This window comes from Mediterraneibacter faecis, from assembly GCF_055383675.1.
Genome location: NZ_AP043803.1, coordinates 2,098,327 through 2,155,997 on the forward strand (window position 1 = coordinate 2,098,327; position 57,671 = coordinate 2,155,997).

Genomic DNA, 57,671 nt, shown 5'->3' on the forward strand with positions numbered 1-57,671 from the left:
TAAGATGGATTTTCTACAAGAACTGCGCAAAGCCCTTCAAAATCTTCTGCCTTCATCTCGTACAATTTGCCCGAAAGTATCTTTTCTTCCTCATAAGACATCTGACATCCCACATGAACCTGCACGTCCCCTAAGCCATACTCTAGTAATGTCTCATAGAAATGACGCCCCGTGTCTTTTCCTCCGAGAAGCAGAAAGGTCTTCGAATGTCTGTGAATCGTCTGTACAAAATTCATGTCTTTTCCATGAAGACTCAGGATTTTTGCATCTTCCCATGAAACACCGACTTTTGATGCAAGATAAGAAAGTGAGGAAATTCCGGGGAGGATTTTTATTTTCTTTTCCTCAACAAGGCTCAATTTTTCCAGCAACTGATTCCGCAAATTCTTCGCTCCACTATAAAATCCTGTATCTCCGGAAAGAAGAATTACAATTTGCTTATACTCTTTGTGTTTCTGAAGATAAGATATGATCTTTTCCGTTCTATATTCTTGATACTTGGTGCATTCTCTTGTACACTTTTCCTCAGAATTTCTAAGCTTGATTGCACAAGCAAGCATTCGTTCTGCTCCAATCAGGCAATCAGCCTCTTCTATCAATTTTCTAACTTCTGCCGTAATTAATTCTTTAGATCCCATTCCTATTCCCGCAAGGATAATTTGTCGTGATTCCATTTCATCTCCCACTATATAACTATTTTTCCCTTGATTCTTTTGGTTTCTATCTGCTATAATAAAATCTAGAAACGGGTTTTTACCACACTTCTTGTTGTGGCCTGCCCGTTTCTTTTTTCTTATAACAGTTTATACCCCCTCGGTGTCACCATCCGCCCATTCAGTTCCATCGTCCTTGAATTTCCGATAAACACGGTTGTAAACATATCCACCTTTGTATCTCTAAGTTCTTTCAATGACAGAATCTGATATGTTTCTCCTTCACGTCCGATATTCTTCACATAACCGCAGATATTTCCCACATCTCTGTACTGAAGCAGTATATCACAGGCTTTCTGCAGATAATCTGCGCGCTTCTTACTTGACGGATTGTAAAGGCAGATGACAAAATCAGCCATTCCTGCCGCATGCAGACGTTTCTCAATCGTTTCCCACGGTGTCAGAAGATCGCTTAAGCTGATTACAGCAAAATCATGCATCAAAGGTGCGCCAAGCACTGCTGCCCCGCCGGATGCCGCTGTAATTCCCGGAACCACTTCAATCTGGATGGAAGGGTATTCTTTTCCTATCTCGAAGATCAATCCTGCCATTCCATACACTCCGGCATCTCCACTACAGATCATTGCAACGTCCTGACCTTTTTCTGCTTCTTCAAAAGCCATTCTGCAGCGTTCCGGTTCTTTCCGCATCGGAGTGCTCAAAAATATCTTATCAGGAAACTGCTCTTTCACAAGATCAATATAAACATTGTAACCAATCAAAACAGGGCAATGCTCCAATACTTTCTGTGCACGCACTGTCATCTGCTCTTCTGCTCCCGGTCCGAGTCCTACTACATATACTGTACTCATTTGCTCTGTCCCTCTGCTTCCTGTCTCATCTCTGTGCTTTGATTCTCTCCGGTTTGTCCTAATTCCTTCTTAGAACAGGATGCTTGTCTGAATTCTGTCGTAAATGTCGGATCATAAAGCTTTGATCTCTCATAAGTCCCGTCAAGCACTTCTCCGACTACGATCAGCGCTGTCTTGGTGACATCCGCCTCGCGTGCAGTCTGTTCCAGCGTTCCTACTGTGCAGCGAAGTACTTTCTGTTCCGGCCAGGTCGCTTTATAAACAATCGCTGCCGGTGTATCTTCGCTGTATCCGCCTTCGATCAATTCTGCTGAAAGTTCCTTTAACAGTCCTGTGCTCAAGAATAAAACCATCGTCGCCTGATGTGCCGCAAAGCTTCTGACTGACTCTTTCTCCGGCACTGGTGTCCTTCCCGCCATTCTCGTGATCACGACAGACTGAGAGATCCCCGGCAATGTATACTCTGCTTCCAGTGCTGCCGCAGCTCCGCAAAATGAACTGACACCCGGACAATCTTCATATGGTATCTCAAGCTTCTTCAGCTCGTCCATCTGCTCACGGATCGCACCATAAAGGCAAGGATCTCCTGTATGCAGACGAATGATCTCTTTTCCGTCTCCGTGTCCCTTTACCATTACTTCCAGTACTTCTTCCAATGTCATCTTTGCACTGTTGTATATTTCACAACTTTCTTTACACAGTTTAAGTAATCCCGGGTTCACAAGTGAACCTGCATAGATTACAATATCTGCCTCCTTCAAAAGTCTTTGTCCGCGTACTGTGATCAGATCTTCTGCTCCCGGACCTGCTCCTACAAATGTAATCATAATTCTTCCTGCCTTTTCTATCTTTTCCTGTCTTTTACAATTAGAAGGGAATAGTATCCCGCATCTTCTGAAATCTCTTCCACTGATCGGACAATACGTTCGTCGTCCATTCCACAGTTTTCTACAAGACAGATATCCTGACTGCTCCCCTGTAAAAACTCTTTTATCTGTCCCATCTTTTTTCCGGTCTTCATCAAAATCTTTGTTCCCGATAACTGCAGACCTTCTCCTGCCTCATAAGAGCCCGGTAAAATATGAATCTGCTCTTCCTGTTCTCCAAGTGGCTGATTCAGTCTTGCAGCTGCTGCACAAAAAGATGGGATTCCTGAAACTGTCTCAACCTGATAACCATCCTGTTCGATCATCTGCTCTATATACATACATGTAGAATAAACCGTTGGATCTCCCAGCGTCAGGAATGCCAGATTCCATCCTTTCTCAAGAAACTGCTCTATCACTTCTGCTCCCCGTGCATGAATCTTTCTCAGCTTTTCCTTATCTTTGATCATTGGCATTGGGAGAAAAAGAATCTGCTTTTCCTTAAGCTCTGAAACTGTCTGCACTGCAATCTGATAAGCTGTACAGCTTTCTAAATATCCTGCTGCTCTATTTTCCATCTCATTTTGTTCTAGCAGTAGCGGCTCTGTCAATTCTCTATTTGAAACCGGAAGTACTATTACATCACAGTCCCTGATTGTTCGAACTGCTTTTAATGTCATTAATTCAGGATCTCCCGGTCCCACTCCGATTCCATAAAATTTTCCTGCTTGTTTCATCTATTCTCCTGTATCTTCTTTAACAACTCATCCGCATTTTCTGACTTTCCAAGAATGCCATCCTCTGTTGAAAATAAAATCACACCGATTTCCATTTCTTCCCCTGCTCTGTTCTTTAAGAAGAATTCAATACGTTTCATCACACTTTCCATCACCGGCTCAATCAACTTCTCCCTGCGCAGTATTTCCATTGCTTCGGTTGTATTGATACAATCCATGATTTCCCGCACAACTGCTGCATCTGCATCATTCATTGCTGCATGCACACCAAGTACTTCCATTCGACAATCTGCCTGTCTGGAATGCGTATTCATCACTCCTGCGGCCAGCTTAATAAACTTTCCTATATGTCCGATCAACAAGATTCCTTTCATTCCAAGAAGCTTTGCATCCTCAATTGTCTCGCCGACATAATTACTGCATTTTACTGAAAGTGCGGTGTCCACATGCAGCTTTTTCCGTAAGAAGTCCATCCCATAATTTCCCGGAACAACATAACACCAATCTGTTCCATTTTCTTTGAGCATCTTCATTTCCAGATAAATCGTATCCGTCAGTGCCTTCTCACTCATTGGTTCCACGATACCTGTTGTTCCTAAGATTGAGATTCCTCCCTCAATCCCCAGTCTTGGATTAAATGTCTTCTTCGCAACCTCTGCCCCTTCCGGCACGGATAGGCGCACTTGCAGATTTCCTGTATACTCATACTTCCTGCAAACTTCTTCCACTGCTTCACAGATCATTCTCCGCGGTACTTTGTTGATTGCTGCCTGACCGATTTTCTGTTCCAGTCCAGGCTTCGTTACCCGACCGATTCCAACACCACCATCCAGATTGATTTTCTCGGAAAGATCCACACTATTCTCCGAATTTATTTTACTCTTCTTCTCTACCTTTTGAACTGTTGCATAAACAAGTATTCCATTCGTCACATCCGGATCGTCTCCACTGTATTTTCGCACTGCACATGAAACTTCTGACTTCTTACGCATGATCTCTTCCAACTCAAGATACAGTTCAATCCCCTTCGGCGTCAGCAGTCTCACCTGGCGAATCTCTTCTCCCGACAATAACATCTCTGCTGCCGCTTTTGCCGCCGCTGCCGCACAGCTTCCTGTCGTATATCCCATCTGAAGTCCCGATCTTGTTCTTCCGATTTCCTTCATCAATATTCAATCCCTTTTCTCGCGTAGATTCCCTGATCAAACGGATGCTTCACTTTCTTGATTTCTGACACATAATCTGCCAGTTCTACAAGCTTTTCATCCGGATTTCGTCCAGTCAGAACAATCTCCAGTTCTTTTGGTTTCTTCTCCAGGAACTCGATTGCTTCCTCCTTCGGAATCAAATCATACTTATACGCTGCCATAAACTCATCGATTACAAGCACATCATATCTTCCTGTAAGAATCTCTAATTCAATCGCTCTCCATAACCGCAGATAAGTTTCCCTTACTTCCTGCTTTTTCTCTTCGGAAAGATTTTTAAAAAAGCCATAAGACTTTTCAAGATGAAGTACTTTAATCTGAGAAATATCATCGAGAATCGCCAGTTCTCCGGAAGATTCATTTTTTAAAAACCGGGTAAATAAAACCTTAAGTCCACTTCCTGCAGCACGGACTGCAAGTCCAATTGCCGCTGATGTCTTTCCTTTTCCGTCTCCACAATAAATGTGTATCAATCCCTGTTCCATTTTCTCATCTCCTGTTCTGCTTCCTCTACCGACAAGCCTTCTTCTATCGGCCTTCCAATTACGAGAAGAACTGCACCTGCCTGCTCTGCTGCTTCAAGCTTTTCTGCAAATCCTCCATTCTTTCCGGATTCTTTTGTTACGAAATATTTTGCCTCTGTCTGATGAAGAAGTGCAAGATTCATTTCCCTGGAAAACGGGCCTTGCATTGCAATCAAATGCTTCCCTGAAAATCCGAGATCTATACTCTGCATCACTGAAGGGAGTACGGAAAGTACTCTTGCATAGCACCGCTCTTTATAATTTGTCAAACGAGTATATTTATCCAGTTCTTTACTGCCTGTTGTTATCAGTATATTTCCCTGCGTCTGCTCGAGATAGTCCACGGCCTCTTCCACGCTATTCACACAGACTACAGAACTGTCACTCTTAGTAATCGCATTTGTTCTTTCACAAGCAAACTTTTCTGACCTGACTGCCTTTGCTTCTGTCAAAAAATCTCTTAAACATCGTAAATACTCTATTCCGCTGTTTTTACATGCCCGCTGTATATTTTCCGTCACTATAACTGCAAACGGATGCGTCGCATCTATGACAAGCCCTACCTGCTCTTTTTCAAAGAATGCTTCCATCTCCTGCTGATCCATACGTCCGTGGATTACACGAAGTTCTGCCTTCTTATTCTTCTCTTTTTGCAACTGCAGATCATTTTCCAATAGTTCTTCCCCATATTCTGTCGCAGCACTTACGATACAGGGAATTCCTTTTTTAACGGCGTATTCTGCCAGCTGTCGTCCCTCTGTCGTACCGGCAAAAATAAGAATATTTTTCTTCATCAAATCACCCACATTTACATTTATTTAATAAACTTATCGATTGCCTCGTCAAGAGCACGGATTGTCTCCATATCATTCTGCTCAATAGCTTCCACAATACAATGATCCAGATGATTCTTCAAAATCACTTTTCCTGTATTATTGATTGCAGAACGAACTGCCGCAAGCTGGATCAATACTTCACTGCAATCTTCATCGCGCTCCACCATTCGCTTCACTGCCTCAAGATGTCCGATTGCTCTGGATAAACGATTCATTACCTTCTTCTTTTCTTCTGCACTGTGTACATGACGGTGAACATGTCCTGTGCCGCCATGATCGTGATGATGTACATGTGACTCTGCCACCCCATCTCCGTTATGATGCACGTGGGTATATTCTGTTCCGTCCTCACGGAAATGCGTATGCTCTTTCATAATCATCCATCGAACCCTTTCTTTTTACTCTGTCACTGATTATAAAGCAAAAACTTGTTTTCTTCAACTTGTTCCGCATAAGTTACTTACTGTTCATACTGTGTGCGACCGGCAACCACAAAATTTTCTCTTGCATTTTTCCAAAAGCCGTGATATCTTAATATGCAAGACAAAGACGTCTGACAGAAAGGTAAGAGATTGCCTTTCTATCAGGCGTCTTTTTTGCATTATCAGATGAATTGGGAGGATTTAGAAAATGAACACCGGAAACACTGCTTTTATGATGATCTGCACTGCGCTTGTCTTCTTTATGACACCGGGACTTGCCTTCTTCTATGGCGGTCTTGTGCGGAGAAAAAATGTATGTAACACAATGATGGCCTGCGTTGCGATCATGGGACTATCTGTTCTTCTTTGGACCATGTTTGGCTATTCTCTTTCTTTTGGCAGCAATCACGCCGGAATTATCGGAGATTTCCGCTGGGCTTTTTTAAATGATGTCGGCTGGGAAGCCGGTCCGTATGCGGATACCATTCCGCATCTTGTATTTGCTGCATTCCAGATGATGTTTGCCATGATTACTCCGGCACTGATCACCGGTGCTGTGGTCGGAAGGATGAGATTTAAGGCATTATTTGCATTTATTGCACTGTGGTCTTTCCTTGTTTACTATCCGATGGCTCATATGGTCTGGGGAGAGGGCGGATTCCTTGCAGCAATCGGCTCCGTTGACTTTGCAGGCGGAAATGTAGTACACATCAGTTCCGGTGTCAGCGCCCTGGTTCTCGCAACATATCTTGGCAGAAGAAAAGGATACGAAAAAACATCTTACCGTATCCATAATATTCCTTTTGTTGTACTTGGAGCTTCCCTGCTCTGGTTCGGGTGGTTTGGATTCAATGCAGGAAGTGCCCTGGCGGCAGATGGACTTGCAGCTCATGCATTTATGACAAGTGCAATTTCTTCCGCAGCTGCTCTCGTATCCTGGATGCTGATCGATGTGATCAAAGACGGGAAGCCTACTCTGGTCGGTGCTTCTACCGGACTGGTTGTCGGACTGGTTGCTATTACACCTGGTGCTGGCTTTGTTCCGATCTGGTCTTCCTATATCATCGGTGCACTGGTCAGCCCGATCTGCTACTTTACAATGAACTTCATTAAGCATAAACTGAAAATAGATGATGCACTGGACGCATTTGGCTGCCATGGAATCGGCGGTGTGTGGGGTGGAATCGCCACCGGACTTTTTGCAAAAACTTCTATTAACTCTGTCGCAAGATGGGACGGACTGGTCTTCGGTAATGTTCATCTCTTCGTTGCACAGGTATTAAGCATTATCATCACTGCGGCTGTTGCAGTTGTCGGTACTCTGATCTGCATTGGAATTATCCGTATCTTCACTCCACTGCGCGTAGATCAGAAGGAAGAAGCTCTTGGACTGGATATCTCCCAACATGGTGAAAATGCATATCCGTCCTTCAACGGATTCGACTAATATAATCTGTCCAAAATTTATATATTCATTAATACAGGAGGATTTTTAAAATGATGATTAAAGTAGAAGCTATCGTTCGGGAAGAGAAATTTGAGGATGTCAAGGCTGCCTTAAATGAAATAGAAGTCAATGGTATCACTGTCTCCCAGGTCATGGGATGTGGTGCACAGCGCGGTTATAAGGAGATTGTCCGTGGTTCTGAGATTGAGATTTTCATGCAGCCGAAAATCAAATTTGAAATTGTTGTCTCTTCCGAAGAATGGGAGAAAAAAACAATCGAAGCAATCCAGAAAGCTGCCTATACCGGTGAAGTCGGTGATGGTAAGATCTTCAGCTATGAAATCCGGAGTGCCATGAAGATCCGCACCCGTGAGACAGGATATGATGCACTCCAGTCAAAAGAACAGATACTTTAGTAGAAAAAAAGTTCCAGAATGTCGGAAAGATTCTGGAACTTTCTTTCGTTTTAAAATTGAAGTGTTACTTCTGTCTCTGTCAATGCCACCGTCATCTGCTCTCTTATGCACTTGGGACACAGCAGTTCTCCGTCAGCATCTGCTGTCCGTGCGGCTCTCTCACACACATTGTCAACACCTGTCACCTGTTTCACAAACCGTGATGTGGCTGATACCTCTGTAATCTTCTCTAACTGTTCTGCCGGATAAGTTGCAAACGGTACTTTATATTTCTGCGCATAGGCCAAAATCGCAGGTTCTTCTTTCTTAAGATCAATCGATGCAAGCTGTTTTAACTGCGTAGGTTCAAGTCCATACCCTTCCAGAACATCGTTTAGACCCTTTTCAAAAAGTTCTTTTGAAATCTGTTTTCTACAGCCTACTCCTGCCGTGATATTGATTGGATACAAAAGGAGAATGCATGGCTTACGCTCACATCCACATACGTTATTCCTGACATCTCCCCACAGAGAACCCGCCAGGGATTCCACGAACTGTCTCCCTTCTTCTGCGGTCTTTGTGATCACGATCACAGGATGTTCCTCTGCAAAGGAGTACAATTCTTCCTGTGAACCACATAGTATAAGTTCTTTTAAACAGATTTTCTGAAAATCTTCCTGTTCAAATACCAGTCCTTCACCGATCCACAGACCGACCTGCTTTCCATCCAGCACTGCGGCTGATATCTGCTTCGCTGCTTCGCGCTCTGTAAGATACAGGTGATTCTTCTTTGCAAAAACATCTACTGCAAATTTCCCCTGAACATCAGTCGCTGTTGTCTGTACCGGAACTGCACCGGTCCATACTGCAAGCTGATTGGAAAGTTCCACCGCACCCCCGAGATGTCCTGACAGCAGTGGAATCACATATCCTGATTTTTCATCCATGACTACGACCGCTGAATCAGTGAATTTATCCTTTACATAAGGTGCAATATATCTCACTGCAATTCCAACTGCACCAATAAAAAGGAAGGATGTCTCTCCCCATCCTTCCCTGATCAGCTCTTTTGGATTCTCCGGAAACGGAAGAACGTCAGCGAATGCATATCCGGCAGGTGCATAGTTCTGACACGTAATCCCTTCGTTCCGGAACTGACTTCCAATTCTCTCACCAAGTCTTGTTCCTGCCTGTGTAAAACTTAATATAACAACCTTCACGTTCCATTCTCCCTTAATTCCTTGAAACTATTCTTCTGTCTCTTCTTTCACAGACTCTTCTACTGCATCCACTGCTTCTTCTGCGGCCTCAGTAACCGCCTCAACTGCTGCTTCCGCAGCCTCTGTAACGCTCTCTTCTGCTTCCTCTGCCTCTTCTCTTACTTCCTGAGCCAGATCATCCGCTTCAAAAATATCTTCTTCCTCTGTTACAGGTGATCCGCAGTATGGGCAGAAAGCCATATCTTTCGCAACCATCTTGCCACACCGTGTACACTCACACGCGCCTTTGAGCCCTTCAATCTTATTCTCATACTCTTCTATGCTTTCCTTGCGGCTTGCAATTGCCTCGCACAGTCCCTTGGAAGCCTCATCGAGTTCTTCTCCATTCTCAAATCTGTCATAAATACTCTGACCAAGTTCCATCAGATCTTCTGCATTTCCTCTTGCAAGTTCTCTGATCTGCGCTTTTAATTTCTGTATCTCAATCGCATCTCCTGCCTTTGCTGTCACTGCCTCTGCTGTCTCGCTCAGACGTTTTCCTAAATCTTCAAAAAAATCTTTCATACTGAAATCTCCCTTCTTATCATTGCTGTATCATCTCAACCACCAAAAAGGTGATCTACAATTTCTCTTGGTCTTATTATATCGTATTCTTCCAGTTTTTGAAGTCATTTTCTATTATTTTTAGACTAATTTCATAAATAGAATCCTTCTTGCATATCCTTTCTACAACTCAACTCAGGAGTCATCTTATGAATGATCTTGAAACTTGCAGGGAACAGATACTCTCCGAAGATACACGCGACTTCATCAGTAATCCGCTGCGCACTCCACTGTTCAATGAACTTCTGAAAAAAGATCCATGCACCCAGGATGCCGGACTTGGATATCAGTGCATTTACTTTTCCAAAGAACTTGTAGAGCCAATCTCTCTGGCGCGTTTTTCTTACAATTCCATTCCGAATTGTTTTGCTCCTGTCGCTATGGAGACATTGAACCAGACCGGCATCCTTCCCGTGCAGAACTATCCGGCACTTCAATTAAAAGGAAAAGGAGTTCTGATTGGATTTCTTGACAGCGGGATTGACTATCAAAACAAAGTTTTCCGCAATCTGGACGGTACCACGCGAATTGCGGCAATTTGGGATCAGACTATCCAAAGCGGAACTCCACCCAGAGACTTCTTCTACGGAAGTGAATACCGTAAGGAAGAGATTGATCTGGCACTTTCTTCTGATTCCCCACTGTCACAGGTCCCTTCTGTCGATATCGACGGACATGGAACTTATATTGCCAGTCTCGCTGCCGGAAATGCTGACGCTGACGAACAGTTTCTGGGAGCCGCTCCGGAATCTACTCTCGCTGTTGTCAAATTAAAACAAGCGAAGCAATATCTGCGGGATTATTACTGCATCCCGGAAACAGCCGTCTGCTATCAGGAAACAGATCTGATCCTTGGATTAAAATATCTGAATGATCTGGCAGATGAACTGGGGCTTCCACTTGTCATGTGTATCACTATAGGCTCTAATCTTGGCGGTCATGTCGGCACGCTTCCGCTTCCCGCATTACTTGGCAGCTACAGTCTGATGCCCGACCGGATTGCTGTGGTTGGCACGGGAAATGAAGCAGACAAACGTCATCATTATTTCAATACGATCCAGTCAGAAAATGACCGTAAAACTGTAGAAATCCGAGTTGGTGAAAATGTATCCGGATTCACTTTAGAACTTTGGGTACTGATTCCCAATCTCTTCTCAATTTCAATTATTTCACCGTCCGGGGAAAATACATCCAAAATTCCATTTCATGTAGGCACAAGCGCCGACATTGATTTTCTCTTTGAAAAGACTCGCGTCTCTGTTGACTATCGGCTTCTGGTCGAAAAAGCAAGCTCTGAACTCATCTTCTTCCGTTTCCGTACTCCGGCAGAAGGCATTTGGAAAATCATCGTAGAACCGACCCGCCTGATTAATGGTGATTTCCATATCTGGCTTCCTGTCACAGAATTTTTAGACGGAGAAGTCTATTTCCTTGAATCAGATCCTTACACGACTCTTACAAACCCGGCCAATGCCCCTAGTCCTCTGACGGTCTCTTATTACGACGGCAGCAATGGTGCAGTCGCCCAGGCATCCGGACGCGGCTATACAAGAACAAGCTTTGAAAATCCTTCCATCACTGCTCCCGGGATTAATATCAAAGGAGCTCTTCCAGGAGACCGTTTTGCCGTGCGCAGCGGCTCCTGCGCCGCAGCCGCTATCACCGCCGGGGCAGTCGCACTTATGTTAGAATGGCAGCTCTATGAACGCAAAATGCCCGGCATCGATGTATTCCAGATCAAAAGCCTTCTTGTTCTTGGAGCCATCCGACCAGACAGTATGGAATACCCTAACCGTGAATGGGGATACGGACAATTAAACCTCTATAACACATTTGAGGTCATGAGACAGCTTTAACTGTCCCATGACCTCAAAGTTTCTACAATATCTTTTATCGATTCTTTTCTCTTTTGTTCTATCTGTTATCTTCTCGATTCTCATAGTAGCTTGTAACCTTCTTAGCATCTTCTACCTGTGTTGACGGTCCTGTTCCAGGAGCGAACACTACTTTCAGAAGAATCGGTGTGATGACTGTTGTAATAACAACCACTACGATAACTGGTCCTAAGATGGAAGAACTCATAAGTCCGAGTGCGGAACCTTTACTTGCTACGATCAAGGCAACCTCACCACGGGAGATCATTCCCACTCCGATTCGTTTCGCCTGATAATTCTTGTAACCACAAATCTTTGCACCAAGTCCACAGCCGACTATCTTAGTAAGAACTGCCACAACTGTAAGAACAACTGCGAACATAATGATGGATACTGACATCTGTGGAAGGTTTACCTTCAGACCGATACTTGCGAAAAATACCGGTGACAGAAGCAGGTAAGACAACGTATCAAACTTAGACTCCAGATAAGTGGATCTCTGTACGTTGGAAATAATTAATCCTGCGATATATGCACCTGTAATATCTGCAACACCGAAAACTTCTTCTGCGATAAATGCCATAAGCAGGCAGAATACAAATGCAATAATCGTATGACGATGCAGTTCCTTCTCAGCTCCGTCAACCCATTTCTTATACATCTTATAGAAAACAAATCCTACAACACCTGAAAATACGAAGAATCCCACGATTTTAATCAGAACCATTCCAATCTTTACAGAATCATCTGCAAGACTTGTAACGATTGTCAGTGCGATAATACCGAGAACGTCATCAATGATCGCAGCACCAAGGATTGCATTTCCTGAACGGCTCTTCAATGCTCCTAATTCTTTCAATGTCTCTACTGTAATACTTACAGACGTTGCTGTGAGTACAACTCCAATAAAGACATTCTGAAGAACGACAGGGGATGACAGGTTACTTCCTGCCATACTCGGCCGGTTAAAGAACCACGCCACTGCATAACCGCCGATCAGCGGAACAATAACACCGCAAAGCGCAATAACAAAAGAAGCTTTTCCGCTTGCTTTCAGTTCCTTGATGTCCGTCTCCATACCTGCGGTAAACATCAGAACGATAACTCCGATCTCTGCGACTTCATGGATAAATGAAGTCTCTGCCAGAATTCCAAATCCTGCCGGTCCGAGGATCAATCCCGCCAGAAGTGCGCCAACAACCTGCGGCATCTGTACTCGTCTTGTTAATAGTCCAAGTAATTTTGTAGATATAAGAATAATTGCTAAATCCAGTAAGTATCTGTATGTGTCCATTTTTCTCTCTTCCTTTTTGTGATTTTTTTAAACTAATTCCCCAATCAGTTTTCAGATTTTTGAACAAAACTTCTCTTTCTAAAATCTCACTTTATCCATCTAATCTCGGTACTGCCTGGCCTCTCAACTGAATAACCGGTCCGCCGGTACCTTCTATATAAGCTCTTGTAATTGTTACTTCTCCAATATTATCATCTTTCGGAATCTCATACATAATATCCAGCATAAATTCCTCAATGATTGCACGCAGTGCTCTGGCTCCGGTATCTTTTTCCATTGCCTTTTCTGCAATTGCTTCTAATGCGCTGTCATCAAACTCAAGCTTCACTTCGTCTAATGCCAGCAGCTTCTGATACTGTTTTAAAATTGCATTTTTCGGCTCTTTTAAGATCTTGACAAGCATCTCTTTGTCGAGACCCTTTAATGTAAATACAATCGGAAGACGTCCTAAGAACTCCGGGATCATACCGAATTTTCTTAAATCCTCAATTGTCACCTTAGAAAGCAGCTCTTCATCATGCTCGACTGTATCTTTTAGTTCTGCATTGAATCCCATCGACGTTTTCTTCTGCAGACGCTCTTTGATAATGTCTTCAAGATCCGGGAATGCACCTCCACAGATAAACAGAATATTTTTTGTATTCACTGTTGTCAGTGGAACCATCGCATTCTTGCTGTTCGCGCCTACCGGAACTTCAACTTCACTTCCCTCTAAGAGTTTGAGCATTCCCTGCTGCACAGATTCACCACTCACATCTCTCTGACTGGAAGTTTTTTTCTTGGCAATCTTATCGATCTCATCGATAAAAATGATTCCCTGTTCCGCACGCTCGACATCATTGTCTGCTGCTGCAAGAAGCTTGGAAACAACACTTTCGATGTCATCACCGATATATCCTGCCTCTGTAAGAGATGTTGCATCTGTAATCGCCAACGGCACATCTAAAAGCTTCGCCAGTGTCTTAACCAGATATGTTTTACCACATCCTGTAGGCCCAATCATGAGCATATTTGATTTCTCTATCTCAATCTCATCCATTGTTCCTGTTGCTACACGTTTGTAATGATTATAAACTGCAACAGAGATTGCTTTCTTTGCATACTCCTGTCCAACGATATATTCGTCCAGACGTGCTTTGATCTTATGTGGTGCCGGAATTTTCTTAATATCCAGCTGTTTGAATTCTTTCGGCTCTTTCTTCTTCTTTTTGATCTTCTGTGCCTTTGGCTGCATATTTTCAAGATCAGAAAGATTCATAAAGTGTACCCCCGGAATGTTCATCATGCTGCTTAGATCCATAGAACTATTGTTCATCATATCAAAGCTTCTCTGCATACAATCCGGGCATACTGCGATATTATTCGGAAGCTCAACCATCTTCCCAGTCACACTCTCCGGGCGATGACAAATAAAACATATTCTCTCATATCCGTCATCATCTTTTTCAGAATGGTCAGAAGTTGTCACTTCTTTTTTTTCTTCTTCCCTGCCAGTGTCCTGTCTGTTGTCTTCCTTGTTTGTCTCTTCTTCATCTACAATGATAAAATCATTTTCTGACATAGGTTGTCCCTTTCTATCGTATGAACATCGCATCCCCAAAACTGAAGAAACGATATCTTTCTTTTACTGCCTCCTCATACGCTGCCATCACATGCTCTTTTCCGGCTAATGCAGAAACAAGCATGATCAGTGTAGATTCCGGCAGATGGAAGTTCGTGATCAACGCATCCAGAATCTTGAACTGATATCCCGGATAGATAAAGATTTCTGTCCAACCACTGCATTCTTTTAATCTTCCATTCTCATCGGCAGCGGATTCGATTGTTCTGCAGCTTGTTGTTCCGACACAGATGACACGATGTCCTACTTCTTTTGCATGGTTGATTTTCTGTGCAGACTCTTCAGTAATCATATAAAATTCTGAATGCATATGGTGATGCTCCACATCATCTACCTTCACCGGACGGAACGTTCCAAGTCCGACATGAAGTGTAACCGGTGCGATCTCCACACCTTTCGCGCGAATCTCTTCCAAAAGCTCCGGTGTGAAATGAAGTCCGGCCGTCGGTGCTGCCGCAGAACCTGAGTGTACCGCATAGACAGTATTATATCTGTCCTTATCCTGAAGCTGATGTGTAATATACGGTGGAAGCGGCATCTGTCCTAACTGGTCCAGAATCTCCTCGAAGATTCCTTCGTATTCAAAATGGATCAGACGATTTCCTTCCTCCACTACATCCATAACTTCTCCGACAAGTAGGCCGTCTCCAAAGCTGATTCTTGCTCCCGGTCTTGCCTTTTTTCCAGGCTTTACCAATGTCTCCCAGACATCATCTGCTCCTCGTTTTAAAAGAAGCACTTCTATCTTTGCTCCGGTGTCTTCCTTTGCTCCGATCAGTCTGGCCGGAATTACTTTCGTATCATTGATAACCAGACAATCTCCTGGATTCAGTTCATCGATAATCTCACGAAATACATGATGCTCTGTCTTCCCTGTCTCTTTATCAAGTATCATAAGGCGGGAGGAAGAGCGGTCCTCCAAAGGATCCTGTGCGATCAGTTCCTCCGGAAGATCATAATAAAAATCACTTGTTTTCAATGCTCTTACCCTCTCTTCTTACTTTCTCAACTCAATACCAAGTTCTTCCAGACCGGAAAGAATGCGATCCATTGCTGCTGTAATTTCAGCTTCTTCCAGTGTCTTATCCTTTGCACGGAATACGATAGAATAAGCAACTGACTTGAATCCTGCTTTGATCTGAGCACCTTCATAGATGTCAAACAGGTTAAAGCTCTCTAAATGAGCGCCGCCCTTTTTCTCGATCACATCTTCAATCTGTCCAACAAGAATCTCTTTCGGAACAACCATACTGATATCTCTTGTTACTGCAGGATATTTTGCAATTCCTGTGTATTTTCTGTCAAATGTAGCATATGGGATGATTTCAGGCATATCCAAAACTGCAACATATGCGCGCTCACCGATTCCATAGATATCAGCAACTTCCGGATGAACCTCTCCGAGATATCCAACTACTTTTCCATCATAAATGATGTTTGCCTGGCGTCCCGGGTGAAGGAATGACTTTCCTGCATTCGGATCGTATTTCTCTCTGCCCTTCATACCGATTTTCTCAAAGAACTCTTCCACTACGCCTTTCATGTTGAAGAAATCTCCATCTCCATACATTCCAAGTGTAAACTGCATTCTCTCATCCGGAAGCTCTGTCAGTGGAAGCTCCTGCGGAATGTAAATATTACCCATCTCATACAGACGAACATTCTTGTTTCTTCTGTTATAGTTTGTTGCAAGAGAAGTCAGCATACCGTTTAAGGATGTTGTACGCATGATACTGTAATCTTCTCCAAGTGGATTCATAATGGAAATCGCATTGCGAAGCTTGGAATCTTCTGGAAGAAGAAGCTTGTCAAATACCTTCGGGCTCTCGAAGGAGTAAGACATTCCCTGGCTGAATCCACAGAACTCAGCAATATCACTTGCCACCTGCTCAATACGAAGCTTGAACGGAAGCTTACCTGTTGTAGCCTCTCCAGACGGAAGTGTTGTCGGGATATTGTCATATCCGAAAAATCTTGCAACTTCCTCTGCAAGGTCAGCTAATCTGAACAGATCGTGACGGAATGTCGGTGCGATCACTTCTTTTGTCTCTGCATCGTAATCAAGATCGATTTTCTTGAAATATCCAAGCATATCTTCCTCAGAAATATTTGTTCCGAGCATACGGTTGATCTTCTCTGCATCAAATGGAACACGTACAGGCTCTTTCTTCTTGCTGTATACGTCAATTGCTCCTCCGACAACTTCACCAGCTCCAAGCTCTTCTACAAGCTGGCAGGCACGGTTCAGTGCTGCCATCGCATTGTTCGGATCAAGTCCCTTCTCAAACTTACCGGAAGCATCTGTACGAAGTCCGACACGCTTACTGGACTTACGGATGTTCACACCGTCAAAACAAGCTGCCTCAAAAAGCATTGTCTTCACGTTATCTGTGATCATGGAATTCTCTCCTCCCATGATTCCGGCGATTCCAACAGCTTTTTCTCCGTCACAGATCATCAGAACATCTTTGTCCATTGTTCTTTCCTGTCCATCCAGTGTAACGAACTTCTCTCCATCCTGTGCATTCTTAACTACGATCTGATGTCCTGCAAGTGTATCAAGATCATAAGCATGCATTGGCTGTCCGTACTCTTCCATTACATAGTTTGTAATATCAACCAGGTTGTTGATCGGACGGATTCCAACAGATGACAGTCTGCGCTGTAACCACTTTGGTGATGGTCCGATCTTAATATTCTTAACCGCTCTTGCGCAGTATCTGGAACACAGATCTGTATTCTCTACAGTCACCTTTACATAATCATTGACATCCTCATCATTTCCTGTCTCTGTCACAACCGGTGGTTTAAACTCTTTATTAAATGTAGCAGCTGCTTCACGTGCGATACCTACTACACTGTAGCAGTCTACACGGTTTGATGTGATCTCATACTCGAAAACAACATCATGAAGACCAAGAAGCTCTACTGCATCTGCTCCAACCTCTGTATCTTCCGGGAAAATGTAAATACCATTCTCCGGCTGTTCCGGATACATCTCCTTTGTAGAACCAAGTTCTTCGATAGAACACATCATTCCGTAACTTGGAACTCCACGGAGTTTTCCTTTCTTAATCTTAATTCCACCGGCAACTCTCTGTCCCGGCTCATGTCCGCCTGCAACGCGTCCACCGTCTAATACAACAGGAACCTTCGCTCCCTCGAACACATTTTTTGCACCTGTTACGATCTGAATAACCTCAGCTCCGATATTCACCTGGCAAACTACCAGCTTGTCCGCATCCGGGTGTTTCTCAATTTTCTCAATCTGACCCACAACGATCTTGTCAAGGTCTGCATCCAGCTCCTCGAATCCTTCAACCTTTGTTCCTGTCAGAGTCATTGCATCTGTATATTCCTGCGCTGTCACGTCAAGATCCGGGACATACGCTTTGATCCATGATAATGAAGTATCCATTTTATATCTCCTTTTTTAGTTTAATTTCATCAAAGGGGCGGCTCTAAAATCCAACGGCTCTGCGCCGTTGTCGCGCCGCATTCGCGCCGCTTGAAGATTTTATCGCGCTCGTTAGAACTGTTTCAGGAATCTGATGTCGTTCTCGTATAATAAACGCATATCGTCGATTTCGTATTTCAGAAGAGCGATACGCTCCAGTCCTACACCGAATGCAAATCCGTTGTACTCTTCCGGATCAATTCCGCACATCTCGAGAACATGTGGATGAACCATACCACATCCAAGAATCTCGATCCAGCCTGATCCTTTACAGAAACGACATCCCTTGCCGCCACACTTAAAGCAGCTTACATCAACCTCAGCACTTGGCTCTGTAAATGGGAAATGATGTGGACGGAATTTTGTCTTTGTGTCCGGTCCAAACAGCTCTTTTGCGAATACTTCAAGTGTTCCTTTCAGGTCAGCGAAGGAAATGTTCTTGTCGATCACAAGACCCTCGATCTGATGGAAGGATGGTGAATGTGTTGCATCTACTTCGTCAGAACGGAATACACGTCCCGGTGCGATCATACGAATCGGAAGTTTTCCCTGCTCCATCACACGGGCCTGTACCGGAGATGTCTGTGTACGAAGTACGATATCTTTATTAATATAGAAAGTATCCTGCTCATCCTTTGCCGGATGATCTGCCGGAATGTTCAGCTTCTCAAAGTTGTACAGATCATACTCAACTTCCGGTCCTTCTACAACTTCATATCCCATGCCTACGAAGATACGCTCTACTTCTTCCAGTGCGATTGTGTTCGGATGTCTATGTCCTACACTGTTCTTCTTAGATGGAAGTGTAACATCGATTACTTCTGCTTTCAGCTTCTCTTCACGAATCGCTTTCTCCATTCTTGTCTTAGATTCCTCTAAGAGTTCCTCAATTGCTGCTCTTGTATCATTCACAAGCTGTCCAACCTTCGGACGTTCCTCCGGTGCAACATCTTTCATTCCTTTTAATACGGCTGTCAGTTCACCTTTTTTACCAAGAAACTTTACACGCACGTCATTGAGTTTCTCCGGAACGTCAGCCTCCTGAATTCTTGCGACTGCTTCCGCTTTAATCTGTTCCAGTCTTTCTTTCATCGTTTTCTCCTTTCTTAACTCACTTATCAGGGATGAATATTTTCATAAAGAAAGACCTCATCCCAAAAGGGACGAGGTCTGAATCACTCGCGGTACCACCCTGATTCCTGCAGTCTGATCTACAGGCACTCTAAGTTGTGTAACGTACAACATACGACATTCTCTACTTTTCACATCCGGACATATCCGTTCTCCTGACTGTCCCTTAGATGCTTCCTTTCAAAAATGCAGCTCACGTGTGAATTTCAATCGCTATCTGAACTTAAGAGAACTTTCAGCCGATGATTCTCTCTCTCTGCAAGAAAACAGGTCTCTACTGTGCACGATCTTCGCTTTTCAAATCTAATAAACTTTTTATATTCTAAGTGAATTTACCAGTCTATTTTAACACAGCATTTCTTTTTGTCAAGTCTAAATGAGCTCCTATTATAGTGTACAATTTTTGTTTGATAAAAAGAAAATTGCCAAAAGCATCTGTTTAGACGCTTCTGGCAATTATGTATTATCTTAATTTAAATCAAGACAATTCTTATTATCTACGTGTAAATCTCTTTCTGAAAATAACAGTAACAATTGCAGCACCACAAATAGCCATTACAAAAACATTCATTGCGATATTAGCTGTATCTCCTGTCTTAGGAGCTTCTGTCTTTGTTGTTTTCTTATCTGCTGTATCTACTTTCTTGTTTGTGTTGTCATTTGTTTTGTTATTATCCTTTTCTACAGCTGGTTTTACCGGAGTAGGATTTACAGGTGTAGTTGGATCTGGAGTTGGAGTCGGCTCTGGATCTGGAGCTGGTTCTGGATCTGGAGTCGGAGTCGGCTCTGGATCTGGAGTTGGCTCTGGATCTGGAGTTGGCTCCGGATCTGGAGTTGGCTCTGGATCTGGAGTTGGTTCTGGATCTACAGTCGGAATCTTTTCTACGATCATAATGCGTACACGCAGTGTGCCATAAGCTACTTTAATCTTTGTCATCTGTGGTACACATGATACGAGCTGATATCCTTCTGGCAGCTGGAAATCTGTTCCAAGTTCAAATGTCTTTAATAGACCCTCGCCTTCTGCAGCTGACTCTTTTACTGTTGTGCTTCCAACATACTCACCTTTTACTGTTGCAAATGTCACATTCAAAACGGCCTCTGCTGTTTCTGCCGGAATAGACTCTACATCCATTGTATGTTCAGATGTCACTCCAAGCGGTACGTCAACATTTGTCGTCTGATCCTCACTTGTTTCAGCAGCAAAAACATTCAGCGAATTAACCAGTAACATCGCTAATGTAAGGCTTGAAATAAGGAGTTTTCTCATACTCTTTTTCATAACAAATCTTTCCTTCCTTTCTTAATTATGAGTATAAGTCTCTTTTGTATGACTTCTAACCCCCCTTCTTATAAATTATCGCAAAAACCATTTTAATTATAAAAAACAATTTTTACTATTTCAAAAATCTTTCGATATAATATATAGAGACACTCATTACATCAAAAGACTTCTGACTTCCATCTTGTATCTGAGAGGCTATACCGCTAATAACATCAATTCTGTCTATTATCTACCCAATCTTTACATTGCGGCATATTCATACGCTTGTAGTATACGCCTTAAGTATTCTTCTGTCAATTATTTGTGTACTTTTTGTGTTTTTCTTATTTTCTGCTTTTAACCCCTTCTAAAATTGCATTGATTTCTCCCCCAAGCAGAATAATATACATACACGTATATAACCACAACATAACAAGAATGATTGTTGTAAAACTACCATACATATTAGTAAATCCTTTAAAAATATCCAAATAGATGGAAAAGATAAAGGAAAGTGCCATCCACCCGCAGGCAGTAAAGAACGCTCCCGGCAACTGTTTCCGAAGTGTAGTCTTCCCTGCTGCTCCACGGTTCGGAAGGAACTTATATACCAAATCCCAGAAAAATGTCAACAACGGAAGCGTAAAATAAATACGCAGCTGAACAACCTTGTGAATCACCTTGCTTAAAAATGGTGCATGTTCATAAACGATCACACTGATACTGTTACCGAATACGGAAAGTACCAGTGAAAGCATGATTGCCACAAGGAACAAAAATGTATAAAGGCATGCTCTTGCACGCAGATAAAAATAATTTCTTGTCTCTGTATTTTCATAAATGCAGTTCAATCCATAGGTTACTGAAAGTACACCCTTTCCAGCTGACCACAATGCAACTAAAATTGTCACAGGGATGATTGAACTAGATGTCATATATACCTGATTCACAATACTTTCAATCATCGGGCTGACTGTGGATGGAAATACCGGAAGTACAGCCTCCATCACATCCGCTTTCGTCACTGGTGTAAATTGTACCATTGTTAAAAGCAACATAAAGATAGGAATCAATGAAAGCACAAAGAAATATGCCGCCTGTGCTGCGAAAGCTCCCGTGTGATGCGAACTCACGGTAGCTGCAATTCGCAATCCGCGCTCTTTTATCTTATTAAATTTCTCCATTTTCTTTAACTCCCCAAGTTAAATACTCAGAACGGCTTATGTTTCTTCTCAGCCGTCACGAAATTGTTACTTCATGGATAATACCATAACTATTCTCAATATTCAAGCAAAAAAGAAAGACAGCCGAATCTCTTCAGCTGTCCCTTAACTTTATCTTTTGTCTAATCCCCAAAATGCCGTTCCCTGTATTTTGAGTCCTAGCCACGGCTAGGTGGGCAACCTCATCCTGCTTTTCTGCCGTCCACTGCAAAAACGGAGGCCTGGCATATTACTCAGTCTTATCGGAATCCCTTTTTAAATAATGTAGGTTCAAAATATCAGGGTTCTCGCACATTTCAGGTTTTTCTTCTTTCTTAACCTATTGCTATTATACTCTATCCACATCATTTTTACAACTGTAAATATGTGGATTTTTGCATTTACGCGAGCAACGAGCCAAAGTCCGTGCTTGCACGAGACCTTGGCGACTGCCGCGATAACTTGAGAAACTCGCGGAGCGTGTTTCTCATAGTTTCTGTCAGCCAAAAGAAACGGAACTGACATTTTTAATAATATCTGTTTCTGAGATTTCTTGTATAAACACCGAACCAGATCAATACAATAAGGAAAATAATCATTGCAACTGTATCTACTATTGTCATTGTATGAACATAACAGTGAATCACATCGATCACTCCATAGATCACAGATACCAGTCCAAAGGCAAAAAGTGCCGGAGCTGTTTTTGCTATATAAGCCTCTTTATCCTTACATTTTTTATAAGTATAATCTTTTCCCAGGAGAATTGATGCATTGATCTCGCCCTTTACTTTCATTATAACAAAGGAATACAATGCGTAAATTCCACAACATAGAACAAAAATACCTATAAATCCCCACATGCTGTTATCCATTTTTTACACCCCAAGAATATTTTTTACTGTCTCTTTCATCTGATCTGCATCACACTCTGTTGTATGACGAACCTCTGCATCACGGATTTCTTTGATCGCATTTGGAATCGGGAAGCCAGATACTTTTTCAAGCTCATCAATCAGTGCAAAGTCTTCCATCTCATCATACTTCGGATCAATTGCTGTCATAACGTTGCGTACGAACTTGTACGGACTTGCTGTGGAAGCAACCAGACATTTCTTCTCGTCCTTTGTATCTTTACGATACTGTGCACACACATGTGCTGCAACTGCTGTATGAGTATCCATCACATATCCTGTCTTCTGATATGTGTCATGGATCGTCTCTTTCACTTCTTCTTCTGTCGCAAATCCTCCGACAAAGTCTTTCAGACCTTCCTTCATCTCAGCTGTGATCTCATACACACCTTTTTCTTTCAGCTGTGTCATGAGCTCTACATCCTTCTGTGCATCCTGTCCTGCGATTGTGTAGATCAGACGCTCCAGGTTGCTTGAGATCAGAATGTCCATGGACGGTGAAGATGTCAAGATAAATTCTCTGTTTCTGTCATAGACACCTGTCTGGAAGAAATCAAAGAGAACCTTGTTATCATTGGAAGCACAGATCAGTTTTGCGATCGGCACGCCCATCTGTTTTGCATAATATGCAGCAAGGATATTTCCAAAGTTTCCTGTCGGAACTGTAACATTGATCTCCTCGCCTGCCTGGATCTCTTCATTCTCAAGCAGCTTTGCATAAGCATATACATAATAAACAACCTGCGGTACAAGACGTCCGATATTGATGGAGTTTGCTGATGAGAACTGATATCCCTTCGCATCTAATTCTGCTGCCAGCTCTTTGTCTTCAAAGATTGCCTTCACACCGCTCTGTGCGTTATCAAAGTTACCATGGATTGCTACAACAGAAGTATTCTCTCCCTTCTGTGTCACCATCTGTAATTCCTGAACGTGGCTTACGCCTCCCTTTGGATAGAACACGATGATCTTTGTTCCCGGAACATCTGCAAAACCTGCAAGTGCAGCCTTACCTGTATCTCCGGAAGTTGCTGTCAGGATCACGATATCATTTTTCACCTGGTTCTTTCTTGCGGAAGTGATCATCAGATGCGGCAGGATAGAAAGTGCCATATCTTTAAATGCGATCGTTGCTCCGTGGAACAGTTCCAGATGATAAGTATCTCCCACCTTCACAAGTGGTGCGATCACTTCTGTATCAAACTTTGAATCATAAGCACTGTTGATGCAGTGTTTCAGTTCTTCTTCTGTAAAATCTGTAAAGAACTGTTTCATAACTGCATAAGCTGTCTCCTGATATGACATGTCTTTAAGTTCATCCATTGTTACATCCAGCTTCGGAACGGATACAGGAACAAACAGTCCTCCATCATCAGCCAGTCCCTTTAAGATGGCCTGTGAAGCTGTAACAGTCTTGTCTGAATTTCTGGTGCTTTTGTATAATAGATTCATCCTTACATCCCTCTTTTATCTTGATTTCTTACTTTTAGTTTCCAGTGAAAATCACTCTTGTCTGCAAGTATAACACAACTTTTCTTATACCACAAGAAAATATATTATTTTTGCTTTTTTAAGTTACCACTTTACTTTACTGTAGTTTTTTACTCTGTGGCCGGAAGATGATTGCCAAAACTCCGCATACTCCCATAAGAAGCGGATAATACAGATTCGGAATAATCTGAAGCGGTGTCAATCCAGTCAGTGTTGCTGCTGACAGAAGCTGTGCTCCGTATGGAATGATACCCTGGCCTACAGATGTAAACATATCCAGAAGTGAGGCTGATCTTCTCGGATCTACATCAAACTCTTCACTGATTTCTTTTGCGATCGGTCCTGTCATAACAATGGCAACCGTATTATTTGCTGTACATGCATCAACAAAAAGGGCAAGAAGTGCGATTCCGAATTCTGCTCCTCTTCTTCCATTGATCTTGCTCTTGATCAGATTCAGAATGAACTGGATTCCACCATGCTCTTTCACAAGTGATACGATACATGCTACGATGATAGAAATAACTGTGATGTCATACATTGATGTCACACCATTTCCAACAACCTGGAACATTTCAGAAAGTGCAATATGTCCCATGCTTACACCTACGATCAGGGAGATCACAATTCCGCTGATCAAAACAACAAATACATTGATTCCGATAAGTGCTCCAAGAAGAACAACCATATACGGAAGAACTTCCCAAAGGCTGTAACTTAAGTTTTCCTCCAAATGGAAATTCATATTTCTTGTTACAAACCAGAAGATTAATACTGTAATAATCGCTGCCGGAAGAACGATGAAAAAGTTTGCCTTAAACTTGTCTTTCATTTCACATCCCTGTGTCTTAACTGCTGCAATTGTTGTATCAGAGATCATAGAAAGGTTATCTCCAAACATAGCTCCACACACAACTGCTCCGATGCAGATACTAAGTGCAAATCCTGTCTTTTCACTGATTCCAACTGCGATCGGTGCAAGTGCTGCAATCGTTCCCATGGAAGTCCCCATAGAGACCGAAATAAAACATCCGATCAGAAACAGACCTGCAACTGCAAAATGTGCCGGGATCAATGACAATCCTAAATTGACTGTACTGTCTACCCCACCTGCTGCAGTAACTGCACCTGAAAAACCTCCGGCGCAGAGAAAGATCAGGCTCATCGTAATGATGTTTTCCTCACCAACACCTTTGGCAATCACTTCAATCTTCTTGTTAAAACTCAATTCTTTATTCTGCAAAAATGCAACAAACAATGCAATCAAAAACGCAACGATCGCCGGCATCGCATAAAAATCTTTGAACACAATTCCCGCACCGAGAAAAATGATCAAAAACACTCCTATTGGAAGTAGTGCAATCGCTCTTCCTTTTTTCTCCTTCTCCATAAAATCCTCCTGCTCATACCATTTTTATTTTTATCCCCATTTTCTTTCATCGGACTGGCAGCTGCCTTCCCGATTTGTATACGTATAAAAGGCAGTGACTATTTTTGTACTGCCACTGCCTTTTTCTATTTTCTTATTTTGCTGCAATATATCCTTTTGCTGTCAATGCCTCTGCACAGAGAACTGCTCCACCTGCTGCACCTCTTACTGTGTTATGGGACAGTCCGATAAACTTGTAATCGAACATTGTATCTTCTCTCAGACGTCCGATAGATACGCCCATTCCACGCTCGTAGTTCACATCCTCTGTTACCTGTGGACGGTTGTCCTCTTCAAGGTACTGGATAAACTGCTTCGGAGCACTCGGAAGTTCTGCTTCCTGTGGGAATCCCTTGAATGCTACAAGCTTCTCGATCAGCTGCTCTTTTGTAGGCTTCTTCTCGAAGTTGATGAATACTGCTGCTGTATGTCCGTTCAGAACCGGTACACGCACGCACTGGCATGTGATCTTCGGAAGCTCTGCTTTCACGATCTGTCCGTTCTCTACTTTACCAAGTACACGAAGCGGCTCCTGCTCGCTCTTCTCTTCTTCTCCACCAATGAATGGGATAATATTTCCAACCATTTCCGGCCAGTCTTTGAATGTCTTACCTGCTCCGGAGATTGCCTGGTATGTTGTAACAACCAGTTCTTTTGGTCCGAACTCTTTCCATGCTGCAAGGCAAGGTGCATAGCTCTGGATTGAGCAGTTTGGTTTTACTGCAATGAATCCGCGTGTTGTTCCAAGACGTTTCTTCTGATCTTTGATCACTTCAAAATGATCTGCATTGATCTCCGGTACTACCATCGGTACATCCGGTGTCCAGCGGTGTGCACTGTTGTTAGATACAACCGGTGTCTCTGTCTTCGCATATGCTTCTTCAATTGCTTTGATCTCGTCTTTAGACATATCCACTGCACTGAATACAAAATCAACTGTAGATGCTACATGCTCTACATCATTTACATTCAGGACTACCAGCTTCTTAACTGCTTCCGGCATCGGTGTATCCATTTTCCAACGGTCACCTACTGCTTCTTCATATGTCTTACCTGCGGAACGCGGGCTTGCTGCTACTGTTACAACTTCAAACCATGGATGATTCTCAAGCAGAGAAATAAATCTCTGTCCTACCATACCTGTTGCTCCAAGGATACCTACTTTTAATTTCTGCTCCATTGTTTTCTTCTCCCTTTTCTTCTTATTTTCTATTTTCTATCCAAACGTTCTTTTTCAATTCCCATTATATAATGAAAGAAAACATTCAGTTATTTTTGCTCGCTGTAATGATTCATTACTCTGTCACAAGATAAGCTTCTTCGATTGCGATCACTTTCTCCATTGCCGCTTTTCCCGGTGCACCGATCGTATTTCTCATCTCTACACAGGTTTTCATGCTGATCGCATCATAAATATCTTCTTCAAACACCGGTGAGATGGCTTTGAATTCTTCCATTGTCATATCATCCAGTGCTTTCTTATGCTCAATGCAGTACAGTACGAGTTGTCCAACGATTCCATGTGCATCGCGGAACGGAACTCCATGATTCACCAGATAATCTGCTGCATCTGTCGCATTGGTAAATCCATGCTTCGCACTCTCTTCCATGCGTGCATCGTTAAACTTCATTGTCTTAAGCATTCCTGTAAAGAGCGCCAGACATCCTTTTGTTGTATCAATTGCGTCAAATACGAGTTCTTTGTCTTCCTGCATGTCTTTGTTATAAGCAAGCGGAATTCCCTTCATCGTTGTCAGAAGAGAGGTCAATGCTCCGTAAACTCTTCCTGTCTTACCACGGACAAGCTCTGCAATATCCGGGTTCTTTTTCTGTGGCATGATACTGCTTCCTGTACTGTAAGCGTCATCAATATCCACAAACTGATATTCGTTGGAATTCCAGATGATTACTTCCTCCGAGAATCTGCTCAGATGCATCATCACAGTTGACATTGCTGACAAAAGCTCGATCAGATAATCTCTGTCAGATACAGAATCCATACTGTTCAGTGTCGGTCCTGCAAAATCCAGAAGCTCTGCTGTGTACTCTCTGTCAAGCGGATAAGTTGTTCCGGCAAGCGCTCCGGCTCCCAACGGACAGTAATTCATTCTCTTATAAATGTCTTTCATTCTGGATCTGTCACGCTTGAACATCTCGAAATAAGCTCCCATATGATGTGCAAGAGTGATCGGCTGTGCTTTCTGAAGATGTGTAAATCCCGGCATGTAAGTTTCGACATTCTCTTTCATCAGTTTCAGAAGAACTTCCAGAATCTCTTTCAAGAGTACGTCAAGCTCAATAATCTCATCTCTTGTATAAAGTCTCATATCCAGTGCAACCTGGTCGTTTCTGCTTCTTCCTGTATGCAGCTTCTTTCCTGCATCCCCGATCCGGTCGATCAGGTTTGCCTCAACAAAGCTGTGAATATCTTCATATTTATCTGTAATCTCAAGTGTTCCGTTTTCCACATCCTCACGGATTCCGTTCAGTCCGTCAATGATCTGCTTCTTCTCATCCTCAGTCAGAATTCCCTGCTTTGCAAGCATTGTCACATGTGCAATACTTCCTCGGATATCCTGCTCATAGAATCTCTTGTCGAAAGAGATGGATGCGTTAAAATTATAAACCAGCTGATCTGTCTCTTTTGTAAAACGACCGCCCCATAACTGTGCCATCTGTCTTTCCCCTTTTCTATTATATCGTATTTGCCCATTAGTTTATCACACTAAAGTGTCAAATGTCTACTACAAACTTGCAAAATATACCTGATTTCGACGAATTCTGTAGATTTTTTCTTATTTTCTGCTATTTTAATCACTTCTTCCGTCATTTCACACACATTTTTCTGCCTGACGTGCTTTATAGGAGAACTCACATCCACAATAATCCTGACGGTAAAGACCATAGATTCCAGACAATTCGATGGATCTCTTATATCCATTCTTCTTCTTGAAATCAGAAAGCAGATACTGTACACCATATTCTTCACCGACACGTTGTCCGATTTCATTCAACTTCTGTGCATTCTTCATCGGACTTATACTAAGTGTTGTTGTAAAATAGTCGAATCCTCCGGCTACTGCAATTTCTGCGGATTCCTTCAGACGAAGTTCATAGCATCCCATGCATCTGGAACCGCCCTCTCTCACTTCTTCCAGCCCTTTTGCCATCTCATAGAACCGGTCGCGGTCATATTTACCGGCTAAAAATGATACCGGATACCGGAAATGCATCTCTTCAATCAATTTCTGTTGTTCCAGGATACGCTTTGTGTATTCACTTTCCGGATAAATATTTGGATTATAATAGAAGACAGTGATTTTAAAATACTGTGATAAATACTCTAATACATAACTACTGCACGGTGCGCAGCAACTATGTAATAAAAGAGTTGGTACTTTTTCTTCCTTTTCCAGTCTTGTCAGAAGCTTCTCCAGTTCTTTCTGATAGTTTATTTTCTGTAAGTTCATTTTCATCATTCTCCTGTATCTTTGTTCCAGATCAATCATTCCTTTTTTCTAAAACGCCTGACATGTTCATTGATTCACTCTCAGGATTATTTTTACATATCATAACATTAACTACTACTGAAATGGAGTCTTCAATGAATTCTCTTCTGGAACTTCATAACATATATTATTCTTATCACACATTGGACGCAGAAACAAGGGCTTTATCTGATCTTTCCTTTTCCGTGCAACCTGGAACCTTCACAGCAGTTGTCGGTCCTTCCGGATGTGGCAAATCTACACTTCTCTCCCTGATCTGTGGATTGATGAAGCCAGATGCAGGAGAAATCCTGTTAAATGGTATCCCTCTCAAGGAAAATTCTCCCCTGATTGGCTATATGCTCCAACACGATCATTTACTGGACTGGCGCAGTATTTACCGGAATGTCACCCTCGGTCCGGAAATCTGCGGCACACTGAATACTGCAACCAAAAAACGTGCGTATGAGCTTCTCGAACAATATGGTTTAAAACAATTTGCTTCTGCACGTCCCTCCCAGCTTTCCGGAGGAATGCGCCAGCGTGCCGCCCTGATTCGGACTCTGCTGCCTGATCCGCAACTCTTACTGCTTGATGAGCCCTTTTCCGCTCTGGATTATCAGACCAGGCTCACCGTCAGCGACGACATCGGCCAGATTATCCGACAGAGTGGAAAGACTGCACTTCTTGTCACTCATGATCTATCGGAAGCAATCAGCCTTTCCGACCGGGTCATTGTCCTCACCAACCGTCCTGCCAATGTCCGTTGCGAAATTCCGATTTTCTTTAAATTAGAACAAGACACACCTTTAAATCGGCGGAATGCACCTGAATTCAAACACTACTTTAATCAAATCTGGAAGGAGCTAAACCATGACAACTGAGCATCTTCGTTTTCTCAAAAAAATCCGCAGACGCCGACGGATGGTCGTTTTTCTGCGGATTCTGATTCTTTTCTTATTCCTGTTACAATGGGAAATCTGTGCCGATACCGGAGTTGTTGATTCCTTTATCTTCAGCAGCCCTTCCCGTATCGTAACCTGTTTTCTGAAAATGACAGAGGATGGTTCTGTCTTTCACCATATTGGAATCACCTTGTATGAGACGCTTGTCAGCTTTCTTCTGGTCACACTTACCAGCATTCTGATTGCAATCCTCCTCTGGTGTTTCCATGGACTCTCCGAAATTCTTGACCCTTACATGGTTGTCCTGAATAGCCTGCCAAAATCTGCCCTGGCGCCCTTACTTATTGTCTGGCTGGGTGCCAATACCACAACCATTGTTGTTGCCGGAATGTCCGTTGCAATTTTCGGAAGTATCCTGAACCTCTACACCAGTTTTTCTACGATCGACCAGGAAAAAATTCGTCTGATCTACACACTACATGGAAAACGCAGGCATGCGCTGACCAAGGTGGTTCTTCCTGGTTCCATTCCGGCAATCATCAGTAATATGAAAGTCAATATTGGACTTTGTCTTGTCGGAGTTATCATCGGTGAATTTCTAGCCGCAAGAAGCGGACTTGGATACCTGATCATCTATTCCAGCCAGGTATTTAAACTTGACTGGCTTCTGATGAGTATCTGCATTCTATGTATCATTGCAGTGCTGTTGTATGCGATAATCGGTCTGATAGAAAAGTGGTATCTGAAAAAGACGGGGTGACAGTATCAATCTGTCATCCCTACTTATTTATTTTTTAGAAACATTCTCCCTGAAAATGCTATGTGCGCTCTCTCATAAAACTCGCACTCAACCGGGCAGATTGGGCGATACAATGGATCTGCTACTACGATTTGAGCGTTTTTCAGGGCGTTTTCCATCTCTTCTTCACCGCATATCTTCAGATCATGCTCTCCCAGCAATCCTTCTGCATTCTCTAAGGGACAGAGTATCCTTGTTTTATAATGGTATCTTCTTTCGATAATTGCAGCAAGAGATCCAATTGTAACCGGTTCTCCGATCAACGTAATTATTTTTTCAGAGTTACCAGTTCCTTGTAAATTCTCTCTTCTCCGATCTTCTATAGCGGGAATCTGGATGCGTTTTTCCAAAGCTTCACTGATTCTCTCCGCATATTCTTTATAAGGTGTTCCAATCACATAAGGCGTTCCATATTTTTCTTTCAGCATCTTCGCTGCCCTAAGCCCGACAGAGGATATCACAAGATTCATCTCCGCTTTTCCTGCCTGTGCCAGATCTTCCAAAGAATCTTCCATCGCCCATGTGGAAATCACCTTCCACTCATACTGCTCAAGATTCTTTTTTAGTTCTTCTACTTTTGAAATCGGACCAAAATCGAGAGGTGTTGCTCCAAGCAGATTTACTGTACGTTCTGAACCATTTCTGTCTTCCATTTGCTCCGGAACAAATCTTCTCGCAATTTCCTCCAGTGCCTTTCCTGCACCATACACATAATCATGCATTCCATTCGTTGGCACTGCGAAGGCCGGAATCCCCGTCTCTGTCTCAAGCACTTTCGCCAAAGCCGGAAAATCTGTTCCATTCATAAATGGAATCGGTGAACTTACAAGAGCAATAAATTTCGGATGTAATTCACCTGCCGCTTCTTTGATATCAGATAAGAATTTTTCATCATTCCCCATCACTGCATCAATCTCTGTTAATCCGGAAATAAAGATCAGACTGTCCTGATTGTACCACCTGATTTCATCATGCGTGTTATAAGTGGAATTACAACCGGAAGGATCATGTATAACAACCATCCCACCTAATTCATATAGTGCAGAACAGACTCCGGATACATCTGAGGTATAAATCGGTATAATTCGATATGCCTGTCTCATATACAGCTTGTACACCCCCATCCTTTTTTTACAATAAGCGTTTTTGGATCTTTTTCTTCTGAAAATGCTTCTTCCATTAGTTCGGCAGTCCTGCGGATTCCGTCAAACCCCTGTAACCCTGCTCCCTGAACAAGATTTACAAAATATCGGCTTCCTGTAAACCATGCTGCCTTCTGGCCGATTGCCAGAATCTTATCCGTTGCATGCTCCTCATGTAGCAGACGCATTTTCGCATGGACTGTTGAACGAAGTTCCAACTCCGGTTTCTTCTCTTTCAGCCACGCAAAAGCTTCTTTTTCTTCTGGACTTATACTGTCCAGATACACCGTCTCTACGTTGAACCCATGTGTCAGTAACAGTTTCGCCAATCCAAGCGGACGCGGATGGAATGTATAGTCGATTGCAATCGGTGTGTTTCCGATCACTTGCCTCGTGTGTTCTAATGCCGCCTCACAGAGTGAAATTTTCTTTTCTATCCATGGTAACAGTTCCTGATTGTCTTCAGGTTTTAAAGTATTCCACAAAATCTCTTCTTCCTTCTTGATTTCTTCATAATCAAAACTCAGTGGGAGATAAAGAAATGTTCTGTCCAGTCGTTTTGCCAAAAGTTCTATCCCATATTTTCCAGATGGATAACAACAGAGAAATGTTCCTGCATTTCCCAATTCTTTATACTCTTCCCATGTTCTGCAGCTCTGCAATTCCCTAACTGTATAACCTGCTTTTGGTAACAATTCTTTCAGATCACTACTTTGATCTAAGGCAAAGTCACTTCCCAAAATAGAAATCTGTTTTGTATCCATTTTATCAGGTTCTGAATCCAATGACTCATACATTGCTTTTCTGAGTTTCTGATCCGGTGTCGGTCCGTGCTTCTGCATGATTGGATCCATATAGCATCTCAGAAATGTGATTTCCGGGAATTGTTCTTCCAATTCTCTGTAAATTCTTTCCAGATCACATCCGATAAAATGATGAATACAGACTGTAAACAAAAGAATCGCCTTCGGCATTTTCTTTAATTTTCTTATAAGATCTGCCGTCCCTTCGATTGTCAGATCTTCCAGGTCTCCATTCAGCAGATTCTGTTCTTCCACGATCACAAAGGAAAATCTGTCTTCTGCATGCATCTCTGCTGCAGTAAGCACAACGCCCCGCATACAGTTGTCCGCACAGACATAAATCTGATGTGCTTCCGGAATCAGCATTCCAGTATGAACGATATTCCAACAGCCATGTGCCGGTGAATTAAATTCCAGCCCTTGTGGGAACGGAATTGGATAGGATGCGTCTTTTATGCTGACAACCGCATCTTTCTCACTGATCGGCCAGGCTGATTCTCCAACTTTTCTAAGCATTTGACACCTCTTGTTTTTCTCTCACTTTCATCAGGATTGCTTTGGCAAGTATACGATATTCTTCTGCCATTTCACTTTCCGGAAATGCTTCAAGAACGGTCTTTTTCTGTTCTTCTGCCTGCTGAACAAGATCACTTCTTGTCAAAGTTCCTACGATACTTGTATGAAAATCTTCCGCCAGTTCTTCTACTTTCTCCTCCTCACGCAGGACATTTCTTCGATTCAGGATCAGCCCTCCCAGTGTGGCATATCCGCGATTCTTAAAGTTTTCTACCGCCATAGCAATATTCGCACCTGCGTGAATCGCCATATTTTCTCCAGATGTAACAATAAAGATCTTGTCTGCATACCCATTTCGCATCGGCATAGAAAATCCACCACAGACAACGTCTCCGAGCACATCATAAAGCACTACATCCGGCTGGTATTTCTCATATGCACCTGTCTCTTCTAGTTTTTCCAGTGCAGTTATGATTCCGCGTCCTGCGCACCCAAGTCCCGGTGTCGGGCCTCCTGCTTCTACACAGACAATTCCTTTGTATCCAATTTTCACAATATCTTCCAGTTTCAGGTTCTGTTTCTTTTCCTGATACATCTGAAGTACGGTCGGAACCTCTTCCCCATGTCGGAGCAGAATCGTTGAATCTGCCTTTGGGTCACATCCAATCTGAAGAACCTTTAATCCCTGCTCAGCCAGTGCTGCTGCCACATTGGAGACTGTTGTTGATTTTCCGATTCCACCTTTTCCATATACTGCAATTTTAATCATTCTGTGCCTCCGCTTTTGTAATGATGTTTGAATAGGCAGTCTTCGCTGACACACCTTTTAATCTTCCAATCTTTCCGGAAAGACTGCTGATCATATCCTGCGGTGCATCAATTGCAATACTGATGATATTAATTCCTTTTTCCCTATATGGAATCCCCATACGCCCGATAATATAATTTCCGGCTTCATGAAGAAGATCATTCAGTGTAACGATCGCTTCCGGATTTTCCACAATTATGGAGATTACTGCTACTCTTGTATCCATTTCGATTCCTTTCTCCGCATTTTGTTATATCGCTCTCTTCCGTTCCTCATGCTACAGCTCAATTCCGCTCACGCTTCATTTCGCTGTATGGCGTTCGCCATATGGAGAAAGTTGTCTCTTCTTGCTTATGCAAGCTAGCTTGCAGCGCATGAAGAGACAACTTTCTCCGCATTTCGGAACTGGTTTAGCATATTCTAGGCAACAACTCTCCACCTGGCTGTGGGAGGAGGGACTGGGTTCCGATTTCTGTCATGCGTATTACCTTGCCTGGGTTTTCTTCTGTGATTGTTCCGATGATTGCTGCATTTTGAGAGTATGGACACTGGTGAAGTGTCTCTACGATCTTTTCTGCCTGTTCCGCCGGAGCAATGATCACCATTGTTCCTTCACAGGCAAGATAAAGTGGTTCAAGTCCAAGCATTCCACAGACTCCCTGCACCTCGGTAGCTACCGGGATTTTTGCTGCATCAATCTGTACTCCAACCTGGCTCTGTCCTGCAATCTCGTATAATACAGTTCCGACACCGCCTCTTGTCGCATCACGGATCACATGAAGTTCATGTGTCGTGTCCATAACAGCCTCCACCGTCTTCCAAAGTGGGGCGCAATCGCTCTTCACATCTGCCTCGATTCCGAAATCTTCTCTCGCAAGAAGGATCGTGCATCCATGTCGGCCGATATCTCCGGTTACGATAACTGCATCTCCTGGCTTCGCAAGCTCTCCGCCAACCTGTACGCCATCTTCAATTTGTCCCATTCCGGTTGTTGTGATAAAGACTCCGTCTACCTGTCCTTTTCCGGCGACCTTGGTGTCTCCTGATACGATGCGAACACCTGCTTCTTTCGCTGTTTTAGCCATTGCTTCCGCAATCTGCTCCAGTTTCTCCATTGGGAATCCTTCTTCAATCACAAATGCACAAGTCAGATATAATGGTTTTGCCCCCATACAGGCCAGGTCATTTACTGTTCCGCAGATAGACAGTTTTCCAATATTTCCTCCCGGGAAAAATGCCGGAGATACGATAAATCCATCTGTTGACACTGCCATTTTCCCAACCGGCGGATTTAATACGGCTGCATCATCTGCTGTCAGATCCGGATTTGCAAAATGTGCTGCAAATACTTTGTCGATCAGTTCTGAAGTCTGTTTTCCGCCTGCTCCGTGTGCCATTGTAACTGTCTGGCTTTCTATTTTTTCGCTCATATTATTTCCTCTTTTTCCGTCACTGTTCACAGTAACCATTTCTATTTTCTTCTATACTCCGTACATGAAATAAGCGGAACACGCACCTTCATTTGAAACCATGCATGCTCCTACCGGATGCTGCGGTGTACAGACTTTTCCAAATACTTTGCAATCTGATGGCTTACATTTTCCCTGTAAAACATCTCCGCAACGACAAGCCGGATTTGCTCTTCCTTCCATTTCCGGAATCTGATATTTCACTCTTGCATCAAACATTTCCCACTCTTTACGAAGCTTCATTCCGGAATCTGGAATCACTCCAAGACCACGCCATTCACTGTCGCAGGATTCCATCAGTTCATCTACAAGACGCTGTGCCTCTTTGCTTCCTTCTGCTGTTACTACTCTTGGATAGCAGTTTACAAAAAATGGTTTTCCTTCCTGGTAGCGTTTCAATGAAACAGCCAATGCTGTCAGCAGTTCTTTCGCAGTAAATCCTGCTACAACTCCACTGACTCCCTTCTTTGTCAGAGATTCACACAATGCCGTTCCGGTAATTGCATTTACATGTCCCGGATAAAGAAACACATCTGCACTTCCTTTTAATGCTTCATAAGCTCCCGGCATCGTCTTATTTGCCGTCAGGATAGAATAATTCTCTAGTTGTTCTTCTTTCGCTTTCTTTACTGATAAGCAAGAAGAAGGTGTTGTTGTCTCAAAACCAACGGACAGGAATACGACTTGTTCCTCCGGATGTAACCTCGCATATTTTTCTGCATCTGCCGGTGAATAAACAATCTGGATCTTTGCGCCCTTTTCTCTCGCTCCCGCAAGACTCATCTTTGTTCCCGGTACACGGACAAGATCGCCAAAAGTACAGATTGTCACACCTGCTTGAAGTGCAAGCCACACTGCCTCATCAATAAACCCAACCGGTGTCACACAGACCGGACATCCCGGTCCTGAGATCAGTTCCACCTGCTTTGGAAGTAATTTGCGGATTCCAAGGCGAAAGATCTCATGTGTATGTGTTCCGCACACTTCCATAATGCGAACCGGGGGGCCATCATACTGCTCGATGATTTCCCTCGCTGTTTTTCTTTGTTTCTCATTTCTTTCAGATGTTTGATTTTTTGTTATATCCTGCATCATCATTTATTCTTTTCACCCCATTGTTCACTGCTCTATAGCAGTTCTTCCATAAGCTGATCGGTCTCTTCGTCATCTTCTTCTGTGATCTTTGCAATTGCGACTCCGGCGTGCACCATCACGTAATCGCCTGGCTCCAGATCTTCTAATAACTCTGAAGACACTTCCCTTTTCGCACCACCTGCATCTACCACTGCAGTTCCGTCACTGATGCGAACCACTTTAGCTGATAATCCTACACACATATTTTCTATTCCTTTCTTTCATGATTCATTCCATAAAATGCCTGACCAAGCGCAATTCCTCCGTCATTCGGCGGAATCATCTGATGTGTCAGCACATGAAAACCATTTGCAATTAATCCATCTTCCGTCAGACGAAGCAGTAATCCATTCTGAAATACACCGCCACTAAGCGCTGCTGTCCGGCATCCGGTTTTCTCTGCAGCATGGACACACGCTGTGACAATCTGCTCTGCAAGTCCTTTATGAAATTCATAAGCTGCCTTTTCTATTAAGTCCTGATCAAATGTATCTTCTGCCACTGCATTTTCGCCAATATTGCTAACCACTTCGACTGTTGCCCTCACCAGTCGACTTGTCAGAAGAAGTTCTCTTCCGTCGTCTGCTGATTCAATTAAACACTTCTGCCCGTCTAAGACATTTATTTTCTTCTCACCAGATCTTTTTTCATAAGCTTCTGCTGCGAATTCCAATGCCATGGAAGCTTCTCCTTCAAAAGAAGATTTCTTTCGAATTCCAAGTATCGCACTGATTCCATCAAATAATCTTCCTGCACTGGTTGACTCTACTGCATTGATCTTTCTCTCAAGCATCGCAAGCTGAACTTTCGCTTCTTTTTCCTTGCAAAGACCAAGTTTCTGAATGATCTGCATCGCCTCATCTTTTGATTCAGATATTTGCCAGATTAAAGAAACTGCGATACGCCATCCTTCTTTTGCTGATAGGTCGCCTCCAGCCTGTAAAAATGGTTCAATACTTCCGATTCTCCGGAATCCGTCAAGATCTGCCAGAAGTATTTCTCCACCCCATATGGTTCCGTCCGTTCCATAGCCGGTTCCGTCAAAAGATACTCCGATCACCTGTTCCATCCAGTCATTCTCTGCCATACAAGATAAGATGTGTGCATAATGATGCTGCGCTTTCAAAACAGGAAGTCCCAGTTCTTCCGCAACCACCGTCGAATTATATTTGGGATGCATATCGCAAACGACAACGCTTGGTTCCACTTCTAACAATGTTTCCATCCGCTGTATTGTCTCTTTCAATGCATTTACCGTTCTTAAATCTTCTAAGTCCCCCACATAAGCCGAAGGATAAAATCTACTATCCACACCGATACAGAATGTATTTTTCAATTCTCCGCCGACAGCTAATACCTGTCCTTTCCATTTTCCTGACGTCTGGATCGGAAGTGGCGCATATCCCCTTGATCTGCGAATCATATATGGTCTGTTTTTATAGAAATCCATCACGGAATCATCTGCTCTCACACGAATTTTTCGATTGTGAGACAAGATGCAGTCACAAAATTCCGAAAGCTCTTCGTGTGCTTCCTCATCCGATCTGCAGATTGGCGCACCGGATACATTTCCACTGGTCATTACGAGAAAGTCCGGCATCTTGATTCCATCCGGATATTGAAATAGAAGTAACTGCACCGGCGCATATGGAAGCATCACTCCTACTTTTGGATTGCCCGGTGCGACAGATGAACACAGCTGCTTCGTTTCTATCTCTTTCCTCACCAAAAGAAGAATCGGCTTCTGATGTCCAGTGAGAATTTCTTCCTGCTCCTTACTCAACTCACAGACACTTTGCACTACCTCAAGATTTCTTGCCATCACTGCAAACGGTTTCGCCGGGCGGCGTTTTCTCTTTCTTAACAGTTCCACTGCTGCCTCATTTGATGCATCGCAGCAAAGATGAAATCCTCCGATTCCCTTCACTGCTACGATTCCGCCTTCGGAAATCACTCTTCTTGCTTCCGTAATTGCATCAGAACCTTTCATGTCTATCGTTCTATCAGAAGTTTTGATCAAATAAACTTCCGGTCCGCACGCATTACAACAAACCGGCTGCGCATCGTATCTTCTGCTTTCCGGATTGTAATATTCTGCCTCACATTCCGGACACATCGGAAATTCTTTCATACTCGTACGCTCTCTGTCATATGGAAGAGCATCCAGAATCGTAAGCCGCGGACCGCAACACGTACAATTAATAAACGGATGTAAGTATCTGCGATCCTTGGAATCATACAATTCTTCCTTACATTCCTCACAGATTGCAATATCCGGAGAAATAAAGATCTCTCCTTTTGTCTTCTCGCTTTCTATGATAGAAAAGTCCGGATATTTTTCCTTTGTATCCAGTATTTCTTCTGAAACTTTAAGAATCGCGGCACGTTTTGGCGGACAGGTACGAACTTTCTCAATAAACAGATTCACTGCCGTCTCGCTTCCCTGTGCGAAAATTTCAACATAAGGTCCACGATTACTGACACTTCCTCTGATCTTACAGGAATCTGCATGTCGGCTGACGGTCGGACGGAATCCTACGCCCTGTACAATTCCATAGACACGGATTTTCTTCGTTATCTCCTTCTCCATAGACTTTTTCCTCCCGTTATGACTCCTGCAGTTTTCCTGAGACTGCAAAATGCCGTATATTAACAAATATTCCTTTGAATCCCGGTACCAGGCCTCTCATATTTTCATCTGCAAAGACAATGTCATAGTTCCCATTTTGAACAAGCTTACAATAATCCATCTCTTCTTTCAGTGAAAGATCTCCTTCTTCTGAGAGCTCGGATTTCATCATAAACCAGCTTGCCACCGTAACTTCTGTATTCTGTTCATCACTTCTTGTACGAATTTCCTGTCTGATGGCATTTGCAATCACCTGCTGATGAATGATCAGTATCTTTTTCCTTTCATAACCAAGTTCAGGTATCAATTCATCTACGAATGGATATCCCACTTCATACGGTGTGCCAAATTCTTTTTCCAGATATTTTGCTGTCTCGAATGCCGCCGGTGCTACAACCAGATTCTTATCTGCAGATCCTGCTGTCTTTACTTTATCAATACCTGCTCTCATTCCATAGCAAATATAATGCGTATTCTCATTTTCTGATTTCCGGAACTTCTCTTCTATATTCAGGTCACTGACATCATGTGGCGTCAGACCGAGAACTCCGATTTTCATCTTTTTAGAAGAATCGTCTTCTTCTGAAGCTTCCTTCTGTGATGCTACATCTTTTCCTGCAAATGTCTTGAATAAAGTCAGCCATGCCTTCTCTTCTCCCACATCATACAGTTCCATTCCGTTCGTATCTACAGTCAGAATCGGAAGATTTGTCTTCTTCTCGCACATTCTCTGCAATGCTCTATAATCCGTTGCGATCACAGCCGGAACCGGAGTGCCGATCACCGCTGCAAAATTTGCATCAATCTTCTCTGCTGCATCCGTAAGTTTCGCAACAAGCCTGTCATCTCTTCCAAGGATTGCATCCATGTCACGCAAGCCCGCACTGAAAATCGCACTACGTTCCCCGAACCAGCGCGGTTCATCGAATCCGCATACATTTCCTGTACAGCCTCCCGCATCACAAATAACAAGAATTCCTCCCAGTTCATAGAAAACGGACGCTGCACCTGACTGATCCGGTGCAAATGGAGTCAGTCCTTTCCAAAGGCCACGTACATAAACGTCTTCTTTTTTGTCCACTTCCTCTTTGAACAGTGATTCTTGACTCTGTTCTGCAATTGCTTCTTGTGATTTAGAACCGATCACTTCCACCTGTTTCTGCAAAACATTACCTTCTGCCAGTTCTGTCACAGCCAGTTCAAGCGCCTCAAACAGTCTTCTCACGCCTGCATATCCGAAAGGCTGTCTCTCCTCATTCCAATGGATTCCTTTTGTGTTCGGATGATAATAACAGGCATCCTTTCCGATTGTCAGTGTCACGCCACTTTCCGTTGGATCATAGTAGAGCATCGTCGGTTCCATATTGGAAAAAATCTTTGTCTGTGGACTTAACTTTTTCAACTGTCTGATATAAATAAAGTTCTCCCCAGTAATCGTTCCGTAGATTTCTGCTACTTTAAATCCATATTTCACCAATGCTAATGATAATTCAAACGGATCCGCATTTGCACATTCCCCAACAGCAAATACCGGGTCCGGACAGACTTTACGAAAACTTTCAATTGCTTTCTGTGCCTGTTTTTTCTGTTCCTCTGCATGAAATTCTATTCCAAGTGCTGCGCCAAATGCCTGATACTGGCTTCCAATTTTATCAATCTGATAAAGTCTGCGCAGTTCGATAAATGGAATCTTTAATCTGTCATGAAAATCCTCTGCTGCAAATCGTGCCTCCGGGTGAAGAACAAGATTAAAATTTGCCTCAGACATTTTCTTATATTCTTCAAAATCTTCACATCTCGAAATCTCATGAATCGTTTTCACACCTGCCTCTTGAAGCAGTGTATATAATTCACAGTCATCTACGAGTGGTGAAAAATATCCGAGCAGATTTACTACATTTCCTTTTTTATGTCCTGGTTCAAGAAGTGAATACAGAGACTGTCTCACATGAACCATTGGTGGCTTTCGTCCCTCTCGTGTCAATGCATACATATAACATGGACGCACCGGAAGTCCGGCTTTTTCTTCCGCTTTTCTACAGACACGTTCCATATCTGTTCCAAGAAGGGCATCCACACAGGTAATACAGATCATCACAACGGATGGTTTCTTCTCAAGACTTTCACAGATTGATGCAACTGCTTTCGGGATTTTCTTTAGATGACGCCCTGTTACAATATCAGTCTCATCCATGCAAAGGTAAAAGAAACGGTTATTATATTCTTTCATTGAACTGATCATGGACGTATTTCTTCCACAGCACCCCGGTGCCACGATCAGCATGATCGATCCCGGCACTGCAAGTCCTGCTCTTTTCACTCCGAACCCTTCTGCCCCTGGAGAGTTAAAGGCAAGCGTAGCCGGCGAACTATAGATTAAATGTTCCCCTGACTGAAACTGTTTCGGAAGATTATCCTTTCCTCTTTGTTCCAGTTCTTCCGCTGTACAAAAATATGCTTTCTTCATATATTTTCCCTCGACTTATATTTTATCTCACACGTTCTGTTTCATCCTCTAACAGCTTTTCTGCCAGTTCAAAGAATCTCTTACTGATCTCAGAATCTGCGTCGCCTTCGATCACAGTCTTCCCCTGATCTTCCCAGCGTATAATCTCATCACTTCTTGGAATCTCACCAACAATAGGAATCTTTTTTTCTTCTGCAAATGCCTGTACCTTCTCAGTCTCATTTTCCACATTTCTATGATTCAGGATCAATCCAAAAATTCTTGCATAACTGCGATCTTCAAAATTACGCACTGCGCTGGAAATATTGTTAGCCGCATACAATGCCATCTTTTCTCCGGATGTAACGATAACAACCTTCTCTGCATATCCTTCCCGGATCGGTGCTGCGAATCCGCCACAGACAACATCCCCAAGCACATCATACAGAACAACATCCGGTTTGTATGTCTCAAACAACCGCAAGTCTTCTAATAACTGAAATGTCGCTATGATCCCGCGTCCTGCACATCCTAGTCCCGGTGTCGGTCCGCCTGTCTCGATACAGAGCACACCACCGAATCCTTCCTTTGCGATCTGATCTAATTCTTCCGGCTCCTCATCCTCTTCTCTCATATAATTCATTACCGGACGAAGTGGCTCGCCGCCTAACAGATTGATCGTTGAATCTGCTTTCGGATCACATCCGATCTGGATTACGCGCTTCCCCATAGCGGCAAATGCTGCTGCCAGATTCGATGTAATCGTGGACTTTCCAATCCCACCTTTTCCGTAAATTGCTACCTTTAACATATTGCTGATCCTCCCATTTTATTTCCCTGGTAAAGAGAAAGACCCTTCTTCCCCAACGGAAAAAGAGTCTGTTAAAATCACAAAATATTTTTTTGTCTAAACGCTTCTTTACAACTATTCCCGCTCGGTATCTCTTACTTCCTTGCCGTCAGAGTTTATATTCTATTCAAAATCCATGTCTTTATTGCTATGAGACATCTCTCTGCTGCATTCAGATTGAAACGTATTCTTTCCGTTTGGAACAGTTGTAAATCTCTTGCAAAACCATTAGTTAAATTATAACTTATCACTAATAGAATGGCAATGAATTTCTGGTTATTTCAGCGTTTTTTATTTCACAATATTGTTATTACTTTATCCAACAAATTTGCTCCAATATCCCTGCACAAAGATAAATAATACGATCAATGGCAGAATATAGGATACATAGAATCTTGCCCAACCTGGGAACTTGATTCCACTTCCTGCATTCGCTTCTTTCTGGAACTTATCCCAGCCCCAACCATAGCGGCTTGTACAGAACAGAAGGTAGATCAGGCTTCCGATCGGAAGCAGGTTATTACTTACAATAAAGTCCTCAAGGTCCTGAATACTGCTTCCTGCTCCCAGAGGCATGAAACCGCTCCATATGTTGAATCCAAAAATACATGGAAGGGAAAGTACAATAATCGCGATCAGATTTCCCACAACCGCCTTTGTTCTTGAACAATTCGTTAAATCCATCACAAATGCGATCAGATTTTCAAACACGGCAATGATCGTAGAGCATGCTGCGAAAAACATACAAAGGAAGAAAATTGTTCCCCAGATTCTCCCTGCACTCATTGCATTGAAAATGTTCGGAAGTGTGATAAAGATCAGACTCGGACCACTGTCCGGCTGGACATTAAATGCAAAGCAGGCCGGAAAAATAATAAATCCAGCGATCAATGCAACTAATGTATCCAGAACTGTTACGCAGACTGCTTCTCCTGTCAGAGTTCTTTCTTTTCCGATATAACTTCCAAAGATCGCAATCGCACCGATTCCAAGACTTAATGTAAAGAATGCCTGTCCCATCGCTGCGAAAATAACTTCTTTCAATCCTGCTTCTGCTGCTTTCTTAAAATCAGGAAGAAGATAGAACTCCAGTCCTTTCTCTGCTCCCGGCAATGTCACGGAACGCACTGCAAGAATGATCATCAACACGAAAAGGAGGATCATCATTTTCTTTGTGATCTGCTCTACACCTTTCTGAAGTCCCATACAGACGATTCCAAAGCACAGCACAACAACAAGGATCATACAGATTGTCATTGTAACAGGCTGTCCAAGAAGTGATGTAAATACTCCGGTCACACCATCCGCATCAAGTCCTTTAAACTCTCCGATTGCCATCTTTCCTGTATATAGAAGAAGCCATCCGCCGATTGTTGTGTAGAACATCATTAAAAGATAGTTTCCACCGATTCCAAACCATTTATACCAGTGCCACTTTGTTCCCAGTGGTTCAAGACGGTCAAAGGATAGTGCAATACTTGCCTGACTTCCACGACCCACTGCGAATTCCATTACCATGATTGGCAATCCCAACAGAACAAGAAACAGCAGATAGATCAGAACAAATGCTGCTCCTCCATACTTTCCTGTAATATACGGAAAACGCCAAACATTTCCCAAGCCAATGGCACATCCCGCTGAGATCAGGATAAATCCCAGACGTGAGCCAAATTTCTCTCGTTTCATTTCTTAGTTGTCCTCTCTTCCTTCTTTAGTGTCATAAAATGCTGTAACTGAACTTACAACCATTCGATAAGCCATCTCTGCTGCATATTCCGGTGTTTCCTTTTCGCCTGTTTCCAACCATGTTTTCACAAAACCGAGACAACCGTTCAGGCAATAAGAATAAAAATATTTCATTTCACCTGATTTCTCCGGTACAAGAGCTGCAAGTGACTCCCGACTCTTTTCCTCTAAAAGCTGCTCTAACTTATGTACAAAACCAATATCCCCATGTGGTCCTACAAGCGCACTTGCAATCTGACGATTTTCATCAAGCACATGAAATAAATCCTGAATAAAATAGTAAACGCTATCTTTTCCCGGATCAATTGGATGTTCACGGATTGCGCGCTGCATCTCTTCCATCATTTCATTTTCAACTTCTGCAAGCAGCCCCGGTATATCAGAATAATGCAGATAAAAGGTAGAACGATTGATATCCACCGCATCTACCAATTCTTTTACCGTAATCTCTCTGATACTCTTCTCCCTCATCAATTGAGCGAGGCCTGTTTTAAGCTGACTTTTTGTCTTTCTGACTCTGCGATCTGTCTTCTTCTGCATCTTCTCTTCCCCCCCTTTATAACTTACAGTACTACTGACCAATAACTCTCTACTCTGTTTCTATGTTACTGTTCACACGATGTGCGACCAGCAACGCATCTCGCCATTTTAAATCGCCTTTGGCGATGGGGCGAGATGCATTCAAGTCAAAACACGCATCCTCCGTGTCAATCAGCGGAGTGATTGACACGGGAGTGAACAGTAACGTTTCTATGGCTTAAATGAATGATTTTGTTCACCTGCTAGACATTTTTCAATCTTTCGTCTATTATTAGACATATCCAGTGTTGATTAATGGTTGTAAATTAGTTTCTACATTAATATAATACTTTTTGACATGAAAATCAACATTGTATCTATTACTAGAAATATTTTTAAGAAAAGGAGTTTTATCCATGAGAAACGCATTTCGGATTTTTCGCCGCGATATGAAACGCCTGCTCCGTAATCCGGCAGCAATACTTGTTTTGATCGGAGTATCTATTCTCCCCTCACTCTACGCATGGTTCAATATTGCAGCAAATATCGATCCTTATGCCAATACTTCCGGCATCAAGGTAGCAGTAGCAAATCTGGACACCGATGCCACACACGATGATCTGACGATCAATGCCGGCAGCCAGATTATTGACCAGTTAAAGGAAAACGACCAGTTAGGATGGACGTTTGTTTCCAAAGATGCTGCTATTGAAGGAGTTAAATCCGGCGAATATTATGCAGCAATCATTATTCCGCAAGATTTTAGCGAATCCCTGCTAAGTGTCCTGTCCGGAAAGATTGAAACTCCGGAACTTGAATACTATATCAATGAAAAACTCAATGCAATTGCGCCAAAGATCACCAGTTCAGGTGCAAGCACGATCCAGACACAAATAAACAATACTTTTTCCTCTGTTGCATCTGAAACAATTGCAGAACTTTTGAAAGAATCTGTATTCAATATTTCTGACTTTGTTGATTCCACAACTGAGGATATCAACAGTCTGCTTGCCAAAGCTGAGAACAATATTCAGGAATATGCTCAGCTCCTGGATCAGTTTCAAGCTGGTTCAGCTGATACAAATGCGCTGATACAGAATGCGAAAAATGCAGCCGATTCACTCGGAACTGCTGCCTCTTCCGGTGCAGATGCACTGTCTGATGCAGACAAGATCATGCAGACAACAAGATCCTCCGCAGGAGAATTTTCTTCTTCACTCTCTCAGGCACTTTCCGACGGAGAACTGCTGCTTGGAAAAGCTAACAGCTCCGCATCTGCCGGAATAACTGATCTTGCGACTGCTGCCGGCAGGATAAATACTTCTGTCAGTACCGCTCTTGGTTATGCCAATCAGGTCAACGAATTAAATGCAAACATTCTTGCAGACATGCAAGATCTCGCAGGCCAGCTTCCTGGAACAATTGGTGATCAGATCACTGCAAAGATTTCCACACTTCAGGCACAGAACCAGCGGAATAATGAATTGATCAGCAGCCTGCAGACAGGAAATGACGGAATACAGGATGCATTGGATACAACCACAGCAACCCAGGAACAGCTTGCTGCTCTTACAAAAGAAAATATTGATAATCTACATACATTCCGCTCTTCTCTGGATCAGAATATCCTACCACTGCTCAACCAGACGTTGGATACCTTTTCCTCTCTGACCGGTCAGGTAACCGGAATGCTTAACGGTGTTCCTGCCACTTCTGATCAGATGAACAGCATGCTTGATCAGCTGACTACAGGATTATCAAATACAACTGAATTACTGAACAGAACAAAAGATGCATTAGGAGCTGTTGAGAATAAATTAAACACACTTCAGACAGATCTCAATGCCATCACAAGTTCGGCTACTTATCAGAAACTGCTCTCTTTAGAAGGCATTGATGCAGATTCAATTGCTTCCTTCATGTCTTCTCCTGTAGAGATCAATACAGAGACATACTATGCTGTCGATAATTACGGTTCTTCGATGACACCTTTCTACTCCAACCTTGCAATCTGGGTCGGTGGTATCGTACTGATCGCAATCTTCAAGATGGAAGTAGATAAAGACAGCTCCATGCATGGCTATGGACCGACAACATTATATTTTGGCCGCTGGCTCTTGTATATGGTTGTTGGTCTTATTCAGGGATTCATTGTCTGCCTTGGTGATACACTCCTTCCGGGAGTTCAATGTAATCATCCGTCACAATTTATCCTGACAGGAATGGTTTGTTCCTTTGTTTATGTAAATATTATTTATGCGCTGTCACTTACATTTAAGCATATTGGTAAAGCGCTCTGTGTTATTCTCGTAATCCTGCAGATTCCTGGTTCTTCCGGAACCTACCCGATTGAGATGACACCGGCATTTTTCCAGAAACTGCATCCACTTCTTCCATTTACCTATGGTGTGAATGCTATGCGTGAAGCAATTGCCGGTTTCTACGGTTCCAACTTCCGCAACGATCTTCTGATCCTGCTTCTGTGCTATGTACCGATCTCTCTGCTTATCGGACTTGGACTACGCCCGGCTCTTTCCGGACTGAACCATCTGTTCGACAAGAAACTGGCAGAGACAGAATTTATGATGTGCGAACCACACGAAGCAGAACTCAGCAGAAGTACACAGCTTTCCATGCTCTTACAGGCATCTCTTTCCATCGAAGACCTTCGCCTCGTAACAGCTGAACGGGCACAGAAATTTGAAAACAATTACCGGAAGATGGTTCGTATCGGCTTCCTTGCCATTGCGATCATCCCTCTGATCTTCCTGATTCTGATGTTCAGTCTCGAATCAAAGATCGTGTTCCTGACTTTGTGGATTATCTCTATTATCGCAATCTCTGTATGGCTGATTGTTATAGAATATATCCATACAAAACTGGAGGAACAAAAAGAAATGGCCGGTATGTCCTATGAAGAGATGCTTGAAAACTTCCGTGGAAAGGAGGCGGAATAATTTGAAGAATATTTTCTTAATCTTTAAAAATGATGTGATGAAGATTCACAAAAATGTTATCGCTATGATCGTTATCATGGGAATCACTGTAATTCCGACTCTCTATGCATGGTTTAACATCTCAGCGAGCTGGGATCCATACGGTAACACAGGCGAACTGAAACTTGCCGTTGCAAGTGATGATGAAGGATACACCGGAGAACTTATCGCTGTAAAGATCAACATGGGGGATCAGATTCTTTCTTCTCTGCATAAAAATAAGCAATTTAACTGGGTTTTCACTGATTCTAAATCCGCACAGAAAGGTGTAAAATCCGGAAAATATTATGCAGCGATCGTCATTCCGAAAGATTTCAGCCAGAAAATGATGAGTGTTTTCTCCTCAACTACAGAACATCCGGATCTGACTTATTATCAAAATGAAAAAGAAAATGCAATTGCTCCGATCATTACAGGAAAAGGAGCAACTGCTGTCCAAAAGCAAATTAACGAAACGTTTATTGAAACCGTCGCACAGACTGCACTGGATGCTTTTCAGATTGTAAGTTCTGCTGCACAGGAAGCCGGGGATGACTCTATGGTTGATCATTTGATCGATAACTTAAATCAGATGGGAACCGATCTTGGTTCTGTTGCCGGAACCGTTCAGTCTTTATCCGATATGACTGATTCAGCCATCACAATGTTAAACACAACAACGGAATTCCTTCAGGAAAGTGGTTCTGGTACAAAGTCCAGCGTCAGCTCCCTGGAAAATTCAGATTTAAGTTCCCTGACATCTTTAGTATCCGGTACATCAAAGACAATTTCTGATGCTCTGACACAAAACGCCAGCTTTTACACCGCTGTTTCTGATGCTGTTGACAAAGCATTAGACTCCTATAATAGCGATGCCCAGGCTGCGTCAAATGCCCTGACTTCTGTCAGCAGTCGTGTACAAACTGTAATTGATGAATATACGAAGCTGTCTGATGCTCTGACAGCGATTGCAAATGAACACCCTGAGCTCACGATTTTAAATGATGCTGTTGCCAGCATTAACCAGAAGATACAGCTGGCAATTGATCGTCAGACGGCAATCCGCGATAAAATAAATGCTGCTGCCGAAGCACTTCCTACAGCTACTGCAAATGCTGCTGAATTAAAAAGCGAACTTGACACCCTGATCGCTCAGGCAACATCATCTGTCACAGAAGTTAAGACAACATATGAGAATAATGTAAAAGGAAATTTGGACAGCCTTTCTGCCAATCTGGATTCCACAACAGGCTCCATTTCTTCCATGCTTGGAGATCTTGATAAGAGCATTCAGAACATTGCTGGTGTCACAGGTTCTACTTCCGACGGACTGACAGGACTTCAGAAGACTCTTTCGAATTCCGCTGAACTGTTGAATGAGGCCTCCGGAAAATTAACTTCACTGGCTGCAACACTTTCCTCCGAGGATTCAAAGGATCTTTCCGCTGTGACAAACCTGTTATCAGAAGATCCGGAGACAATCGCCTCTTTCCTCTCCTCTCCGGTCAAACTGGATGAGAAAAAGATTTATCCAATTGAAAATTACGGGTCTGCAATGACTCCATTCTACTCTACTCTTGCGATCTGGGTAGGTGCTGTTGTTATGGCTGCCATGCTAAAAGTCACTATAGCTGATTCTACAAAGAAGAAACTATTCCATCCGAAAGAATATCAGCTCTATATCGGACGTATCCTACTTCTGATCATTATCGGTTTCATGCAAAGTGCACTCATCTGTCTTGGAGATCTTTTCTTCCTTGGTATTCAGTGTAAGCATCCGGTAATGTTTATACTAACCGGTATGTTTACAAGCTTTGTCTATGTGAATCTGATCTATGCACTGACTGTCTCCTTTGGAGATATCGGTAAAGCAATTGCCGTTGTCCTGATGGTAATGCAGGTTGCAGGAAGTGGTGGAACATTCCCGATCCAGTGTGCACCGAAGTTTTTCCAGGTTGTTTATCCACTTCTGCCGTTCACACACAGCATGAATGCGATGCGTGAATGTATTGCAGGGTTCTACGGAACAACTTATGCAGCAGAAATTGGAAAACTGGCAATCTACCTTGCACCGTCACTGCTGCTTGGTCTTCTGCTCAGAAAACCGATCATAAAGATGAACGATGCATTTATGGAGAAGCTTGAAAGTACACATCTGATCTAATGTAATGGTCTAATATATATAACTACAAATAGCCCCCTAAAACATTACCGTGAACGGTTCTGTTTTAGGGGTTCTCTTATTATTTCATATTATTTTCTACCGTCTGCTGTACTTCCTTCGATACTTCATCTGTAAAAATCGGAATAAAAATTTCTTCTTCGATACCTACTCCATAAACTTCATTACCATTGAGTTTTCCATCCATATAATGATCCAAAATCCAGGAATATATTTTTCCGAAATCAAACTTAATCGATGCTGCAACCGTTCCCGGAGCAAGATCATTTTGATTCTCCGAAAATCCAATCACCTTTACTCCATTTTCCTTTGCAGCCTCAATGCAGCCATTTCCAACTTTATTTGCGTAAATAAATAAAACATCTGCACCTTTTCCGATCATTTGGTTTGCAATCTCTTTTCCAAGTTCCTCATCTTCCCAACTATTCGCATAGGCCCTGAGTACTGTTGCATTCGGAAGCTTTCTATCCGCAGCCAGCTGACGAACATCCTTTTCATACTGATCCAGCAAGGTCTCCATTGCCTCATTCGGATAACCGGCAATGATGCCAAGTATTCCTGTCTTCGTCAGATTTCCACCAATGATTCCCGCCAGATGGCTTGCTTCCTCTTCTTTTGGATAAACAGAAAATGTATTTTTACCTGATGCCGATCGGCCATTTAAAATACAAAAATCAACTTTCGGATAATCTCCTGACACAGAAGAAACAACCTCCTCGAACTGTGATCCTGCAAGTATGATCAGATTATAATTATCTTCTGCATATCTACGAATCACTGCCTCAAAGTCTTTCTCTTCGACATTACTCTGATACTCCAGATCAATTTTCTTATCTTTGTTCTGATTTGCAAGAATTCCTTCATAATTTCCCGTATTCCAACTTTGATCATTTGTATCTCCCGGAAGAATTACAACAACTTTCGGATGATTGGCCGGAATAATTTTTCGGTAAGTAGTTCCTTCGATTACTGCAACAATGATAAGTAATACTGCAACAATAATGCCTGTCTCAGCTTTTATTTTCTTTTTTTTCCTGGTATCTTCCATGCCTTATTATCCTTTATTTTTGAGTTCTGTATATTTCAGATTCTCTGGCTTTCGATTATAAATCTCCTAAAAAAGGTTTTCTGTAGAGATACTTTCCATCTCCTCGATTACCTTTAAATTCATTATTTTCAGCGATGATATTTCCTCTCTGCATTACGAGATCAATCTTTCCGTGCAGATCTGTTCCTTCATAAGAAGTATAATCAACAGCTCCGTGCATCATCTCGTGAGTCAGTGTCTGTTTTGCATCAGCATCAATAATCACAAGGTCTCCATCTGCTCCCGGTTCAATAATTCCCTTCTTAGGATACATTCCGTATACCTTTGCCGGATTTGTGCAGGCAACTTCTACCAGCTTGTTGATGCTGATTTTGTTTTTCATTACACCTTCTGAGAAAAGAAGAATCATTCTTTCTTCAACTCCCGGAGCTCCATTCGGACATTTTCTGAAATCATCCTTGCCGTCCTGTTTCTCTTTTGCATAATTGAATGGACAATGATCTGTCGCAACGATCTGAATCTCTCCTGCCTCTAATCCTTTCCACAGCGCATCAAGATCCTGCTGTGTACGAAGCGGTGGAGACATAATATATTTCAATCCATCCGGATCTTTATATCTGTCTTCTGTAAGTGTCAGATACTGTGTACATGTCTCTACAAAAATGTTTTTTTGTCCGTTTCTTCTTGCTTCTTCAACTGCTTCAAGACTTTCCTTACAAGAAAGATGTACAATATACACCGGTGCATCACCTGCAAGCTTCGCAAGATAAAGGACTCTTCTTACAGCCTCTGCTTCTGCAAGATTCGGTCTGCTCTTTGCATGATAGATCGGCGCTGTCTTTCCGGCATCACCATATTCTTTCTTCAGATGCTCTACCACATAATGATTCTCGCAATGGAATGCTGTGATTCCATGCAGTTCTTTCATCTTCTTAAGAACTTCTAAAATACCATCATCATCAATCTTATAGCCATAAGTCATATAAACCTTTGTGCTCTGGACTCCGTCATCCATCATTGTCTCAAGCTCATTTAAAATAGACTCGTCTACATGCTGGACTACTCCATGGAATCCATAATCGATAACAGCTTTATCGTCTGCCAGTCCATGATATACATCCAGTTGATGATGTAGCGGGCATCCTGCCGGTCCGAATCCCATATGGTCTACGATTGTTGTAGTTCCGCCGCATGCGGCTGCAACAGTACCTGTATAAAAATCATCTACTGCTCTCGCGATTCCGACATCAATATCCATATGCGTATGAACATCAACACCTCCCGGAAGAACATATTTTCCTTTCGCATCGATCACCTTATCTGCATCCCCAAATTTTGCTTCCAAGTTCTTTCCGATACATTCGATCACACCATCCTCAATCAGGACATCTGCTTCATAAGTGTCCTCCGGTGATACGATCATTCCATTTTTTACAAGTGTTTTCATGATACTTCCACTCCTCTCTTAGTTTCAGTTATGCTTCTACCGCAGTCTATGCTTTCCATAGCTGCGGTGATTTTTTTGCCTGATGAGTGCTGTTTCTAACCTCTTTTTGCTGCTTTAATATAGATAAAGTATGCAAGACCTGCACCGATACTTCCTACTACATATGCATTGTCAAAGATAAATTTCAGTGGTGCAATATATTTTCCGGCAAAGATAATGATCATTGCTGCCACAAAAATAATGATGATCGGTACATTAAAGCCTTTTGAATAATAATATTTTCCGCCGTCTTCCTTGTACATATCAACCATATCAACCTCTGTCTTATGCTCAAACAGATAGGATACCAGATATAATCCTGAGATAGGTCCCAGCAGCGCTCCAAGCATTCCACATACATTATAAATCAAATCGTACGCACTTGCCAGTGCATTCCACGGTTGAGCAAATAAAGCAAGTACTGCTGCAATCAAAGCAGCCTTTTTGTAGCTTACTTTCTTTGCAAATAAAGTTGCGATAACATTTGTCGGTGGAACCAGATTTGCTGCAACATTTGTTGTCAGTACTGCCATAATAATGAACAACGAGAAAATAATTACAATAAACGGATTGTCAAATTTACTTACAAGAACTGCCGGCTCCCAGATTGCTTCTTTAAATACAATTGCTGCTCCTGCTGTTCCGCAAATTCCTACAAAGGAAATGAATGCTGTCATTACAGGTGCCCCGACAAGCTGTCCTACTGCCTGTGCCTTCTGTGTTTTACAGTTCTTTGTGAAATCTGCCATAGACAGTGCAATACCACCGTCAAATGCAATCATTGAAGACAATGCCGGGAAAAACAGTGTCCAGAAATTCTTGGACGGATCTCCCTGAAGAGATGGGTCAGAAAGAAGTTTCGACACACTCCAATCTGCACTTCTAATTCCCCAGATGATTACGATAAAGCTCAACACAATCAATACCGGTGCTGCAAACTTTTCCAGTTTCTGTAACGCACTGGATCCTGATCCTGCAATATATACGTTCATTGCCCAGAATAATAAGAATGAAATAAATAAACCTTTAAATCCAAGTCCATGCCATGCTGGAATGATTGCTCCGATAATTGCATTAAGTGCCTGACCGCCAATCCATGCCTGAACACCGAACCAGAAACACCCAAGTACTCCACGGACAATTGACGGGACTACAGTTCCTTTTGATCCAAACACCATTTTACTGAGCATCGGATAACCAAGTCCATACTTTGTACCGAAATGTCCAAGAACAACTGCAAAAATCATAACAAGTGTATGTCCTAATACAATCGTTAACAATGCTTGTGCCCATGACATACCAGATACGATCAGTCCACTTGCCACCTGATATACTGCGATAGATACAATCATACCAATCCACAGATTTCCCATGTCCCATGCTGACCAGTTACGCTCTTTTGAACTCAATGGTTTTGTCGCATCTGCATAATTATTTTTGTATTTATGGATTTCCTTTTCACCTTCCGGTGTCAATTCTACCATATCGCCTATCTGTCTTTGAAAAGCCCCCATAATGTACCTCCATTATTTTTTATTTTTGTTTCGATATATCATTTGCGCATTGATATCTTATACTTCAATTTTAGTACATTTTGTTGCATTTTCAATGTGATAACTTTCTACTTTTGTTTAATATTTACGGTTTTTATCTTTTATTGTTTGTTTCTGTATTCTGTCGGCGTAAGATTATATTTTTTCTTAAACATACTGCTGAAATAACGAACATCGTTAATTCCCACTTTTTCTGAAACTTCTCCTATTCTAAGCTGCGGATTCTTAAGAAATTGACAAGCTTTCTCCAACCGGTAATCTATAATATATTCAGATACATTCTGACCTGTATGTTTTTTAAACAACTCACTCAAATAGTTGGGCGTGATACAAAGTTGTTCTGAAATCTTTGTCAAGGTCAGCTTTTGTGAATAATTCATAGAAATGTAGTCCATCGCTTTCTGAACAAAAAGATTTGTCACTTTCATTTCTTGTTTTTCTTCACTACGAGGTTTCTGAATATTTTTCTCAATTTCTTCCAGAATTCCAATCAATTCTCTGGCATTTGTAGGCTTTGTCAGATATCTGGTCACACCAAGCTCTATTGCTCTCTGTGCAAAAGAAAAATCACTATAACCACTTAATATAATAATTTTTGTATTCTCATCCTTTTCACGGATTCGATTGATCAGATCCAGACCATTAATCTCCGGCATCTTAATATCAGTAATAATCACATCCGCATAAGAAACAGACAACTGTTCCAGCGCTTCCATGGCATTTTCAAATACACCTATAATCTCAAATCCAGGTCTGGATGACAATAATTTTGATAGACCATTCCTGATCTTCGGTTCATCATCTACAATTACGATTTTCATCTTCTGTAACCTCCTTTGCCTGATCCACTTCTTCTACCGGGAGAAGAATAGTAACGGTTGTCCCTTTCTGCCATTCACTGTCAATTTTTAATCCATATGCCTCTCCAAAATGCAGCTGGATTCTACGATGTACATTTCGCATTCCAATATGCTTTCCACTGATTTCATCTGACATAATACTCTCCCTAAACCTCATCAAAAGATCTGGCTGCATACCGATTCCATCATCTGTTACACGTATCTCAAGAGTTCCTTCTCTGACGATCGCTTGAATCTGGATTCTGCCCATCTCCTTCTTCTTCTCAATTCCATGCAGAATCGCATTCTCCACAATCGGCTGAAGAATCAGCTTCGGAACAAAACACAGCTTTGCTTCTTCATCTATTTCTATCTGAACTGTCAGACGATCTTCTAATCGGTTCTTCTGAATACAAAGATAACTTTCAATATATTTTAATTCTTCCTCAAAAAGTACAAGCATCTCTTCTCCATGAAGTGAATATTTCAAAATATCTCCTAAAGATACTACAACATCACTTATCTCCCATTCTCCCTTTTCAATTAACATCCAATTGATAGAATCTAATGTATTGTAAAGGAAATGTGGATTGATCTGAGCCTGAAGTGCTGTAAGTTCTGCATTCTTCTGTGCCAGTTTTTGTTGGTATACTTCCATAATCAATTGGCGTAATCTACTGACCATATAATTAAAAGACTGAATCAGCATTCCTATTTCATCATGTGCTTTTGATTCTACCTGTATTTCAAAATCTCCTGCTTCGACCTGTTTCATAGCATTTTTCAATCTCCCGATTGGCCTTGTAAATGTATAGGACAAAATAAAAATTCCAACTCCTGCCGCCAGCATTGCTAGCAAAACAAGGCCCATAATTGCTTCTCGAAGTCTCTTTGCCTGTGGAAAGAAATCATCTGTCGAAACCACTGAATAAGTCTCCCATCCGGTCAGTCCATTATACTGCCTACAGGCAAAATAATCCTTATTATCCCAGTTGAATTCATATCTTCTAACTCCTTTTTCCATCCCTTTTGTTACGACATCTCCCCAATCATAAATATTTGTCTTATTCGAGCACAGAACATTTCCGGCGCAATCCACCAGATAAGTGTACTGATTTTGAAAGGTACTATAATTATTCAACATCAAAAGTCCAAACGTCTCCGGATTCAATTCTATCGCAAGAATTACCTTATTGATAGAACTTATAAATGTTACTACTTCTTCTGCATTTTTCTGACAAAGCGAACTTCCTTTTTCCGTCCAGGTACCATCTCCAACAAGGTTACTTGCTGCATTCTCATATACTTCCATCCGCCTTTTATCATTCACTGCCTGACAGCCTGAATAGCTGTAATACACGGTTCCATCTTCATTCATCAGTATCAAATCTGAGCAGCTTGATATAAGATTTAAAAGCCCTTCCATCCAATCATTTAATTCTTCTGTTTCTTCCTGCGTATGTATCTCTTTTTTCAAATATGCCCTCACGATTTGACTGGATTTTACATTTTCAGCCAGACGATTGATCTGCTGAACCTGACTATTAATAGAGATATCAATTCTGTTAATTGTATCAGCCATCTCTTGTTCTTTGTTTTCCAATACAAGATTTTTTGCATTTTGATAAGAAAAATATCCAATCATTGATCCCATCAAAAGCACCAGTATCAAAAAAGAGAGCATTAACTTCTTTCGCAAAGTCATTTTATCTTTCTCCCTCCATACTTTTCTCCATGTCATTCCACTTGTGTTATCATCTTTGCAACATATTCCATTTTTTCACAATCAACAAATGAATAATTCATAACATAAATATTTTCATACTTTTTCTTCTTCTCACTTGAATGATAATAGGATGACAATGCAGCCAGCTTAATTCCTTTGCTCTTCATTTTATCCAGAAATTCTTCTTCACTCAGGTTTGTATCTACTTTCATTAAAAAATGTACTCCTGCATCTTCTTCCAGAATCTTGATTTTAGTTTTCAATACTCCCTGTAAAAATGCTTCCAGGATCCGGTCTCTCTTCTGCTGATAATAATTACGCAGCCGGTTAATATGTTTCTCAAATGCCCCTGAATTCATAAACTGCGCTAACGTATATTGTTCAAAATTTGATACTGTACAGGAATAAAAAGAAAGTTCTCTGTAAAATCGTTCTGCCAATTCATCCGGCAGCACCATATAACTGATTCGCACTGTTGAACACAAAGTCTTGGAAAATGTATTCATATAAATCACTTTTCCCGATACATCAATGCTCTGAAGCGATGGAATTGGCTTACCGTTCAATCTAAGTTCACTGTCATATTCATCTTCTATAATATATCTATCTTTCGTTTTTGTCACCCAGCCTAGCAGTTCATAGCGTTTACTGATTGGCATTACGATTCCCGTTGGATAATGATGTGACGGAGAACAATGTATCACATTGATTTCTTTTTCTTCCAGTTCTTCTACCTTCGGTCCGTCCTCTTCTATTTCTATATACTCATAACAAGCTCCCATACTGCGATAAATTTTTGCGATTTTATGATATCCCGGATTTTCAACTGAATATTTCAATTCTTTTCCCAAAAGCTGAATCAAAAGACTGGACAAATATTCTGTTCCAGCACCAATAATGATCTGTTCCGGCCGCACCGTCATATTTCGGAATGCTTTCAGATAATCCGCAATGCTTTGTCTTAATTCCATTACTCCGCCACACGGTGGATTAAGCATCAATTCAGTCTGATAGTCATTCATTACTGCCCGCATCGTCTTTGTCCAAATAGAAAATGGAAATGCACTCTGTTCCGTCTGATTACTCGTAAAATCTGCGATATAAGCATTCTTTCCACCGGTAAGGTTTAACTTATTGCTGTAAATCCT

The 57,671-nt window shown here is 42.3% G+C and carries 48 protein-coding genes, 1 other RNA gene and 1 other annotated feature (2 of these 50 only partly in view); of the genes, 7 read left to right on the top strand and 42 right to left on the bottom strand.

The genetic code is table 11. The features are described 5' to 3' along the window. The 8 genes from cbiE to ACZ47Z_RS09970 form a co-directional block, all read right to left on the bottom strand. A protein-coding gene (gene cbiE, locus ACZ47Z_RS09935; protein WP_464525541.1) for a precorrin-6y C5,15-methyltransferase (decarboxylating) subunit CbiE crosses the window boundary here: on the bottom strand, positions 1–674 show its 5' portion. Its footprint begins 595 nt before the window's first position; 674 of the gene's 1,269 nt are visible here — the first part of the coding sequence; it begins with the start codon at positions 672–674; its stop codon lies beyond the left edge, outside the window. A 119-nt stretch (positions 675–793) separates the two neighbouring features. After that, complete coding sequence (gene cobJ / locus ACZ47Z_RS09940; protein WP_020437143.1) at positions 794–1,525, bottom strand: precorrin-3B C(17)-methyltransferase; 732 nt, start codon at positions 1,523–1,525, stop codon at positions 794–796. Further along, complete coding sequence (gene cobM, locus ACZ47Z_RS09945; RefSeq protein WP_117825654.1) at positions 1,522–2,352, bottom strand: precorrin-4 C(11)-methyltransferase; 831 nt, start codon at positions 2,350–2,352, stop codon at positions 1,522–1,524. The genes cobJ and cobM overlap by 4 nt, the downstream gene beginning before the upstream one ends. Positions 2,353–2,369: 17 nt before the next feature. After that, the gene (gene cobI, locus ACZ47Z_RS09950; protein ID WP_117569674.1) at positions 2,370–3,128 is read right to left on the bottom strand and encodes a precorrin-2 C(20)-methyltransferase; all 759 of its coding nucleotides are present in this window, start codon (positions 3,126–3,128) and stop codon (positions 2,370–2,372) included. After that, the gene (gene cbiD, locus ACZ47Z_RS09955; RefSeq protein ID WP_464525542.1) at positions 3,125–4,294 is read right to left on the bottom strand and encodes a cobalt-precorrin-5B (C(1))-methyltransferase CbiD; all 1,170 of its coding nucleotides are present in this window, start codon (positions 4,292–4,294) and stop codon (positions 3,125–3,127) included. The genes cobI and cbiD overlap by 4 nt, the downstream gene beginning before the upstream one ends. Beyond that, positions 4,294–4,821 carry a cob(I)yrinic acid a,c-diamide adenosyltransferase gene (locus ACZ47Z_RS09960; protein WP_054753488.1) on the bottom strand — a complete coding sequence of 176 codons (528 nt, stop codon included), beginning with the start codon at positions 4,819–4,821 and terminating at the stop codon, positions 4,294–4,296. Before ACZ47Z_RS09960 ends, cbiD begins: the two co-directional genes overlap by 1 nt. Next, the gene (gene cobK, locus ACZ47Z_RS09965) at positions 4,806–5,654 is read right to left on the bottom strand and encodes a precorrin-6A reductase (protein ID WP_054753576.1); all 849 of its coding nucleotides are present in this window, start codon (positions 5,652–5,654) and stop codon (positions 4,806–4,808) included. Before cobK ends, ACZ47Z_RS09960 begins: the two co-directional genes overlap by 16 nt. Before the next feature lie 20 nt (positions 5,655–5,674). After that, positions 5,675–6,076: a metal-sensing transcriptional repressor gene (locus tag ACZ47Z_RS09970; protein WP_015527800.1), complete on the bottom strand. Its 402-nt coding sequence runs from the start codon at positions 6,074–6,076 to the stop codon at positions 5,675–5,677. A 250-nt stretch (positions 6,077–6,326) separates the two neighbouring features. Here ACZ47Z_RS09970 and ACZ47Z_RS09975 point away from each other — a divergent pair, with 250 nt between their 5' ends. Together ACZ47Z_RS09975 and ACZ47Z_RS09980 are read left to right on the top strand one after the other, a co-directional pair. Beyond that, positions 6,327–7,565, top strand: a complete 1,239-nt coding sequence (locus tag ACZ47Z_RS09975; RefSeq protein ID WP_118175144.1) for an ammonium transporter — start codon at positions 6,327–6,329, stop codon at positions 7,563–7,565. 50 nt (positions 7,566–7,615) lie between these two features. Further along, a complete protein-coding gene (locus ACZ47Z_RS09980) occupies positions 7,616–7,981 on the top strand; it encodes a P-II family nitrogen regulator (protein WP_020437135.1) in 366 nt (121 codons plus the stop codon). Positions 7,982–8,031: 50 nt separating this feature from the next. On the opposite strand, the gene ACZ47Z_RS09985 is transcribed toward ACZ47Z_RS09980, so the two are convergent. Both ACZ47Z_RS09985 and ACZ47Z_RS09990 read right to left on the bottom strand, forming a co-directional pair. After that, a complete protein-coding gene (locus tag ACZ47Z_RS09985; protein WP_464525543.1) occupies positions 8,032–9,180 on the bottom strand; it encodes a cobalt-precorrin 5A hydrolase in 1,149 nt (382 codons plus the stop codon). A 27-nt stretch (positions 9,181–9,207) separates the two neighbouring features. Next, positions 9,208–9,744 carry a zinc ribbon domain-containing protein gene (locus ACZ47Z_RS09990; protein ID WP_054753486.1) on the bottom strand — a complete coding sequence of 179 codons (537 nt, stop codon included), beginning with the start codon at positions 9,742–9,744 and terminating at the stop codon, positions 9,208–9,210. A 188-nt stretch (positions 9,745–9,932) separates the two neighbouring features. Here ACZ47Z_RS09990 and ACZ47Z_RS09995 point away from each other — a divergent pair, with 188 nt between their 5' ends. Continuing rightward, on the top strand, positions 9,933–11,639 hold the full coding sequence (locus ACZ47Z_RS09995; RefSeq protein ID WP_464525544.1) for a S8 family peptidase: 1,707 nt from the start codon (positions 9,933–9,935) through the stop codon (positions 11,637–11,639). A 58-nt stretch (positions 11,640–11,697) separates the two neighbouring features. On the opposite strand, the gene ACZ47Z_RS10000 is transcribed toward ACZ47Z_RS09995, so the two are convergent. The 14 genes from ACZ47Z_RS10000 to ACZ47Z_RS10065 form a co-directional block, all read right to left on the bottom strand. Then, positions 11,698–12,951, bottom strand: coding sequence for a cation:proton antiporter (locus tag ACZ47Z_RS10000; RefSeq protein WP_117825639.1), 1,254 nt, complete (start codon positions 12,949–12,951; stop codon positions 11,698–11,700). A gap of 91 nt (positions 12,952–13,042) precedes the next feature. Continuing rightward, positions 13,043–14,512 (bottom strand): ATP-dependent Clp protease ATP-binding subunit ClpX, encoded by a 1,470-nt coding sequence (gene clpX / locus ACZ47Z_RS10005; protein WP_117539536.1) that lies wholly within the window; start codon positions 14,510–14,512, stop codon positions 13,043–13,045. Positions 14,513–14,525: 13 nt separating this feature from the next. Then, positions 14,526–15,551 (bottom strand): tRNA preQ1(34) S-adenosylmethionine ribosyltransferase-isomerase QueA, encoded by a 1,026-nt coding sequence (gene queA / locus ACZ47Z_RS10010; protein ID WP_278733542.1) that lies wholly within the window; start codon positions 15,549–15,551, stop codon positions 14,526–14,528. Between the two features lie 18 nt (positions 15,552–15,569). Beyond that, complete coding sequence (gene pheT, locus ACZ47Z_RS10015; RefSeq protein WP_054753482.1) at positions 15,570–17,990, bottom strand: phenylalanine--tRNA ligase subunit beta; 2,421 nt, start codon at positions 17,988–17,990, stop codon at positions 15,570–15,572. A gap of 111 nt (positions 17,991–18,101) precedes the next feature. Continuing rightward, positions 18,102–19,121, bottom strand: a complete 1,020-nt coding sequence (gene pheS / locus ACZ47Z_RS10020) for a phenylalanine--tRNA ligase subunit alpha (RefSeq protein WP_015527792.1) — start codon at positions 19,119–19,121, stop codon at positions 18,102–18,104. 64 nt (positions 19,122–19,185) lie between these two features. Then, positions 19,186–19,460 (bottom strand) — a binding site (T-box leader). Between the two features lie 193 nt (positions 19,461–19,653). Continuing rightward, positions 19,654–20,442, bottom strand: coding sequence for a hypothetical protein (locus ACZ47Z_RS10025; RefSeq protein WP_054753480.1), 789 nt, complete (start codon positions 20,440–20,442; stop codon positions 19,654–19,656). 326 nt (positions 20,443–20,768) lie between these two features. Beyond that, positions 20,769–21,608, bottom strand: coding sequence for a YihY/virulence factor BrkB family protein (locus ACZ47Z_RS10030; protein ID WP_117825634.1), 840 nt, complete (start codon positions 21,606–21,608; stop codon positions 20,769–20,771). 161 nt (positions 21,609–21,769) lie between these two features. After that, a non-coding RNA gene (gene ssrS / locus ACZ47Z_RS10035) (6S RNA) lies at positions 21,770–21,953 on the bottom strand. A 200-nt stretch (positions 21,954–22,153) separates the two neighbouring features. Beyond that, positions 22,154–22,501, bottom strand: a complete 348-nt coding sequence (locus ACZ47Z_RS10040) for a hypothetical protein (protein WP_055166861.1) — start codon at positions 22,499–22,501, stop codon at positions 22,154–22,156. Positions 22,502–22,504: 3 nt separating this feature from the next. Beyond that, positions 22,505–23,992 carry a threonine synthase gene (thrC, locus tag ACZ47Z_RS10045; RefSeq protein WP_020436048.1) on the bottom strand — a complete coding sequence of 496 codons (1,488 nt, stop codon included), beginning with the start codon at positions 23,990–23,992 and terminating at the stop codon, positions 22,505–22,507. A gap of 136 nt (positions 23,993–24,128) precedes the next feature. After that, entirely contained in the window at positions 24,129–25,421 is a 1,293-nt protein-coding gene (locus ACZ47Z_RS10050; protein ID WP_020436047.1) for a Na+/H+ antiporter NhaC family protein, read from the bottom strand. 133 nt (positions 25,422–25,554) lie between these two features. Further along, positions 25,555–26,640, bottom strand: a complete 1,086-nt coding sequence (gene asd / locus ACZ47Z_RS10055) for an aspartate-semialdehyde dehydrogenase (RefSeq protein WP_020436046.1) — start codon at positions 26,638–26,640, stop codon at positions 25,555–25,557. Between the two features lie 115 nt (positions 26,641–26,755). After that, positions 26,756–28,135, bottom strand: a complete 1,380-nt coding sequence (gene argH, locus ACZ47Z_RS10060) for an argininosuccinate lyase (protein WP_054753472.1) — start codon at positions 28,133–28,135, stop codon at positions 26,756–26,758. 156 nt (positions 28,136–28,291) lie between these two features. Then, a complete protein-coding gene (locus tag ACZ47Z_RS10065) occupies positions 28,292–28,930 on the bottom strand; it encodes an epoxyqueuosine reductase QueH (RefSeq protein WP_054753470.1) in 639 nt (212 codons plus the stop codon). 134 nt (positions 28,931–29,064) lie between these two features. Between ACZ47Z_RS10065 and ACZ47Z_RS10070 the strand changes: the two genes are divergently transcribed. Then, positions 29,065–29,832, top strand: a complete 768-nt coding sequence (locus ACZ47Z_RS10070) for an ABC transporter ATP-binding protein (protein ID WP_055166857.1) — start codon at positions 29,065–29,067, stop codon at positions 29,830–29,832. Between the two features lie 40 nt (positions 29,833–29,872). After that, entirely contained in the window at positions 29,873–30,613 is a 741-nt protein-coding gene (locus tag ACZ47Z_RS10075) for an ABC transporter permease (RefSeq protein WP_373107512.1), read from the top strand. Positions 30,614–30,636: 23 nt separating this feature from the next. Here the strand turns inward: ACZ47Z_RS10075 and ACZ47Z_RS10080 are convergent, their stop codons facing one another. From ACZ47Z_RS10080 to ACZ47Z_RS10135, 12 genes are all read right to left on the bottom strand, one after another. Beyond that, positions 30,637–31,755 (bottom strand): nitrogenase component 1, encoded by a 1,119-nt coding sequence (locus ACZ47Z_RS10080; protein ID WP_227164971.1) that lies wholly within the window; start codon positions 31,753–31,755, stop codon positions 30,637–30,639. Next, positions 31,752–33,113 (bottom strand): nitrogenase component 1, encoded by a 1,362-nt coding sequence (locus tag ACZ47Z_RS10085; protein ID WP_227164972.1) that lies wholly within the window; start codon positions 33,111–33,113, stop codon positions 31,752–31,754. Before ACZ47Z_RS10085 ends, ACZ47Z_RS10080 begins: the two co-directional genes overlap by 4 nt. Beyond that, complete coding sequence (locus ACZ47Z_RS10090; protein WP_020436040.1) at positions 33,106–33,882, bottom strand: nitrogenase iron protein NifH; 777 nt, start codon at positions 33,880–33,882, stop codon at positions 33,106–33,108. The genes ACZ47Z_RS10085 and ACZ47Z_RS10090 overlap by 8 nt, the downstream gene beginning before the upstream one ends. Next, positions 33,875–34,147 (bottom strand): TM1266 family iron-only hydrogenase system putative regulator, encoded by a 273-nt coding sequence (locus ACZ47Z_RS10095; RefSeq protein WP_020436039.1) that lies wholly within the window; start codon positions 34,145–34,147, stop codon positions 33,875–33,877. The genes ACZ47Z_RS10090 and ACZ47Z_RS10095 overlap by 8 nt, the downstream gene beginning before the upstream one ends. 184 nt (positions 34,148–34,331) lie before the next feature. Continuing rightward, complete coding sequence (hypE, locus tag ACZ47Z_RS10100; RefSeq protein ID WP_020436038.1) at positions 34,332–35,351, bottom strand: hydrogenase expression/formation protein HypE; 1,020 nt, start codon at positions 35,349–35,351, stop codon at positions 34,332–34,334. 51 nt (positions 35,352–35,402) lie between these two features. After that, complete coding sequence (hypD, locus tag ACZ47Z_RS10105) at positions 35,403–36,488, bottom strand: hydrogenase formation protein HypD (RefSeq protein WP_117497399.1); 1,086 nt, start codon at positions 36,486–36,488, stop codon at positions 35,403–35,405. 29 nt (positions 36,489–36,517) lie between these two features. Further along, positions 36,518–36,727, bottom strand: coding sequence for a HypC/HybG/HupF family hydrogenase formation chaperone (locus ACZ47Z_RS10110; protein WP_015527775.1), 210 nt, complete (start codon positions 36,725–36,727; stop codon positions 36,518–36,520). A 5-nt stretch (positions 36,728–36,732) separates the two neighbouring features. Continuing rightward, a complete protein-coding gene (hypF, locus tag ACZ47Z_RS10115) occupies positions 36,733–39,114 on the bottom strand; it encodes a carbamoyltransferase HypF (protein ID WP_464525545.1) in 2,382 nt (793 codons plus the stop codon). A gap of 16 nt (positions 39,115–39,130) precedes the next feature. Beyond that, positions 39,131–41,620 carry a nitrogenase component 1 gene (locus ACZ47Z_RS10120; RefSeq protein WP_464525546.1) on the bottom strand — a complete coding sequence of 830 codons (2,490 nt, stop codon included), beginning with the start codon at positions 41,618–41,620 and terminating at the stop codon, positions 39,131–39,133. A 22-nt stretch (positions 41,621–41,642) separates the two neighbouring features. After that, entirely contained in the window at positions 41,643–42,410 is a 768-nt protein-coding gene (locus ACZ47Z_RS10125) for a nucleotide-binding protein (RefSeq protein ID WP_015527772.1), read from the bottom strand. Between the two features lie 354 nt (positions 42,411–42,764). Next, a complete protein-coding gene (locus tag ACZ47Z_RS10130; protein ID WP_055156816.1) occupies positions 42,765–44,135 on the bottom strand; it encodes a sodium-dependent transporter in 1,371 nt (456 codons plus the stop codon). 3 nt (positions 44,136–44,138) lie between these two features. After that, positions 44,139–44,735, bottom strand: a complete 597-nt coding sequence (locus tag ACZ47Z_RS10135) for a TetR/AcrR family transcriptional regulator (protein ID WP_227156032.1) — start codon at positions 44,733–44,735, stop codon at positions 44,139–44,141. Positions 44,736–45,130: 395 nt separating this feature from the next. On the opposite strand from ACZ47Z_RS10135, the gene ACZ47Z_RS10140 reads away from it, so the two are divergent. Together ACZ47Z_RS10140 and ACZ47Z_RS10145 are read left to right on the top strand one after the other, a co-directional pair. Next, the gene (locus ACZ47Z_RS10140) at positions 45,131–47,671 is read left to right on the top strand and encodes a YhgE/Pip family protein (RefSeq protein WP_464525547.1); all 2,541 of its coding nucleotides are present in this window, start codon (positions 45,131–45,133) and stop codon (positions 47,669–47,671) included. Position 47,672: 1 nt separating this feature from the next. Next, on the top strand, positions 47,673–49,853 hold the full coding sequence (locus tag ACZ47Z_RS10145) for a YhgE/Pip domain-containing protein (protein WP_464525548.1): 2,181 nt from the start codon (positions 47,673–47,675) through the stop codon (positions 49,851–49,853). Positions 49,854–49,932: 79 nt separating this feature from the next. Here the strand turns inward: ACZ47Z_RS10145 and ACZ47Z_RS10150 are convergent, their stop codons facing one another. From ACZ47Z_RS10150 to pdxR, 6 genes are all read right to left on the bottom strand, one after another. Next, positions 49,933–50,919, bottom strand: coding sequence for a BMP family protein (locus tag ACZ47Z_RS10150; RefSeq protein ID WP_054753458.1), 987 nt, complete (start codon positions 50,917–50,919; stop codon positions 49,933–49,935). A gap of 55 nt (positions 50,920–50,974) precedes the next feature. Further along, positions 50,975–52,366: a dihydropyrimidinase gene (hydA, locus tag ACZ47Z_RS10155; protein WP_054753457.1), complete on the bottom strand. Its 1,392-nt coding sequence runs from the start codon at positions 52,364–52,366 to the stop codon at positions 50,975–50,977. A gap of 95 nt (positions 52,367–52,461) precedes the next feature. Then, the gene (locus ACZ47Z_RS10160) at positions 52,462–53,919 is read right to left on the bottom strand and encodes an NCS1 family nucleobase:cation symporter-1 (protein ID WP_055156825.1); all 1,458 of its coding nucleotides are present in this window, start codon (positions 53,917–53,919) and stop codon (positions 52,462–52,464) included. 140 nt (positions 53,920–54,059) lie between these two features. Continuing rightward, positions 54,060–54,779, bottom strand: a complete 720-nt coding sequence (locus ACZ47Z_RS10165; protein ID WP_020437167.1) for a response regulator transcription factor — start codon at positions 54,777–54,779, stop codon at positions 54,060–54,062. Further along, positions 54,757–56,502: a cache domain-containing sensor histidine kinase gene (locus tag ACZ47Z_RS10170; RefSeq protein ID WP_464525549.1), complete on the bottom strand. Its 1,746-nt coding sequence runs from the start codon at positions 56,500–56,502 to the stop codon at positions 54,757–54,759. Before ACZ47Z_RS10170 ends, ACZ47Z_RS10165 begins: the two co-directional genes overlap by 23 nt. Before the next feature lie 32 nt (positions 56,503–56,534). Then, on the bottom strand, positions 56,535–57,671 hold the 3' portion of the coding sequence (gene pdxR / locus ACZ47Z_RS10175) for a MocR-like pyridoxine biosynthesis transcription factor PdxR (protein WP_464525550.1). The gene runs 300 nt beyond the window's last position; only the last 1,137 of its 1,437 coding nucleotides appear in the window; its start codon lies off the right edge, out of view; its stop codon occupies positions 56,535–56,537.

Coding starts and splice junctions, on each gene's coding strand:
- cobJ (WP_020437143.1), bottom strand. CDS start 1,525: ATGAGTACAGTATATGTAGTAGGACTCGGACCGGGAGCAGAAGAGCAG.
- cobM (WP_117825654.1), bottom strand. CDS start 2,352: ATGATTACATTTGTAGGAGCAGGTCCGGGAGCAGAAGATCTGATCACA.
- cobI (WP_117569674.1), bottom strand. CDS start 3,128: ATGAAACAAGCAGGAAAATTTTATGGAATCGGAGTGGGACCGGGAGAT.
- cbiD (WP_464525542.1), bottom strand. CDS start 4,294: ATGAAGGAAATCGGAAGAACAAGATCGGGACTTCAGATGGGATATACG.
- ACZ47Z_RS09960 (WP_054753488.1), bottom strand. CDS start 4,821: ATGGAACAGGGATTGATACACATTTATTGTGGAGACGGAAAAGGAAAG.
- cobK (WP_054753576.1), bottom strand. CDS start 5,654: ATGAAGAAAAATATTCTTATTTTTGCCGGTACGACAGAGGGACGACAG.
- ACZ47Z_RS09970 (WP_015527800.1), bottom strand. CDS start 6,076: ATGATTATGAAAGAGCATACGCATTTCCGTGAGGACGGAACAGAATAT.
- ACZ47Z_RS09975 (WP_118175144.1), top strand. CDS start 6,327: ATGAACACCGGAAACACTGCTTTTATGATGATCTGCACTGCGCTTGTC.
- ACZ47Z_RS09980 (WP_020437135.1), top strand. CDS start 7,616: ATGATGATTAAAGTAGAAGCTATCGTTCGGGAAGAGAAATTTGAGGAT.
- ACZ47Z_RS09990 (WP_054753486.1), bottom strand. CDS start 9,744: ATGAAAGATTTTTTTGAAGATTTAGGAAAACGTCTGAGCGAGACAGCA.
- ACZ47Z_RS09995 (WP_464525544.1), top strand. CDS start 9,933: ATGAATGATCTTGAAACTTGCAGGGAACAGATACTCTCCGAAGATACA.
- ACZ47Z_RS10000 (WP_117825639.1), bottom strand. CDS start 12,951: ATGGACACATACAGATACTTACTGGATTTAGCAATTATTCTTATATCT.
- clpX (WP_117539536.1), bottom strand. CDS start 14,512: ATGTCAGAAAATGATTTTATCATTGTAGATGAAGAAGAGACAAACAAG.
- pheT (WP_054753482.1), bottom strand. CDS start 17,990: ATGGATACTTCATTATCATGGATCAAAGCGTATGTCCCGGATCTTGAC.
- pheS (WP_015527792.1), bottom strand. CDS start 19,121: ATGAAAGAAAGACTGGAACAGATTAAAGCGGAAGCAGTCGCAAGAATT.
- ACZ47Z_RS10025 (WP_054753480.1), bottom strand. CDS start 20,442: ATGAAAAAGAGTATGAGAAAACTCCTTATTTCAAGCCTTACATTAGCG.
- ACZ47Z_RS10030 (WP_117825634.1), bottom strand. CDS start 21,608: ATGGAGAAATTTAATAAGATAAAAGAGCGCGGATTGCGAATTGCAGCT.
- ACZ47Z_RS10040 (WP_055166861.1), bottom strand. CDS start 22,501: ATGGATAACAGCATGTGGGGATTTATAGGTATTTTTGTTCTATGTTGT.
- thrC (WP_020436048.1), bottom strand. CDS start 23,992: ATGAATCTATTATACAAAAGCACCAGAAATTCAGACAAGACTGTTACA.
- ACZ47Z_RS10050 (WP_020436047.1), bottom strand. CDS start 25,421: ATGGAGAAGGAGAAAAAAGGAAGAGCGATTGCACTACTTCCAATAGGA.
- asd (WP_020436046.1), bottom strand. CDS start 26,640: ATGGAGCAGAAATTAAAAGTAGGTATCCTTGGAGCAACAGGTATGGTA.
- argH (WP_054753472.1), bottom strand. CDS start 28,135: ATGGCACAGTTATGGGGCGGTCGTTTTACAAAAGAGACAGATCAGCTG.
- ACZ47Z_RS10065 (WP_054753470.1), bottom strand. CDS start 28,930: ATGAACTTACAGAAAATAAACTATCAGAAAGAACTGGAGAAGCTTCTG.
- ACZ47Z_RS10070 (WP_055166857.1), top strand. CDS start 29,065: ATGAATTCTCTTCTGGAACTTCATAACATATATTATTCTTATCACACA.
- ACZ47Z_RS10075 (WP_373107512.1), top strand. CDS start 29,873: ATGGTCGTTTTTCTGCGGATTCTGATTCTTTTCTTATTCCTGTTACAA.
- ACZ47Z_RS10080 (WP_227164971.1), bottom strand. CDS start 31,755: ATGAGACAGGCATATCGAATTATACCGATTTATACCTCAGATGTATCC.
- ACZ47Z_RS10085 (WP_227164972.1), bottom strand. CDS start 33,113: ATGCTTAGAAAAGTTGGAGAATCAGCCTGGCCGATCAGTGAGAAAGAT.
- ACZ47Z_RS10090 (WP_020436040.1), bottom strand. CDS start 33,882: ATGATTAAAATTGCAGTATATGGAAAAGGTGGAATCGGAAAATCAACA.
- ACZ47Z_RS10095 (WP_020436039.1), bottom strand. CDS start 34,147: ATGGATACAAGAGTAGCAGTAATCTCCATAATTGTGGAAAATCCGGAA.
- hypE (WP_020436038.1), bottom strand. CDS start 35,351: ATGAGCGAAAAAATAGAAAGCCAGACAGTTACAATGGCACACGGAGCA.
- hypD (WP_117497399.1), bottom strand. CDS start 36,488: ATGATGATGCAGGATATAACAAAAAATCAAACATCTGAAAGAAATGAG.
- ACZ47Z_RS10110 (WP_015527775.1), bottom strand. CDS start 36,727: ATGTGTGTAGGATTATCAGCTAAAGTGGTTCGCATCAGTGACGGAACT.
- hypF (WP_464525545.1), bottom strand. CDS start 39,114: ATGGAGAAGGAGATAACGAAGAAAATCCGTGTCTATGGAATTGTACAG.
- ACZ47Z_RS10120 (WP_464525546.1), bottom strand. CDS start 41,620: ATGAAGAAAGCATATTTTTGTACAGCGGAAGAACTGGAACAAAGAGGA.
- ACZ47Z_RS10125 (WP_015527772.1), bottom strand. CDS start 42,410: ATGTTAAAGGTAGCAATTTACGGAAAAGGTGGGATTGGAAAGTCCACG.
- ACZ47Z_RS10130 (WP_055156816.1), bottom strand. CDS start 44,135: ATGAAACGAGAGAAATTTGGCTCACGTCTGGGATTTATCCTGATCTCA.
- ACZ47Z_RS10135 (WP_227156032.1), bottom strand. CDS start 44,735: ATGCAGAAGAAGACAGATCGCAGAGTCAGAAAGACAAAAAGTCAGCTT.
- ACZ47Z_RS10140 (WP_464525547.1), top strand. CDS start 45,131: ATGAGAAACGCATTTCGGATTTTTCGCCGCGATATGAAACGCCTGCTC.
- ACZ47Z_RS10150 (WP_054753458.1), bottom strand. CDS start 50,919: ATGGAAGATACCAGGAAAAAAAAGAAAATAAAAGCTGAGACAGGCATT.
- hydA (WP_054753457.1), bottom strand. CDS start 52,366: ATGAAAACACTTGTAAAAAATGGAATGATCGTATCACCGGAGGACACT.
- ACZ47Z_RS10160 (WP_055156825.1), bottom strand. CDS start 53,919: ATGGGGGCTTTTCAAAGACAGATAGGCGATATGGTAGAATTGACACCG.
- ACZ47Z_RS10165 (WP_020437167.1), bottom strand. CDS start 54,779: ATGAAAATCGTAATTGTAGATGATGAACCGAAGATCAGGAATGGTCTA.
- ACZ47Z_RS10170 (WP_464525549.1), bottom strand. CDS start 56,502: ATGACTTTGCGAAAGAAGTTAATGCTCTCTTTTTTGATACTGGTGCTT.